Annotated in this window: 43 protein-coding genes, 1 tRNA gene and 1 other RNA gene; 21 read left to right on the top strand and 24 right to left on the bottom strand. The window is 73.5% G+C overall.

Annotated features, from left to right (window positions below):
- Window positions 1–392 precede the first annotated feature (392 nt).
- The 4 genes from PUR61_RS36315 to PUR61_RS36330 form a co-directional block, all read right to left on the bottom strand.
- The gene (locus PUR61_RS36315) at window positions 393–584 is read right to left on the bottom strand and encodes a hypothetical protein (RefSeq protein WP_329883827.1); all 192 of its coding nucleotides are present in this window, start codon (window positions 582–584) and stop codon (window positions 393–395) included.
- A 161-nt stretch (window positions 585–745) separates the two neighbouring features.
- The gene (locus tag PUR61_RS36320) at window positions 746–1207 is read right to left on the bottom strand and encodes a prevent-host-death family protein (protein ID WP_329883828.1); all 462 of its coding nucleotides are present in this window, start codon (window positions 1205–1207) and stop codon (window positions 746–748) included.
- Between the two features lie 224 nt (window positions 1208–1431).
- Window positions 1432–1554: a hypothetical protein gene (locus PUR61_RS36325; RefSeq protein ID WP_329883829.1), complete on the bottom strand. Its 123-nt coding sequence runs from the start codon at window positions 1552–1554 to the stop codon at window positions 1432–1434.
- A 144-nt stretch (window positions 1555–1698) separates the two neighbouring features.
- Window positions 1699–1783: transfer RNA gene (locus PUR61_RS36330), tRNA-Ser, on the bottom strand.
- A 130-nt stretch (window positions 1784–1913) separates the two neighbouring features.
- Here PUR61_RS36330 and ffs point away from each other — a divergent pair.
- The 10 genes from ffs (at window position 1914) to PUR61_RS36380 (ending at window position 12751) form a co-directional block, all read left to right on the top strand.
- Window positions 1914–2010: signal recognition particle sRNA small type (gene ffs, locus PUR61_RS36335), an RNA gene on the top strand.
- Between the two features lie 88 nt (window positions 2011–2098).
- Window positions 2099–4318, top strand: coding sequence for a DNA polymerase III subunit gamma and tau (locus PUR61_RS36340; RefSeq protein WP_329883830.1), 2220 nt, complete (start codon window positions 2099–2101; stop codon window positions 4316–4318).
- A 72-nt stretch (window positions 4319–4390) separates the two neighbouring features.
- A complete protein-coding gene (locus PUR61_RS36345) occupies window positions 4391–4732 on the top strand; it encodes a YbaB/EbfC family nucleoid-associated protein (protein WP_329883831.1) in 342 nt (113 codons plus the stop codon).
- 374 nt (window positions 4733–5106) lie between these two features.
- Complete coding sequence (gene recR, locus PUR61_RS36350; protein ID WP_329883870.1) at window positions 5107–5706, top strand: recombination mediator RecR; 600 nt, start codon at window positions 5107–5109, stop codon at window positions 5704–5706.
- Window positions 5699–6409, top strand: coding sequence for a DUF5063 domain-containing protein (locus PUR61_RS36355; RefSeq protein WP_329883832.1), 711 nt, complete (start codon window positions 5699–5701; stop codon window positions 6407–6409). The genes recR and PUR61_RS36355 overlap by 8 nt, the downstream gene beginning before the upstream one ends.
- Before the next feature lie 426 nt (window positions 6410–6835).
- Window positions 6836–8116: an aspartate kinase gene (locus PUR61_RS36360; RefSeq protein ID WP_329883834.1), complete on the top strand. Its 1281-nt coding sequence runs from the start codon at window positions 6836–6838 to the stop codon at window positions 8114–8116.
- Entirely contained in the window at window positions 8113–9165 is a 1053-nt protein-coding gene (locus PUR61_RS36365; protein WP_329883835.1) for an aspartate-semialdehyde dehydrogenase, read from the top strand. The genes PUR61_RS36360 and PUR61_RS36365 overlap by 4 nt, the downstream gene beginning before the upstream one ends.
- A 346-nt stretch (window positions 9166–9511) precedes the next feature.
- The gene (locus tag PUR61_RS36370; protein ID WP_329883836.1) at window positions 9512–10057 is read left to right on the top strand and encodes a SigE family RNA polymerase sigma factor; all 546 of its coding nucleotides are present in this window, start codon (window positions 9512–9514) and stop codon (window positions 10055–10057) included.
- A gap of 277 nt (window positions 10058–10334) precedes the next feature.
- Window positions 10335–11657 carry a hypothetical protein gene (locus tag PUR61_RS36375; RefSeq protein ID WP_329883837.1) on the top strand — a complete coding sequence of 441 codons (1323 nt, stop codon included), beginning with the start codon at window positions 10335–10337 and terminating at the stop codon, window positions 11655–11657.
- Between the two features lie 245 nt (window positions 11658–11902).
- A complete protein-coding gene (locus PUR61_RS36380) occupies window positions 11903–12751 on the top strand; it encodes an SURF1 family protein (RefSeq protein ID WP_329883838.1) in 849 nt (282 codons plus the stop codon).
- 13 nt (window positions 12752–12764) lie between these two features.
- On the opposite strand, the gene PUR61_RS36385 is transcribed toward PUR61_RS36380, so the two are convergent.
- The 4 genes from PUR61_RS36385 to PUR61_RS36400 form a co-directional block, all read right to left on the bottom strand.
- Window positions 12765–13460, bottom strand: a complete 696-nt coding sequence (locus PUR61_RS36385) for a hypothetical protein (RefSeq protein WP_329883839.1) — start codon at window positions 13458–13460, stop codon at window positions 12765–12767.
- 29 nt (window positions 13461–13489) lie between these two features.
- Complete coding sequence (locus PUR61_RS36390; protein WP_329883840.1) at window positions 13490–15394, bottom strand: S9 family peptidase; 1905 nt, start codon at window positions 15392–15394, stop codon at window positions 13490–13492.
- 179 nt (window positions 15395–15573) lie between these two features.
- On the bottom strand, window positions 15574–17010 hold the full coding sequence (locus PUR61_RS36395; protein WP_329883841.1) for an MFS transporter: 1437 nt from the start codon (window positions 17008–17010) through the stop codon (window positions 15574–15576).
- 161 nt (window positions 17011–17171) lie between these two features.
- Complete coding sequence (locus PUR61_RS36400; protein WP_329883842.1) at window positions 17172–17549, bottom strand: nuclear transport factor 2 family protein; 378 nt, start codon at window positions 17547–17549, stop codon at window positions 17172–17174.
- A gap of 146 nt (window positions 17550–17695) precedes the next feature.
- On the opposite strand from PUR61_RS36400, the gene PUR61_RS36405 reads away from it, so the two are divergent.
- Window positions 17696–20422, top strand: a complete 2727-nt coding sequence (locus PUR61_RS36405; protein WP_329883843.1) for a helix-turn-helix transcriptional regulator — start codon at window positions 17696–17698, stop codon at window positions 20420–20422.
- On the opposite strand, the gene PUR61_RS36410 is transcribed toward PUR61_RS36405, so the two are convergent.
- Window positions 20371–20538, bottom strand: coding sequence for a hypothetical protein (locus tag PUR61_RS36410; RefSeq protein WP_329883844.1), 168 nt, complete (start codon window positions 20536–20538; stop codon window positions 20371–20373). The two genes, PUR61_RS36405 and PUR61_RS36410, sit on opposite strands and share 52 nt — an antisense overlap.
- A gap of 214 nt (window positions 20539–20752) precedes the next feature.
- Between PUR61_RS36410 and PUR61_RS36415 the strand changes: the two genes are divergently transcribed.
- The 4 genes from PUR61_RS36415 to PUR61_RS36430 all read left to right on the top strand — a co-directional run bounded on the left by PUR61_RS36415 (window position 20753) and on the right by PUR61_RS36430 (window position 22953).
- A complete protein-coding gene (locus tag PUR61_RS36415) occupies window positions 20753–21928 on the top strand; it encodes a serine hydrolase domain-containing protein (RefSeq protein WP_329883845.1) in 1176 nt (391 codons plus the stop codon).
- 51 nt (window positions 21929–21979) lie between these two features.
- Window positions 21980–22399 carry a DUF5753 domain-containing protein gene (locus PUR61_RS36420; protein WP_329883846.1) on the top strand — a complete coding sequence of 140 codons (420 nt, stop codon included), beginning with the start codon at window positions 21980–21982 and terminating at the stop codon, window positions 22397–22399.
- On the top strand, window positions 22396–22605 hold the full coding sequence (locus PUR61_RS36425) for a DUF397 domain-containing protein (RefSeq protein WP_329883847.1): 210 nt from the start codon (window positions 22396–22398) through the stop codon (window positions 22603–22605). Before PUR61_RS36420 ends, PUR61_RS36425 begins: the two co-directional genes overlap by 4 nt.
- Window positions 22606–22743: 138 nt before the next feature.
- Window positions 22744–22953, top strand: coding sequence for a DUF397 domain-containing protein (locus PUR61_RS36430; protein ID WP_329883848.1), 210 nt, complete (start codon window positions 22744–22746; stop codon window positions 22951–22953).
- A gap of 155 nt (window positions 22954–23108) precedes the next feature.
- Here the strand turns inward: PUR61_RS36430 and PUR61_RS36435 are convergent, their stop codons facing one another.
- From PUR61_RS36435 to PUR61_RS36450, 4 genes are all read right to left on the bottom strand, one after another.
- On the bottom strand, window positions 23109–24413 hold the full coding sequence (locus PUR61_RS36435) for an MFS transporter (RefSeq protein WP_329883849.1): 1305 nt from the start codon (window positions 24411–24413) through the stop codon (window positions 23109–23111).
- 78 nt (window positions 24414–24491) lie between these two features.
- A complete protein-coding gene (locus PUR61_RS36440) occupies window positions 24492–25469 on the bottom strand; it encodes a transaldolase family protein (protein ID WP_329883850.1) in 978 nt (325 codons plus the stop codon).
- Window positions 25466–26734: an MFS transporter gene (locus tag PUR61_RS36445; RefSeq protein WP_329883851.1), complete on the bottom strand. Its 1269-nt coding sequence runs from the start codon at window positions 26732–26734 to the stop codon at window positions 25466–25468. The genes PUR61_RS36440 and PUR61_RS36445 overlap by 4 nt, the downstream gene beginning before the upstream one ends.
- 116 nt (window positions 26735–26850) lie before the next feature.
- The gene (locus PUR61_RS36450) at window positions 26851–27390 is read right to left on the bottom strand and encodes a VOC family protein (protein WP_329883852.1); all 540 of its coding nucleotides are present in this window, start codon (window positions 27388–27390) and stop codon (window positions 26851–26853) included.
- Window positions 27391–27637: 247 nt separating this feature from the next.
- Between PUR61_RS36450 and PUR61_RS36455 the strand changes: the two genes are divergently transcribed.
- Complete coding sequence (locus PUR61_RS36455) at window positions 27638–28846, top strand: serine hydrolase domain-containing protein (RefSeq protein WP_329883853.1); 1209 nt, start codon at window positions 27638–27640, stop codon at window positions 28844–28846.
- A gap of 243 nt (window positions 28847–29089) precedes the next feature.
- Here the strand turns inward: PUR61_RS36455 and PUR61_RS36460 are convergent, their stop codons facing one another.
- Entirely contained in the window at window positions 29090–30040 is a 951-nt protein-coding gene (locus PUR61_RS36460) for an aldo/keto reductase (protein WP_329883854.1), read from the bottom strand.
- A 59-nt stretch (window positions 30041–30099) separates the two neighbouring features.
- Here PUR61_RS36460 and PUR61_RS36465 point away from each other — a divergent pair, with 59 nt between their 5' ends.
- A complete protein-coding gene (locus PUR61_RS36465; protein WP_329883855.1) occupies window positions 30100–30465 on the top strand; it encodes a MerR family transcriptional regulator in 366 nt (121 codons plus the stop codon).
- A gap of 19 nt (window positions 30466–30484) precedes the next feature.
- On the opposite strand, the gene PUR61_RS36470 is transcribed toward PUR61_RS36465, so the two are convergent.
- The 10 genes from PUR61_RS36470 to PUR61_RS36515 form a co-directional block, all read right to left on the bottom strand.
- Window positions 30485–31708: an acyltransferase family protein gene (locus PUR61_RS36470; protein WP_329883856.1), complete on the bottom strand. Its 1224-nt coding sequence runs from the start codon at window positions 31706–31708 to the stop codon at window positions 30485–30487.
- Entirely contained in the window at window positions 31705–33351 is a 1647-nt protein-coding gene (locus PUR61_RS36475; protein WP_329883857.1) for an FAD-binding oxidoreductase, read from the bottom strand. Before PUR61_RS36475 ends, PUR61_RS36470 begins: the two co-directional genes overlap by 4 nt.
- Before the next feature lie 36 nt (window positions 33352–33387).
- The gene (locus PUR61_RS36480) at window positions 33388–33774 is read right to left on the bottom strand and encodes a hypothetical protein (RefSeq protein ID WP_329883858.1); all 387 of its coding nucleotides are present in this window, start codon (window positions 33772–33774) and stop codon (window positions 33388–33390) included.
- The gene (locus tag PUR61_RS36485; protein WP_329883859.1) at window positions 33771–34649 is read right to left on the bottom strand and encodes a cupin domain-containing protein; all 879 of its coding nucleotides are present in this window, start codon (window positions 34647–34649) and stop codon (window positions 33771–33773) included. Before PUR61_RS36485 ends, PUR61_RS36480 begins: the two co-directional genes overlap by 4 nt.
- Entirely contained in the window at window positions 34642–35841 is a 1200-nt protein-coding gene (locus tag PUR61_RS36490; protein ID WP_329883860.1) for a sedoheptulose 7-phosphate cyclase, read from the bottom strand. The genes PUR61_RS36485 and PUR61_RS36490 overlap by 8 nt, the downstream gene beginning before the upstream one ends.
- Window positions 35842–35959: 118 nt before the next feature.
- A complete protein-coding gene (locus tag PUR61_RS36495) occupies window positions 35960–37072 on the bottom strand; it encodes an IS701 family transposase (protein ID WP_329883861.1) in 1113 nt (370 codons plus the stop codon).
- A 152-nt stretch (window positions 37073–37224) separates the two neighbouring features.
- Complete coding sequence (locus PUR61_RS36500; RefSeq protein WP_329883862.1) at window positions 37225–38568, bottom strand: IS701 family transposase; 1344 nt, start codon at window positions 38566–38568, stop codon at window positions 37225–37227.
- 249 nt (window positions 38569–38817) lie between these two features.
- On the bottom strand, window positions 38818–39492 hold the full coding sequence (locus tag PUR61_RS36505; protein WP_329883863.1) for a TetR family transcriptional regulator: 675 nt from the start codon (window positions 39490–39492) through the stop codon (window positions 38818–38820).
- A gap of 181 nt (window positions 39493–39673) precedes the next feature.
- Window positions 39674–40807: an NAD-dependent epimerase/dehydratase family protein gene (locus PUR61_RS36510; RefSeq protein WP_329883864.1), complete on the bottom strand. Its 1134-nt coding sequence runs from the start codon at window positions 40805–40807 to the stop codon at window positions 39674–39676.
- Entirely contained in the window at window positions 40804–41430 is a 627-nt protein-coding gene (locus tag PUR61_RS36515) for a ScbR family autoregulator-binding transcription factor (RefSeq protein ID WP_329883865.1), read from the bottom strand. The genes PUR61_RS36510 and PUR61_RS36515 overlap by 4 nt, the downstream gene beginning before the upstream one ends.
- 123 nt (window positions 41431–41553) lie before the next feature.
- Here PUR61_RS36515 and PUR61_RS36520 point away from each other — a divergent pair, with 123 nt between their 5' ends.
- From PUR61_RS36520 to PUR61_RS36535, 4 genes are all read left to right on the top strand, one after another.
- Window positions 41554–42621, top strand: coding sequence for a ScbA/BarX family gamma-butyrolactone biosynthesis protein (locus PUR61_RS36520; RefSeq protein ID WP_329883866.1), 1068 nt, complete (start codon window positions 41554–41556; stop codon window positions 42619–42621).
- A gap of 393 nt (window positions 42622–43014) precedes the next feature.
- On the top strand, window positions 43015–44220 hold the full coding sequence (locus tag PUR61_RS36525; protein ID WP_329883867.1) for a PP2C family protein-serine/threonine phosphatase: 1206 nt from the start codon (window positions 43015–43017) through the stop codon (window positions 44218–44220).
- Window positions 44221–44349: 129 nt separating this feature from the next.
- Window positions 44350–44841 carry a DUF5994 family protein gene (locus PUR61_RS36530; RefSeq protein WP_329883868.1) on the top strand — a complete coding sequence of 164 codons (492 nt, stop codon included), beginning with the start codon at window positions 44350–44352 and terminating at the stop codon, window positions 44839–44841.
- A 94-nt stretch (window positions 44842–44935) separates the two neighbouring features.
- Window positions 44936–45217, top strand: coding sequence for a hypothetical protein (locus PUR61_RS36535; protein ID WP_329883869.1), 282 nt, complete (start codon window positions 44936–44938; stop codon window positions 45215–45217).
- The last annotated feature ends 175 nt before the right edge of the window (window positions 45218–45392 follow it).

The raw sequence follows: 45392 nt of genomic DNA on the forward strand, positions 1-45392 counted from the left end.
CCCGAAGACCTCGAACACGTCGCCCAGGAACTCAACGGCCGCCCACGCAAGACGCTCGGCTGGAATACCCCAGCCGAGCGTCTACGTGATCTACTCACCACCTAAACCACGTGGTGTTGCGACGACCCCCAGAACCCAAGCTGGGCGGTCGGGGCCTTCGTGCTGCCATGGCTTGCAGAGGCGGAGGATACGAGATTCGAACTCGTGAGGGGTTGCCCCCAACACGCTTTCCAATTCTCCCGAACGCCGTCTGCCGGGGTTCAGACCTGTTCTGACCTGCGCCGGAGCGAACCGTCGGGTGGCGGTCGAACCAGCCGGACGGCGATGAATGAGACCAGAACTGAGACCACGCTACCTGGCACCTGCAGCTGGATCGTCCACCTCGTGCCTGGTCAGCTGTCCGTGTCTTTGGGGTGCCGGGGCGAGGCGTAGACGAGATGTACGGTCCGCCCTGGCTCGTCGACGAGGTAGCGCACGCGCCCGCCGGCGGTCACCTCGTACTCCCACTGCGGCAGCTCGCTCCCTCCGAGGGTGCGAGCCGCCAGACGCCCCCGAAGCCGGTGCTGCCGATCAGGGTCGCCCATGGACATGGGGTCGGTGCGAAGGGCTTCGAAGCAGCGTCGTGTATTCCCGGGAGCTTCGGAGCAGAGATCGCCCCACCCCTTGGCCGCCTCATTGGTGGCGAACCGTAGCCGCCATTCGCTGCCGATCGGCGGTGGTGGGACGTCGTCGCCGCGTTTGGGGCTCATGGGTTGGGAACCTCGCCGTGGTCGTCACCGGGAAGCAGTTCGGTGAGCTGCGCAGCCAGTTCCGGATCCGCCAGGATTCGGGCTGTGGCGCGCCACTCGACGATCACTCTGTGCAGATTGGCGTGGACGTCCAGCTCCACCACGTCGCGAGTGGCGTTCACGAGGTCGACGATAAACTCCCGGACCTCTTCGGCCGACAGGTGGCGGGTCCACGGGAAGACCTCGGGGAGCGCGAGGAGGACGGCGCGAGCGCCCTCGCTGCTGGTGATCAGCGCTGCGAACAGTCGTGCGGTGACGTCGGCGGTCTCTTCGCGCTGACGGTCGTGGCGCTCCGTGGTCAGGTACAGGTCCTCGCCGTCGCGGCGTGTGACGTGAATGCGCTGTGCCTGTTCGACACTGTCCGCGACGCGCTTGGAGTTCTTCGACAGGTCGGAGAACGACACGGTGAGAGTGGACATGTCTTGATGTTACTTCGGAATACGTTCCGAAGTCAACTGATTGCAGATGTCGAAATCGCCGTTCGCCCCTCGGGGGTGCCTGCATGGACTCGTAACACGATCTTGTGAATTGTTGCCGGTGTGACGATTCGTCCGTTCGTGATGGTGTGAGCAGCAAGCCGTGGATCGTGGACGACGAGCTATGAGCCCGGATCGAACCGCCGTTGCCGGCCCGGTCGGAGCAGTCACCGGGCCTTCGCCCGGTCGATGACCGGCGTCTGGACGACGTGATCGTGCTCCATGGGGAGCGCGCGCACCGCGTTCCCGGCGGCGCTGGCCCACGCGTCGGCCTTTGGGATCTTCGGCATGCTGTCGCCCGAATGCTCGCCGTCCGCCTCGTCTGGGCTCGGGGCGGCTGTTGCCCTCGTGATTCTGCCCGTGCCTCCGGCACGGCACCCGGAGCCGGGAGCGACGAAGGCCCGGACCGCTGAGCGGTCCGGGCCTTCTGCCGGCGGAGGATACGAGATTCGAACTCGTGAGGGGTTGCCCCCAACACGCTTTCCAAGCGTGCGCCCTAGGCCACTAGGCGAATCCTCCGTGGGAGAGCTTAGTACATGTTCAGGGGTGGTCGCGACCACGTATCTCGTAGGTGGGGGCGAGGGGTGGCCTGCGGATGAGGGGAGGGGGTGGTGGTGGAGGGGTGGGCCCGGGATCCGGTAGTGTTGGGGGCAGCCCCTCGTGTGGCGTTATCTCTCTGAACCCCCCCAGGGCCGGAAGGCAGCAAGGGTAAGAGGGCTCTGACGGGTGCACGGGGGGTCTTTGCGTTCCCGGGGGAGCCCGGTGGGCACGGGCGGGGCCGGGGCGGGTCGAGGGGCGACGCGTTTGTCCGTCCGTCCCGATATCGTCGGTGGTGTGTCCCTAGCCCTGTACCGCCGCTATCGCCCCGAGACCTTCGCGGAGGTCATCGGTCAGGAGCACGTGACCGCTCCGCTCCAGCAGGCCCTGCGCAACAACAGGGTCAACCACGCCTACCTGTTCAGCGGCCCGCGCGGCTGCGGGAAGACGACCAGCGCGCGCATCCTGGCCCGCTGCCTCAACTGTGAGCAGGGCCCGACGCCGACGCCGTGCGGTGAGTGCCAGTCCTGCCGGGACCTCGCCACGGGCGGGCCCGGGTCGATCGACGTGATCGAGATCGACGCGGCCTCGCACGGTGGTGTGGACGACGCGCGCGAGCTGCGGGAGCGGGCGTTCTTCGCCCCGGTGCACAGCCGGTACAAGATCTTCATCCTGGACGAGGCGCACATGGTGACCCCGGCCGGCTTCAACGCGCTGCTGAAGGTGGTGGAGGAGCCGCCGGAGCACCTCAAGTTCATCTTCGCGACCACCGAGCCGGAGAAGGTGATCGGGACGATCCGGTCCCGGACGCACCACTACCCGTTCCGGCTGGTGCCGCCCGGCACGCTGCGCGACTACCTGGCGGAGGTGTGCGGCCGGGAGGAGATCCAGGTCGAGGACTCGGTGTTCCCGCTGGTCGTGCGGGCCGGTGCCGGGTCGGTGCGTGACTCGATGTCGGTGATGGACCAGTTGCTGGCCGGTGCCACCGAGGGCGGTGTGACGTACCGGATGGCCACCGCGCTGCTCGGGTACACCGACTCGGCGCTGTTGGACGAGGTGGTCGATGCCATTGCCGCGCACGACGGGGCGACGGTGTTCCAGGCCGTCGACCGGGTGGTCGAGGGCGGGAACGATCCGCGTCGCTTCGTCACGGACCTGCTGGAGCGGCTGCGGGACCTCGTGATCCTCGCCACGGTGCCGGACGCGGGGGAGAAGGGTCTGCTCGACGCGCCGGCGGACCGGGTGGTGGTGATGCAGGCGCAGGCGGACTCGTTCGGCGCGGCCGAGCTGAGCCGGGCGGCGGACATCGTCAACACCGGACTGACGGAGATGCGCGGGAACGCGGCGCCCCGGCTCCAGCTGGAGCTGATCTGTGCCCGGGTGATGTTGCCGGGCGCGTACAGCGACGAGCTGTCGTTGCAGGCGCGGCTGGACAAGCTGGAGCGCCGGGCGGCGGCCGGCGGGTTCGCCGGCGGTGGTCCGGGTGGTTTGGGTGGTCCCGGTGTCGCCGGCCTCGGAGCTCTCGGGGCGATCGGGGTCGGTGAGGGCGGCGGGATCGCGGCCGGCGGGACGGCTCCTCCGGTGGCGGCGGTGCCGGAGGTCCAGCAGGTGGCGGCCCCGGCGGTGGAGTACGTGCCGCAGGCGCCCGCTCCGGTACCCGCGCCCGCCGCCCCTGCGGCGCCGGCGGCTCCGGCCGCTTCCGCGCCCGGGGCGTGGCCGATCAAGCGGAGCTTCTCGCCGGCCGGTGAGGCGTCCGCTCCCGCCCCGGCCGCTGCCCCCGCGCCCGCTGCCCCCGTGCAGCAGCCGCAGCAGCCCGCCCCGGCGCCCGCACCTGCGGCGGCCGGTGGGCAGCCGTCGGCGGCGGCGCAGCAGGGCGCCGGGCAGGTCCGGCAGCTCTGGCCGCAGATCCTGGAGGCGGTGAAGAACCGGCGCCGGTTCACCTGGATCCTGCTGAGCCAGAACGGCCAGGTCGCCGGGTTCGACGGCAGCGTGCTCCAGGTCTCGTTCATCAACGCCGGCGCGCGGGACAGCTTCGTCAGCAGCAACAGCGACGACGTGCTGCGCCAGGCGCTGGCGGACGCGCTCGGGGTGGACTGGCGGGTCGAGTGCATCGTCGACCCCTCGGGCGGAGTCGGCGGGACCCCCGGTGGTGGTCCCTCGGGCGGCTTCGGCGGCGGTGCCGGCGGCGGTGGTGGCTGGGGAGCTGCACCGGCGCGTCCGGCGGCGTCCGCGCCCCCTGTGGCGCCTGTCGCCCCGGCGCCCGTGGCCGCCCCCGTACCGGCGCCTGCGCCGGTCGCCGCGCCCCAGGCGATGCCGGTCACGCCGAGGCCGTCACCGGTCCAGGCACCTCCGCCCCAGGCCGCCCCGGCGCGTCCGGTGCAGGCGGTGGCCCCGGAGGACGACATCCCGGAGGAGGACGACCCGGACCTCAACGAGGAGGCCTTCTCCGGCCAGGATCTGATCGTCCGGGAGCTGGGTGCGACCGTGCTGGAGGAGATCCGGCACAGCGGCGGCTGAGCCGACCGGGCAGCACGTAGGCTCGGGGCGAGGACGCACACAGAACGCAGGACCGAACGCAAGGAGTGAGCCGTGTTCCCCGGTGGTGGCCAGCCCAACATGCAGGCGCTGCTCAAGCAGGCGCAGAAGATGCAGCAGGATCTCGCCCAGGCCCAGCAGGAGCTGGCCGAGGCGAAGGTGACCGGTTCGGCGGGCGGCGGCCTGGTCGAGGCGACGGTGACCGGTGCCGGTGAGCTGGTGGCGCTGACCATCGCCCCGGCGGCCGTGGACCCGGAGGACACCGAGACCCTGGCCGACCTGGTCCTGGCGGCGGTCCGTGACGCGAACCAGTCGGCGCAGAAGATGCAGGCCGAGCGGATGGGCCCGCTGACCCAGGGCCTCGGCGGCGGCGGCATCCCCGGCCTGCCGTTCTGATCGTCGGTTCAGGGACAGGCAGAGGGACAGATACACGCACAGGCACAGGGCCAGGGCCAGGGCCGGCAAGCCCCGGCCCGGCCCGGTTCCGCCCGGACGGCCGGGCCGTTCGGGCAGTGCCGGGCGGTCGGGACGAATCGGTACGTGTCGGTACGAGGGGCTCCCCGGCGGCCGGTGGAGGGCTCTCGACCGGCCGGTAGGAGGGTTTCGGGACGGTTCCCGAGGCCCCGGAGATCTGTAGTTCAGACAACGGACCTGTGTGATTTATGCGGGAGACGGGCGTCGGGCGGTGTGCCCGACGCCCGATTCGTTGGATGATGGCACCGGAGCACCCCGCGCGGGTGCCACCGTTCCACCTGAGGGAAGGCGCGACGTTGTACGAGGGCGTGGTTCAGGACCTGATCGACGAACTGGGCAGGCTGCCCGGCGTCGGGCCCAAGAGCGCCCAGCGGATCGCCTTCCACGTCCTGCAGGCCGACCCCGTCGACGTGCGCCGGCTGGCGCACGCGCTGCTGGAGGTCAAGGACAAGGTCCGGTTCTGCGCCGTCTGCGGCAACGTCGCGGAGGCCGAGCGGTGCCGGGTCTGTCTCGACCCGCGGCGCGACCTCGCCGTCATCTGCGTGGTCGAGGAGTCCAAGGACGTGGTCGCCATCGAGCGCACCCGTGAGTTCCGTGGCCGCTACCACGTACTGGGCGGCGCGATCAGCCCGATCGAGGGCGTCGGCCCGGACGACCTGCGGATCCGGGAGCTGCTGGCGCGGCTCGCGGACGGCACGGTCACCGAGCTGATCCTGGCCACCGACCCCAACCTGGAGGGGGAGGCGACCGCCACCTATCTGGCCCGGCTCTGCAAGCCGATGGGTCTGAGGGTGACCCGGCTGGCGAGCGGCCTGCCCGTCGGCGGGGATCTGGAGTACGCGGACGAGGTCACACTCGGTCGCGCCTTCGAAGGGAGACGACTGCTCGATGTCTGACCGGACCATCAACCAGCAGCCCCACACGCCCCACCAGGCCGGACCGGAGCAGGACCGGCACAGCTGGCACACGCACGCGCACGGCTCGGAGCCGGACGACTTCGCGGTGCAGATCGCGGACTCGGTGGAGAGCTTCGTGCTCGCCGTCACCGAGGTGGCCAAGGGCGACGAGCCCGGCAGCGCGGTCTCCCTCCTCCTGTTGGAGGTCTCGCAGCTGCTGCTGGCCGGCGGCCGGCTGGGCGCGATCGAGGACGTCGTGCCGGAGGACCGGTTCGAGCCCGACACCGGGCCGGAGCCGGACGGCGAGCAGCTGCGGGAGCGGCTGGCCGCCCTGCTTGCGCCGATCGACGTCTACCACGAGGTCTTCGACCCGTACGGGCCGCCGGAGAAGCCGAGCGCGTTCCGGATCTCGGACGACCTCGCCGGGGTGGTGAGCGAGCTCCAGCACGGGCTCACCCACTACCGCGAGGGGCGGGTCAGCGAGGCGCTCTGGTGGTGGCAGTTCTCCTACCTGTCCAACTGGGGCACGACCTGCACGGCGGTGCTGCGGGCGCTGCAGTCGCTGATCGCGCACGTCCGGCTGGACAGCCCGATCGGGGCGGCGCCGGACGGTGCGGACACCGACAACGACGGGCTCACCGACGAGCAGCTCGAACAGCAGGCCGGCGACCTCATGGCGGCCGAGCTGGGGATCGGGCGCTGAACCCACAGGGAGCCCCCACCGGGAGCCCCTGCCAGGAGCCCCCACCGGGAGCCCCGGGAGCGGGCCCCGGCGGGGCTCCGGGAACGGGTCGGGGTCCCGGGAACGTGTCCGGGGAACGTTCCGGCAGGGGTCGGCGGGGGTCGGCACGCATTGTGACGCAGACCTCAGGGTTTTCCGTCGAAGAGAAAACCCCGGGGCTGCCGACCGTTTGCCCGCCGATTCTGCGGGGCGGTGCGGGATACCCCGCAGACCTGCCCGTGGCCCCGCCCGAACCGCCGCTCACCTGCTGAAACGTGTGTCTCATCATATGGAAACCGGCAGGTGTCGCACCCCTGCTCGGTAGACTGGCGCGGACCGCACCACCCCCGCCACCCGGGGGTGCGGGGGCCGAGCGCCCCCGGAAACGACACAAGTCGAGGAGCGCACGTGGGCCTTGTCGTGCAGAAGTACGGCGGCTCATCCGTTGCGGATGCCGAGGGCATCAAGCGCGTGGCCCGTCGAATCGTTGACGCCAAGAAGGCCGGCCATGAGGTCGTCGTCGTGGTGTCCGCGATGGGCGACACGACGGACGAGCTCATCGAACTCGCGGAGCAGGTGTCACCTCTCCCCGCCGGCCGCGAGTTCGACATGCTGCTGACCGCTGGAGAGCGCATCTCCATGGCTCTGCTGGCCATGGCGATCAAATCCCTGGGTCACGAGGCCCAGTCCTTCACAGGCAGCCAGGCCGGTGTCATCACCGACTCCGTCCACAACAAGGCGCGCATCATCGACGTGACGCCGGGCCGCATCCGCACCGCCCTGGACGAGGGCAACATCGCGATCGTGGCCGGCTTCCAGGGTGTCTCGCAGTCGAGCAAGGACATCACCACGCTCGGCCGCGGCGGCTCCGACACCACGGCCGTCGCCCTCGCCGCGGCCCTCAGGGCCGAGGTCTGCGAGATCTACACCGACGTGGACGGCGTGTTCACCGCCGATCCGCGCGTGGTGAAGAAGGCCCGCAAGATCGACTGGCTGGCGTACGAGGACATGCTGGAGCTGGCCTCGTCCGGCTCCAAGGTGCTGCTCGACCGCTGTGTGGAGTACGCGCGCCGCTACAACATCCCGATTCACGTACGCTCGTCCTTCTCGGGCCTTCCCGGGACGATCGTCAGCAACGACAACCCGCACCAGCCCGAAGGGGGCGAGATGGAGCAGGCCATCATCTCCGGAGTCGCCCACGACACGTCCGAGGCCAAGGTCACGGTCGTAGGCGTGCCCGACAAGCCGGGCGAGGCGGCGCGCATCTTCCGCGCGATCGCCGACGCCGAGGTCAACATCGACATGGTGGTGCAGAACGTCTCCGCCGCGTCGACCGGTCTGACCGACATCTCGTTCACCCTGCCGAAGGCCGAGGGCCAGAAGGCCATCGACGCGCTCGACCGGGTCAAGGAGGGCATCGGCTACGAGTCGCTCCGCTACGACGACGCGATCGGCAAGATCTCGCTCGTCGGTGCGGGCATGCGCTCCAACCCGGGCGTCACCGCGACCTTCTTCGAGGCGCTCTCCGCCGCCGGGGTCAACATCGAGCTGATCTCCACCTCGGAGATCCGCATCTCGGTGGTCACCCGCGCCGAGGACGTCAACGCGGCCGTGCGCGCCGTCCACAGCGCCTTCGGGCTGGACAGCGACACGGACGAGGCCGTCGTCTACGGAGGCACCGGGCGATGACCCGGCGGCCGAACCTCGCCGTCGTCGGGTCCACCGGCGCGGTCGGTGAGGTGCTCCTCGGCCTGCTCTCCCTCCGTCAGGACATCTGGGGCGAGATCCGTCTCGTCGCCTCCCCGCGCTCGGCCGGCCGTAAGCAGACCGTGCGCGGGGAGCTCGCGGAGGTGCTCCCGCTCACCGAGGAGTGCTTCGACGGGATCGACGTCGCGGTGTTCGACGTGCCCGCGGACGTCTCCGCCCGGTGGGCGCCGATCGCGGCCGCCAAGGGCGTTGTGGTCGTCGACAGCTCCGGGGCCTTCCGCCTGGACGAGGACGTTCCGCTGGTCGTGCCCGAGGTCAACGCGGCGGCGGTGCGACTGCGTACGCGCGGCATCGTGGCCGGCCCCGACTCCACCACGCTGACGATGATCGCGGCGGTCGGTGCGCTGCACGCCGAGTACGGGCTCGCCGCGCTGGTCGTCTCCTCCTACCAGGCCGCCTCCGGCGTGGGCCGGGCCGGCGCCGACGCGCTGCGCGGGCAGCTCGCGCAGGTGGCCGGTACCGAGGTCGGCGAACAGACCGGCGACCTGCGGGCCGTGATCGCCGACCACGGCCCGTTCGCCGCCCCGCTCGCGCTCAACGCGGTGCCATGGGCCGGCACGCTGACCGACGGCGGCTGGTCCTCCGAGGAGCGCACGGTACGGGACGAGTCCCGCAAGATCCTCGGCCTGTCCGCGCTCAGGGTCTCCGCCACCTGCGTCCGCATCCCGGTGGTGCGCACCCACGCGGTCGCCGTGCACGCGGTGTTCGAGCGGGAGGTCACCCAGGAGCACGCCCAGGAGATCCTCCGGGACGCCCCCGGCGTGGTGCTCTACGACGATCCGGCGGCGGGCGAGTTCCCTACGCCGAACGACGTCGTCGGTACCGATCCGGTGTGGGTGGGCCGGGTACGCCGGGCACTGGACGACCCGACGGCGCTGGACCTCTTCCTCTGCGCGGACAACCTGCGCAAGGGCTCGGCGCTGAACGCGCTGCAGATCGCCGAACTGGTCGCGGGGGAACTCGGCCTGTGAGCCGGGTCGGCGGTCCCGTCGTCCGACGGCCCGCCGGGACCGCACCCGGGACCGCACCCGGGACCGCGTCCGGGGCCTCTCGCGACGGCCGGGGCTGCCGCTCCTCGGCCGGCGTCTACGCAGTTTGTTCGCGGACCGCTTGAGGAATCCTCGCCGAATCCCCTGGAGGGGGCTCCGCCCGATGCGGAAGAATGTCCGCCGGGCTGGGCAACCATGACAGGGGATCGAGTGTCCAACGGGCGTGGCGAACGTGATGGTGGGGGCAGGGGCGGGCATCTCGGCAACGGCCGCGGTGACGTTCCCGCCGCGCGCCCAGTGGCCGGCGGATAGGCCGGTAGAAAGCCAGATGACGGTAGTCGCATCCGGCGCCGCTGACTCCGGCGCGGGCACCACCGCGGGGACCAGCGAGGACCTGCTCACCGAGACCTACCAGGCGCACTACCGCTCCCTGCTGCGGCTGGCCGCGCTGCTCCTCGACGACCTCTCCACCTGTGAGGACGTGGTGCAGGAGGCGTTCATCCGGGTGCACGCGGCCCGGCGGCGGGTGCGTGAGCCCGAGAAGACCCTCGCCTACCTGCGGCAGACGGTGGTCAACCTGTCCCGCTCGACGCTGCGGCGCAGGATTCTCGGGCTGAGGCTGCTTCAGAAGCCCATGCCTGACATGGCCAGTGCAGAAGAAGGGGCCTACGATGCGCTGGAACGCGACCAGTTGAAGGCCGCGTTACGGGGTCTGCAACGCCGTCAGCGGGAGGTACTGGTGCTGCGCTACTTCGTGGACATGACGGAGGCGCAGGTCGCCGAGACCCTGGGCATCTCGCTGGGGTCGGTGAAGGCGTACGGCTCACGCGGGATCGCCGCGCTGCGGGTCCAGATGGAGGCCGGGCATGGCTGAGGACGATCGGGTGTCCGGTGAACGGGCCCCCTCCGACGGTGGTCCGGGGGCCGGGAGAGGACCGGGCGGCAGAGACCGAGGTCCGGGAGGTACGGCAGGGCCTGGGAGCGCGGGAGTATTCGGCGCCCCGGGCGGGTTCCGGGGGTTCGCCGGGGCCGGGGCAGGGGCCGGAGCCGGAGCCCTAACCGGGGCCGAGACCGGGGCCGGGGCCGACGACGGCGAGGTCGATCCGCTCGGCTCGGAGGAACGACTCGTCCGGGCGCTGATGCAACGGGCCGTGGCCGAGGTCCAGCCCGCCCCCGGCGGCCTGCAGCACATCCGCCGGGCGGTGCCGCGCAGACGGGCCGCGCGCCGGGGCGCCTGGACCGGCGCCGCCGCGCTGGCCGCCGTCGTCTCCGTCCTGCTGCCGACCCTGCACGACGACGAACACCTCGGTCTCTCCGGCGGCCCCGGCTCGCCCAACGCACACGGCGGCACCGCCTCGTCGACCTCCTCGGGGACCGCACCCGGTGGAGGCATCGTGTGGCCGAGCCTGCCGCCGGCCCCCGACGTGAGCACGCCCACCTCGCCGGGCAGCCCGTCCGGCACCGCCGGGACCTCGCCGAGTGCCGACGCGAGCACCACCCGCCCGGCGCCCGGGACCTCGGCCCCGGCCGCCGCCACCGGCACCGGCGGCGAGAGCGGGCCGATGCCGCTCTGCACCCGTGGCGATCTCGGGCAGGGCACCGCCCAGGTCGGTACGGCCGACCCCGACGGCCGGATCTACGGGTACTTCACGGTGACCAACACGTCCGCGCACAGCTGCCGGCTCGGCGGGCCCGGTTCGGTCACGGTCACCGGCACCGTCGGGACGGAGTCCGGGCGGATCCGGATCGCCGATCACACGGCGGGCGGTCCGGCGACCGGGCTGCCCGCGCGCTCGACGGATCCTGCGGCGGGGACGGGCGGCGGCACCGACGGTCTCGTGCTCGCGCCCCGGGCCGGGTACCGGGTGGACTTCGGGTGGGTGCCGGACGCCGCCGGCTGCCCGACGCCCGGCGGGACGACCTCGCCGAGCGCCTCCGCCGGCCCCGGGCAGAGCACGACGGGCGGAGCCACCGGCGGCAGCGCCGGCAGCGCGACGGCCGGCGGTACGGCGGGTGGCGGCGCCGCTCCGGGGCCGGGCGCGGGCACCGGTGCGGCGCCGGGATCGGCCGGCGGCGCGAGCGGCGGTGCGGGAACGGACGCGGGCGCGGGTGCGAGCGGCGGGACGGGTCCCGGCCTGCTGAGCGCCGGCCCGACCGGATCGACGAGCGGGCCGCGCCTGTCCACCGGGTCGGCCCCGGAGGCCGGCTTCACCGCGGGGACGAGCGCGGAGCCGCCGCCGAGCACTGCGACGACACCCCTGTCGACCGGTGCGCCGAGTCCGTCGGCCACCTCGACGGCCGGGCCCGGCAAGCCGTTGACGAGCGTCACGCTGGCCTACACCCCGGCGCCGGGCAACCCGCCCGCGTCCGTCGCCGTCCTCCCGGGCGTCTGCGCGGGCACGGTCTACCGCACCGCGCCCGACCCGCTTCCGTCGGCGCTCCCGGCTCCGAGCGCCTCGCCCTCGTCGGGGTGAGTGCGGGGGCGGTCCCGGGGCGCCGCACGCGGGGCCGGGCGCCGGGCAGTGGTGAGAGGAAGCAGCAGGAGTAGGGGACCGGCGAGGGGGCGCAGGGCGGCGTCCTGGGCGGTTGCGGCGCGGACCGGCGGGGCCTCGCGGCGGGGGACGTCGGCCGGTCCGACTTTCCGCTCCGGGGGGTGGTGTCCGGGCCGGGCGGGGGGCCTGGGGTCGGGCGGCGTGTGAGGAGTGGTTACCGTGGGGGTGTGTACCGGTTCCTCCTCACCCCGCGCTGGCTGAGCGGCACCGCGTTGGCCGTCGCGGCCGTCGCGGTGTGCGTCTGGCTCGGCTCCTGGCAGCTCGGTCGGTTCGAGGACAAGGTCGCCTCGCAGGAGGAGATCAGCCGGTCGGTGAACGACGCCGGTGCTTCCCGGCCGCTCGGTGAGGTGCTCGGCGCCGACCGGCCGCAGGTCACCACGGACACCGTCGGCCAGGCCGTGACGGTGACCGGCACCTTCGACCAGGAACACCAACTGCTCGTGCCCAACCGGGTGTTGGACGGCAAGCAGGGCTACTACGTGCTGACCCCGCTGCGCACGCCGGACGGGCGGACCGTCGCGGTGGTCCGCGGCTGGGCGGCCGGGACACCGGCTGCCGCGGTGCCCGCCACCGGAATGCCCGCCGGCGCCTCCACGGTCGCGGATTCCACGACCACGACCACGACCGCCGGTGCCGCGCCCGCCGGCGAGGTGACGGTGACCGGCCGGCTGCAGGCCGGCGAGACCAGCGGCAGCGGCGGTGCGGTGGCCGGCGGGCTCCCGGAGGGACAGCTCGGCACGATCAACCGGGCCGCCCTGGTCAACAAGCTCTCCTACGAGGGCTGGTACGACGGCTGGGTGTCCGCCGACGACGCGCCGGCCGGGCTGACCACGGTGCCGACGGTGCAGCCGCAGGGCGGCAACGGACTGAGCCTGCGGGCGTTCCAGAACCTGGGCTACACGCTGGAGTGGTTCGTCTTCGGCGGCTTCGTGGTGTTCATGTGGTTCCGCCTGCTGCGCCGCGAGGCCGAGGCCGAGCAGGACCGGGCCCTGGGACTGGACCCGGTCCTCGACTGACCGGACGGCCGGCTCAGCGCGTGGGCTTCACCGGCGGCACGACGGGCTTGGACGGAACGGCGGGTGCGCTCGGCACCACCGGTGCGGACGGGGTCGGCGCCCCGGACGGAGCGGGCGGAGCCGACGGGCCTGACGACGTGGCCGACGGGGACGGCGAAACGGTCGGCGGCGGGTTGTCGCACCGCCGGCTGCTGCCACTGCCGTTCCCGCCGGCGTTGTCGTCGTCCGAGTCGTAGGTGTCGGTGTGGTGGCGGGCCTTGCGGCCGCTCTTGGAGCCCTTCGAGCCGGACGAGCTCTTGGAACCCGACGAGCTCTTGGAGCCGGACGAGCCCGACTTGGCCAGCAGCACCGTGCCGCCGTGCGGCGCGCCCTCCGCCACGGTCGACGCCACGGTCGGCGCCACGGACCCTGCCACTGAACTCGCCACGGACCCCGCAGCGCCCTCCGGGCCGCGTTCGGCTGCGCCGAGCTCGGCCGTGCGGAAGGCCGCCCGCACCACGACGGCCGCGGCGGCGGCCACGGTCGCCGTGGCCTTGGACGGGGCCGTCGGCGAACTCGCACTCGTCGGTGAGGAGGACGGTGAGGAGGCGGGCGGCGGGCAGGCCGACCCCCCGCCCCCGGTCCCGTCGTCGCCGTCCTGGCCCGAGCAGCCGGTGAGCACCAGGGCCCCGGCCACCCCCACCCCCATGATCGCCAGCAGGCGTCTCACACGTTCCCCCCGTCCCTCTCCTCCGTCTTCTACCGATTCTCTCCGACGCCGCCCGTGCCGAGGTGCCGACCGACGAAGTCGATCTCCAGCCGCAGCTGCTTGATCCGCTCGTCGACGACGAGCGAACCGTGCCCGGCGTCGTACCGGTACACCTCGTGCACCTTGCCCAGCTGCTCCAGCCGCTCGACGTAGTTGTCGATCTGCCGGATCGGGCAGCGCGGGTCGTTCACCCCGGCGCTGATGTAGACCGGGACCCGCACCCGCTCCACGTAGGTCAGCGGGGAGGAGGCGGTCCAGCGCTCGGGCACCTCCTCCGGCGTTCCGCCGAAGAGCGTGCGGTCGATCGCCTTCAGCGCCTCCATCTCGTCGTCGTACGCGGTCAGGTAGTCCGCGACGGGGACGGCGGCGACGCCGAGGCTCCAGAGCTCCGGCTGCACGCCGAGGCCGAGCAGGGTGAGGTAGCCGCCCCAGGAACCGCCGGACAGCACCAGCCGGTCCGGGTCGGCCAGGCCGCTCGCCACCGCCCACTCCCGGACGGCCGCGATGTCCTCCAGCTCGATCAGGCCGACCCGCTCGCGCAGCGCGTCCGTCCAGGCCCGGCCGTAGCCGGTGGAGCCGCGGTAGTTGACCCGGACCACCGCGAAGCCGTGGTCCAGCCAGGCGGCCGGGCCGGCGGCGAAGGAGTCGCTGTCGTGGTGGGTCGGGCCGCCGTGCACCTCGAAGACGGTCGGGAACGGGCCGTCCGCCGGACCTGCCCCGGACGGCCGCTGGACGAGCGCGTGCACCCGGCCGCCGGGGCCGTCCACCCAGACGTCCTCGACCGGGACGGAGGCGGGCGGCACCGCGCCGGGCGCGCGCAGCACCACGCCGCCGGCGGTGGAACGGACCGCGGACGGCTCGGCGGCGGAGGACCAGAGGAATTCCACGGTGCCGTCCGGCCGGGCGGTCGCGCCGCTGACCGTGCCGCGCGGGGTGTCGAGCCGGGTCAGCACGCCCTTGGCGCTCCCCGGGCCGTCCGGGCCGTCCGGGCCGTCCGGGCCGTCGAGCTCGTACGAGAACAGCTCGCTGCGCGCCTCGTACTCGTGCTCGATCAGCAGGGACCGGGCGCCGGGCCGCCACTGGGCGGAGACGTCGCCGGGCAGTTCGCGGCCCTGTTCGTCGCGGAGCGGCAGCGCGGTCTCGACACCGGTCGCGACGTCCCAGATCATCGGTTCCCAGCGGCCGGTGCGCTGCTGGGCGACCAGCAGCCGGGTGTCACCGTCGACCGGGGCGAAGCCCATGCAGGCCACACCGCGCGGTTCCGCGTGCCCGGTGACCTCGTCCAGCTCGGCGACGGTCGCGCCGTCGGAGAGGCGGACCACCCGGATCGCCCCGTGCATCGCGTCGCCGTGCTCGGTGTGGTCGATGGCCAGCAGGGTGCTGTCGTGGCTGAGGTCGCCGACGCCGCCGTACTCCGCGTGCCGGTAGATCTCGACCGGTTCGGCCGCCCCGGGCCGTCGCAGGTGCAGGGTGGTGCCGTGCTCGTCGGTGGACCGGCCGACCACGACGGTGCCGTCCCGGCCGAGGGCCAGGCCCGCGTCGTAGGACGGGTCGAGGCCGGGGACGGCCTCCTCGTCGGGGCCGGTCGCGCCTTCGGGGCGGCCCTCGAAGGGCCGGCGGCGCCAGATGCCGAACTCGTCACCGTCGCTGTCGTCGAACCACCAGATCCACGCGCCGTCGGGGGACAGCTCGGCGTCGGTCGTGCCGTTCGGCCGGTCGGTGACGCGCCGGTGGGTGTCGGTGGCGCGGTCCCAGGCGTAGATCTCGTAGGTGCCGCTGGCGTTGGACACGTACAGCGCCCGGTCGGGGGCGTCCTCCGCCCAGTCCGGCAGGGAGACCCGTGCCGCCCTGAACCGCTGCTCCCACGCCGGAACGGCGCTCTTCTCCTCGCTCATCCACCCATCCAACCCGATCGGGGGGCGGGAACGGAACGGGGGCGGGCGCGGGAGCGGACCCTTCCCGCCCCCGCGCCCGCCCGTCTCCCCTCCGCCACGTCCTCGCTTCCGCTTCCGTACCTGTTCGTGTTCCGTTTCCCGATCGGGTTCCCGCCCCGGGTCCCGGCCGCGCTGTCCGCTCAGGCCGTTCGGCGGGGCAGCAGCTGCACCAGGCCCACCAGCAGCAGCTCCAGCACCGCCAGCGCGCCGACGCTGACGCCGAACGCGGTGGCCGGGTCCGCCGCCCCGTAGTAGAGGATGCCGATCAGTGCGATGCCGAGCGCCCCGGCCACCTGCTGGACGGTGGCCACCACACCCGCCGCCGAACCCGCCAGCCGCGGCTCGACGCAGGCCAGCACCGTCGAGGTCACCGGGGCGATCACCAGACCCATCCCGAGGCCGTCCACGAACAGTCCGGGCGCAAGCCACCAGACGCTGCCGGTGTCCCCGGCCGCGTACACGGCGAGGCCGAGCAGTCCCAGTCCGGCGGCCATCAGCAGCCCGCCCAGTGCGATCGCCTGCCGGCCGAGCCGGGCGACGAAACGGTGCACGGTGGTCGAGGTGAGCAGGTAGCCGGCACCGATCGCGGTGAACACCAGGCCGGCCCCGAGCGCGTCCAGACCGCGGCCCGGCTGCAGGTAGAGGGCGAGCACGAGGAAGAAGGACGCCTGGCCGAGCCAGAAGGCCAGTTGGGCGAGCAGCCCGGCGGTGAAGGCGCGGGTACGGAAGAGCCGGGTGTCGACCAGCGGCGAGCCGGACCGGCCCGTCCGGTGCTGGTGGACCCCGAAGACGGCGAGCACGGCGGCCGAGCCGGCCAGGCAGAGCCACGTCCAGAGCGGCCAGCCCGCCTCGCGGCCCTGGATCAGCGGCAGCACCAGGCCGGTCAGCCCGGTCGTGACCAGCAGCACGCCCACCGGGTCCAGCCCGGGCCGCTGCGGGGCACGCGACTCCGGCAGGCAGCGGCGGACCAGGGCCAGGGCGGCCAGACCGACCGGCAGGTTGATCAGGAAGCAGCTGCGCCAGTCCAGGCCGAACAGGTCGGCGCGGATCAGCACCCCGCCGATCAGCTGCCCGAACACCGCGCCGAGCCCCATGGTCAGCCCGTACATCGCGAACGCCCGGGCCTGGGCGGCCCCGCTGAACGCGGTGCGCAGGATCGCCAGCACCTGCGGGCCCATCAGCGCCGCCGACAGTCCCTGCGCGACCCGGGCGCCGACCAGGGCACCCGCCGTCGGGGCGAGGCCGCAGGCCACGGAGGCGAGGGTGAACAGGGCCAGGCCGAGGCCGAACACCCGGCGGCGCCCGTAGCGGTCGCCGAGCCGCCCGGCGGTGATCAGGCCGGCGGCGAGGGCCAGGCCGAAGCCGGCCACCACCCACTGGACGGCGGCGGGTCCGGCTCTCAGATCGGCCTGGACGGAGGGTATGGCGACGTTGACCACGAAGACGTCGAGGGCGGTCATGAAGGTGGCGGTGAGGACGACGGGCAGCAGGCCCCGGGGCGCGGGGGCCGCGCCGTCGGCCGGGCTGTCCGGGCCGCCCGGGCGGGGGCGGGGGGTGGTGCGCAGGGAGGTGCTCACGGCAGGTGCTCCTCAGGGGCGGGAGGGGGCGTCGTCGGAGGGGGGAGGCGCTGGCGGGGGCGGTGGAGGTGGGGCTCGCGGGAGGAGCGGTCGCCGACGGCGGGGCGGTGGCGGGGGCGGACCGGGTGTGTGGCCGCCCCCGCAGGCGGCACGGCGGCGGCTCAGGCGCCCGGGACGCGGTCCAGGAAGCCGTGCACGGAGGCGATCCGGCCCTCCGGGTCGGCCACCAGCACGTCGAAGCCGATCACCAGCGGCTCCGCGCCGGCCGGCCCCAGGTTCCAGGTGAACCGGGCGATGTCGTGGTGCGCGTCGACCGGGCCGAGGGTGAACACCAGGCCGGGGAACTGCCCCTGGGCGGCGCCGATCAGCGCGTCGACGCCCTCGCGGCCGGTGACCGCGGCCAGCGGGTCGGTGTACCGGCAGTCCTCGGCCCACACCTCGTCGATCAGCTTTCGGCGGGCGGCCGGGTCGGTCTCGTTCCAGACGGCGAGGTAACGCCCGGCGAGCTGCTGGAGGTCGGTCGGCTGGATGGCGTTCATGGTTCTTCTCCCTTGTCCGGTGGGCCGGTCGGCCCCGGTGGGGCGGGTCGTTCCCGCTGTTCACGAAGGTACGGACGGCGGACGGCGGGCGAATCCGTCACGGATAGGTAGGGGCCTACGTAGGCCGCGCCAGTAGGGTCGGGGGCATGGGGACGCTGTACGGGCGGGAACGGGAGCAGGCCGCGGTCGACGCGCTGCTCGACGGGGCGGGGGACGGCCGCAGCGGGGTGCTGGTGCTCCGTGGTGAACCGGGCATCGGCAAGACCGCGTTGCTGGAGTACGCGGTCGCGACGGCGGGCCGGGCGTTCCGGGTGGTCCGCGCGACCGGGGTCGAGTACGAGGCCGAACTCCCCTTCGCCGGACTGAGCCTGCTGCTCGGGCCGGGGCTGGACCGGCTGGACGCCCTTCCCGCTCCGCAACGACGCTCCCTGGAGGGTGCGTTCGGACTGGGGGAAGGCGGCGGTGCGCCCACCGACCGGCTGCTCACCGGACTGGCGACCCTCGGACTGCTCGCCGAACTCGCCTCCGACAAGCCTCTGTTGTGCGTCGTCGACGACGTGCAGTGGCTGGACCGCGCCTCGCTGGACGCGCTGCTGCTCGCCGCCCGCCGTCTCCAGGCGGAGGGCGTCGCCCTGCTGCTCGCAGCCCGGGACACGCTCCCGACCGCAGGCCGCGCGGACGCCCTGCCGCTCGCCGGGCTCCCCGAACTGCGCCTGGCCGGCCTCGCCGGTCCGGACGCCGAACGGCTGCTGGACGCCCGGGCCGCCGGAGAGATCGCCGATCCGGTCCGCCGCCGGTTGCTCGCCGAGGCCGCCGGGAACCCGCTCGCCCTCGTCGAACTCCCCTTCACCGAAGCCGAGTCGGACGCCGGAGGGCTGGCGCTCACCAGTCGGCTGCAGATCGCCTTCCACGGCCAGGTCACCGGGCTGCCGCCGGCCACCCAGACGCTGCTGCTGGTCGCCGCCGCGGAGGAGAACGGCGACCTCGACGTCGTCCTGTCGGCCGCCGCCGCCCTCGGGGCCGGCGCCGACACGATGGCGCCCGCCGAGCAGGCCGGACTGGTCACGGTCGGCGCCGACCGCCGGCTCTCCTTCCGGCATCCGCTCCTGCGTGCCGCCGTCCTCCAACGTGCACCCCTGCAACAGCGCCTGACGGCCCATCGGATGATCGGCGAGGCGCTGGAGGACGGCGACCGCCGCACCTGGCACCTGGTCCTCGCCGCCACCGGTCCCGACGCCGATCTCGCGGACGCGCTGGAACGGGCCGCCGTCCGGGCCGAGTCCCGGGGTGCCCACGGTGGCGCCGCCGCCGCGTACGAGCGCGCGGCCCGGCTCACCCCGGACCGCGACGGAGCCACCCGGCGGCTCGTGCTGGCCGCCGAAGCGGCCACCGAGGAAGGCAAGTTGGCGCAGGCCGAGGAACTGGCCGACCGGGCCCGGGCGCGGACCGACAGCGTCTTCGCGCACGCTCTGCTGGACCAGGTCCGGGCGGTCGCACACTTCTGGCGTGGGTCCTACCCGGCCGCCTACCGGCTGCTGCTCGACGCCGCGGCCACCGACATCGAGCCGGCCCACGCCGCCCGGATGCTGCTCCAGGCGTTCCATCCCGCCTGGTACGTGGGCGAGGAGGCGGTCGCCACGGTGCTCGACCGGCTGGCGGCGCTGCCGCTCGCGCCGGAGGAGCCGCTCGCGCCGCTGGCCCGCCACCTGCCCGCCGCCGTCCTGCCCGTTCTGGACCGCCCGGCGGATCCGGTGCCGGTGCTCCGTGAGACCGTCGAGGCCGCCCGCAAGGCCGGTGCGGAGAGCCCGAGCGACCTGGTCCAGCTGTGCGGCGCGACCCTGATCCTCGGCCGGGACGCCGAGACCCTCGAACTGGCCGCCGAGCTGGTGGCGGAGGCCCGGGCCAAGGGAGCCGTCGGGGTCCTGCCCACGCTCCAGTTCTTCCTCGCCGAGGCGGAGCTGTTCCACGGCCGCCACCGCGATGCCGAGGTCACTGCCACCGAGGCGCTCACCCTGGCCCGGGACACCGGACAGCGCCAGTGGACCAGCCAGCTGGCGGCCCTGCTGTCCTGTGTCGCCGCGCTCGGCGGCGCGGACGAGCGGTGCACGGAGCTGGCCGACGAAGCGCTCGACTCCGGTTCTTCGGCGCCCGCCGCCGGCGCGCCCTGGGCGCAGTGGGGGATCGCCCTGCTCGACCTCGGGCGGGGGCGGGCGGGGGCCGCCGCCGACCGGCTGCACACGCTCACCACCGGGCCGTACCGGCACCACGTCAGCGCCACCCGGGCGGTGCCCGACCTGGTCGAGGCCGTCGTGCGGCTGGGGGCCCCGGAGCGGGCGGCCGAGCCGTACGAACGGTTCGCCCGCTGGGCGGGGGCGGCGGGGACGCCCTGGGCGGAGGCGCTCCGGCTGCGCTGCCGGGCGCTGCTCGGGCCGCACCGGTCGGCCGAGTCCGCGTACCTGGCCGCGCTCGCACTGCACGAGGGGACCGACCGGCCGTTCGAGCAGGCCAGGACGGCCCTGCTGTACGGGGAGTGGCTGCGCCGGGAACGGCGCCGAACGGATGCCAGGCCGCACCTGGGCGTGGCGCTGGAGACCTTCGAACGGCTCGGTGCCGGGCCGTGGGCGGACCGGGCCCGCGGCGAGCTGACCGCCACCGGCGGGGCGGCCCCGGCGGCGGCCGGGGCGCCGCCGGGCGTGCTCACCGTGCTCACCCCGCAGGAGCTGCAGATCGCCCGGCTGGCCGCCGCGGGGCTGACCAACCGGGACATCGCGGCGCAGCTGTTCCTGAGCCCCCGGACCGTGGGACACCACCTCTACAAGACCTACCCGAAGCTGGGGATCGCCGCGCGGACGGAGCTGGCCGCGCTGTTCTGAGGGAGCCCGCCGTCGCCGTCGAGGCGGCTCGCCCCGAAGACGTCGTCGCTGTACTCGGAGGTGGCGGTGAGCAGCCTCTCGCCTCCGGCGGCCGTCCCGCTTCCGATCTTGGGCACTGCTCTCCCCGAGACCGGAGAACGGCAGGTCCACGGCACCGTTCTTGCCGGTGCGCGCCACCTTCCGGGTGAAGCGGAAGCCGGCCTTCGCGTCCCGCAGGGGGTAGGGACAGCCCCCGTGTCGATCATGGCGTCAGCAGGATGGGCGGCGGTGCGGCCGCGCGGCAGGCTGGAGCGCGAACGACCCAGGGCGACAGCGACGAGGGAGTGATCGGTGAAGGCACGTGCGGGGGCCGCAGCACTGTTGGCGGGGACGTGCGCGATGGCGGTCTCGGGGTTCTTCCCGGCTGCCGCCGCTGCGGGGGAGCGGGCGTCGGCCGCGCCCCCCGCCGGTCTCAGGGCGGCCGTCGAGCAGACGGTCGCGGACGGATTCCCGGCTGCCGTCGCGTACGCCAGGCAGGGGGAGCGGGAGTCACGGACGGCGGCCGGGCTCGCCGACACGGCGACCGGCGAGCGGGCCCGACCGGACCAGCGGTTCCGGATCGCCAGCAACACCAAGTCGTTCGTCTCGACGGTGCTCCTGCAACTGGAGGGCGAGGGGCGGCTCTCGCTCGACGACAGCGTGGAGAGATGGCTGCCCGGCGTGGTCGGCGGGAACGGCAACGACGGCAACGCCATCACCGTCCGGCAGCTGCTCAACCACACCTCGGGCATCTACGACCCCACCGACGAGCCGGAGTTCTTCGCCCCCTACCTGGAGCGCCACGAGTGGGGCTACGTCTACACCCCGCGGGAGGTGATCGCCCGCGCAGTCCGGCACGCGCCGTCGTTCACGCCGCCCGGGAGCGGCTGGGCGTACTCCAACACCAACTACCTGCTCGCCGGGCTGGTGATCGAGGCGGTCACGCACCACAGCGCGCCCTCCGAGATCCACCGGCGGATCCTCGTCCCGCTCGGCCTCAGGAACACCTCCTTCCCCGTGGCCGACCCGGACATCCGCGGCCCCCACCTGCACGGGTACGACCTCGCGGGCCGCGACGTGACCCGGTTCAGCCCGTCGTACGACTGGACCGCCGGCGCCATGATCTCCACCGTCGACGACCTGGCCCGGTTCCACCGGGCCCTGTTCGGCGGCAAGCTGCTGCGCCCGGCCCAGCAGCGTGAGCTGTTGACCACGGTGAAGTTCACGGGCGGGCCGGCGTACGGACTGGGCGTGCAGCGCAGGGAGGTGACCTGCGGCACGGGTCCGGACGCCAAACAGGTCAGCACCTGGGCGACCGACGGCGGCGGCCCCGGCTTCATGAGCCTGTCGTTCAGCACCGTCGACGGTGAGCGGCAGTTGGTCCTCGCCCTCAACGTCTACGACCTCGGCGCGGACTTGAGGGACGAGGTGCCCGTCCCGCTGGGCCCGGGTGCGGCGCAGGTGCAGACGGCGGCCCTGTGCGGCTGAGGCGGTCGCCCTCCGCAGACTCGCCCGGGCCGACCGCCCGCCGGTAGCCGGGTGGCCAGTGAACGGGTGGCGTTCCTGATGCATCGGCAACGGCTGCTTGAGCAGAAGGTCCCGCCGACCATCCAGGCGGTCCTGGACCAGAGTTGCCTCCTCCGGCCGATCGGCGGGCGCGCGGTGATGTGCGAACAGCTCGATCACCTCGAACGGTTGGCAGGGCGGCCGAACATCACTACCCAGATCGCACCGTTCGAACTGGCCGAGCAACGTCCATTTGTGCCTCCTCTGGTGCTGCTCACGCTGCCTGACCGGACTGCGGTGGGGTATGCCGAGTCGCAGTTGCGGGGGTATCTGGAGAGAGGTCGTACCACTATCGCGGCGTGGGAAGCGGACTACGATCAGCTCCAGGTGGAGTTGCTGTCCACGGCGGCCTCACTGGCCATGATCCGCGCTGTTCGGAAGGACCTTGAATGACGCCTATCAACCTGGCCGGCGCTCGATGGGTGAAGTCGCGACACAGCGGCAACGGTGGGAACTGTGTCGAGATTGCGCCTGGCTTCCCCGGTCTCGTCCCCGTCCGTGACTCCAAGGACCCATCCGGTCCTGCGCTCGTCTTCCCTGTCGATGGGTGGCGCTCCTTCGTCACTGCCCTCCAGGCTGGCGAATTCGGTGAGGGTTGATCGCCATCGCCCGGTGTCCCTGACCGTTCGCCGGTCAGGGCCATCGTCGTACTCGGCCGGTTCTGGGATTCACCCGGTCGTTCGGCGCGCGTACCGTGAACGGTGCTGGTACCAACTCCCTTGTGGAAGGGCTCCCGGATGACGCGTGTCGACCTCACGACTGCCCGGTGGTGCAAGAGCACGTACAGCGACAACGGGGGCACGTGTGTCGAGATTGCCTCCGAACTCCCCGGTATCGTTCCCGTCCGGGATTCCAAGGACCCCCACGGCCCCGCTCTCCTCTTTCCGGCCGCTGCCTTCGCCGCCTTCGTCGCTGCCGTCCGGGCCGGGGAGTTCGGCGAGGTCTGATGCTTGGTGCCGGAAGGCCCCGCCCGCCCGGGCGGGGCCTTCCGGCTACCTCTCCTCCCCGGCCTCCTCCGGCGGGGGCGGCATGCCCGCGCGCCAGCGGGCCAGGGCGGTCGCGCCCTCCGCGAGCGGCCCGGGCCGCTGCTCCTCGGGGGCGCTCACCGGGCGGCCAGCGTGTGCTGGATGTCCCCCAGCGACCGGTTCTTGGTCTCCGGCACCTTCCGTGCCACGAACAGCACCGCCCCGAGTGACACCGCCGCGAAGAACCAGAACACCCAGCGCTCACCGATCGCGTCGGCCGTCGGAAGGAAGGCCTGGCCGACCACGAAGTTGGCGGCCCAGTTGACCAGTGCGCACAGGCCCGTCCCCCGCGCCCGCGACTCGGGCGGGAAGATCTCGGCCGCCAGGATCCAGAACACCGGCCCCAGCCCGATCGCGAACGCCCCCACGTACGACGTCATCGCGACCAGGGCGACCGCGTCGGCGACCGGCCCCGGCTGCTGCGGCCCGAGAGCCGCGCCCAGCGCCACCAGCGAGACCGCCATGCCGCCCAGCGACCAGAGCAGCAGCGGGCGTCGTCCGACGCGGTCGATCAGCGGGATCGCGGCGATCGTGAGCACCACGTTCACCGTGCCGATCGCCACCGAGTAGCCGATCGAGTCGGTGGCCGGAAGCCCGGCCCGGGCCATGATGCTCGGCGCGTAGTAGATGATCGAGTTGATTCCGCCGAACTGCTGCACCGCCGCCAGTGTCACCCCGATGACCAGCGCGGCCCGCGCCCCCGGGGTGGTGAGCAGGGCGCGCGGCCGCTCGGTCCGCGCCGTCCGGGTGCGGCCGTCCAGCCAGGCGGGCGTCTCCGGGATGAACAGCGTCCCGATCAGCATCGCCACGGACGGCACCAGCCCGACCGCGAACATGGCCCGCCAGTCGGCGGCGTCCGCGAAGGCCAGGTTGACCAGGTACGACACCAGGATCCCCACGGTCAGCAGGATCTGGTTGACCGTGATCATCCTCCCCCGCAGCCTCGGCGGTGCGATCTCCGCCAGGTAGAGCGGCACGACCGTCGAAGCGCTGCCGACCGCGAGGCCGAGGACGGCCCGTGCGGCCAGCAGGGTCCAGAAGTCGGGGGCCAGGGTGGCGAGCAGCAGCCCGACGGTGAACGTGGCGGCGACGCCGATCAGCACCTTCCTGCGGCCGAAGCGGTCGGCCGGCCGGGCGCCGGCCAGCGCACCGACCGCCGCGCCGAGCAGCAGCGCGGAGATGACCGCGCCCTCCTGGAACGCGTTCAGCGTGAGCTGGTCCTTGAGGAACAGCAGCGCACCGGAGATGACGCCGGTGTCGAAGCCGAACAGCAGGCCGCCGAGCGCCACCACGCCGGTGGCGAGGGCCATACGGGGCACGGGTGGTGGTGCGACGTCGGGCGCGGCGGGCGGTGCGACGTCCAGGTGGAGCTGCGGTGCCATGAGCGGGTTCCCCTCCTGGGGCGGGTCGGGCCGGGGGCAGTCGGGCCGGGGGCAGTGGGGCCGGACGTGATCGACCGGCTAGTGGTGGGCGTGGGAGGCGTCGAGCTCGTGCAGGACGGACTCGTGCCGGATGTCGAACCACCGCAGGTAGGCGACCAGCCGCTCGGTGAAGGCGTGTGCCTCCGCCTCCTCGCGCCGGCTCTGCGGGGCCCTCGCGGGGAGCGGCCCGTCGATCGACTCCAGGGCCGGGGTGCACAGTTCGACCGTGTCGCCGGGCGCGGCGAGCCCGTCCAGGTAGTCGGCGGTCCGGTGGCCGGGGACGCCGTGGTAGAGCTGCGTCCAGACCAGTTGTTGCGGTCGGGCGCCGGCCGCGGTGAGGGCGCGCCAGCGGGCGGAGGCGTCGGGGTCGTGGGCGTCGGCGTGGATCCGGCGGGCCAGCCGGGCGGTGGCGGTTCCGGCCATCCCGCGCAGGGCCTTGGCCTCGTGACTGCCGGCCCGGTCGAGCAGGGCGTCGATCTCGACGTCGATGCCGCCGACGCCGAAGGCCGCGACGGAGCCGAGGGTGGTGAGGTCGAGGCCGCGCCAGCGGGCGAGTTCGAGCCCGTCGAGGTGGGCCCGGACGGCCTGCCGGTAGCGGGTGACGGAGTGCACCGGGCCGAGCCGGACGCCGATGCCCTCGCCGAGCAGCGGGGTCAGGGCGGCGACGCCCGCGTCGGAGGCCGGCAGGGCGGCCAGCAGGTTGGGCCGCGCGACGGTGGCGGCCAGCCGGCGGGCGGCGTGCAGTTGGGCGGTGGCGGCGCGGGTGCGGGCGGCGACCGGTACGGAGACCAGTCCGTCGCGTCCTTCGCTGCGCTTGTACACGGAGAGCAACACGTCGCACAGCAGGCGGAGTTCATTCTCCGGGACCGGTCCGGTGAGGGCGACGGAGGTGATCCGGCCGGCTTCGGCGAGGCGGCGGATCCGGTCGTGGCCGGCGGCGCCGGACGGGGTGTGCTGGTACCAGACGCCGAGGCCGGTGGTGGTGCGTACCGGGGGGCGCTCCAGGGTGCCGATCATGCGGGGACGGTCCTTTCCGGGTCGAGGGGGTGGGGGTGCGGAGTGGGTGGCACGGTTCCGGGAGCGGGTGGAGGGGAGGGTGCGGGGCGACCGGCGGGGTCGGCGGGCCGCAGCCGCGCGCTGGCCGCCACCGCGACCAAGGCGGCCAGGCAGATCGCGGCGGCGAGCGGGACCACCGGCCCGACCCCGTGCGCGGTGACCGTCCGGCCGCCGAGCGCGGCCCCTGCGGCGATTCCGGCGTTGGCCGCCGAGACACCCAGGGTGGCCGCGAAGTCACCGCCGGATCCGGCGAGTTCGACGATCCGGGACTGCAGGGCCGGGACCATTCCGAAGCCGACCAGGCCCCAGCACGCGACGATCACCGCGGCGGCGGCCCCGGACCGGCCGAACAGGTGCAGCGCGAGCAGTGCGGCGGCGAGTCCGGCGCAGCCCAGGGTGAGCGTGCCGGCGGCCCGGCGGTCGGCCAGCCGGCCGCCGGCGAAGGTGCCGACGGCGCTGGCCGCGCCGAAGGCGAGCAGGTACGCGCCGACCAGCCCGCCGGTGACGCCGGTGACGCCCTCCAGGTAGCCGGCCAGGTAGGTGTACGCGGTGAACTGGCCGGTGAACAGCACCACGGCGATGCCCAGCACGGCGAGGACCGGGCCGGACAGCGCGCCCCGGAGCTGTCCGGCCAGGCTGGCCGCCCCCATGGCCGCGGTCGGCGGGACGGTCCGCCGGACGGCCAGCAGGGCGAGCACCCCGAGCACGGTGACGGCGGCGAGTGCGGCGCGCCAGCCGAGCCACTGCCCGGCCAGCGTGCCGAGCGGCACGCCGAGCACGGTGGCGACCGAGATGCCGCCGAAGACCAGCGAGATGGCCCGCCCCTGGCGGCCGGGGCCGGCCAGGGCGACGGCCACGCTGGTGGCGGCGCCGACGATCACCCCGTGGGCGAGCCCGGCCGCGCAGCGGGCGGCCAGCAGGACGGCGACGTTCCCGGCGGCGGCCCCGCCGGCGCTCGCCGCCACGTAGGCGGCGAGCGCGCCGAGCAACAGGGTGCGGCGCGGCAGCCGGAGGGTCAGTGCGGTGAGGGCCGGCCCGCCGAGGGAGATGCCCAGGGCGTAGCCGGTGACCAGCAGGCCGACCGTGCCCAGTCCGGTCCCCAAACCGTCGGCGATCGGGCCGAGGATTCCGACGACGACGAACTCCGACGTGCCGACGACGAAGGCGGTGAGCGCCAGGGCGAGGAACGCCGGGCGCTTCGCCGGGCGCTTCGCCGGGTGATTCACCTGTCGCGCGACCCGATCCTTTTCCGGAAGGTCCTTCGGAAAAGCCGCCGAAGGACTTTCCGGGAAATTCTGCGGGCCGTCGGCCGTTCTGGTCCCCCTGCTGTCAGGCATGGTCGTCAGCTCTCCGGCCAGTATTCGGAGGGAAGGTAGAGGCGGGTTTCGGTGGCCTGTTCGTACGGCATTCCGGAGGGCATGTTGATGAGTTCCATGCTCATGCCCCAGGGGGTGGTGAAGTAGACCCAGCGGTCGCCCTTGATCGGACCGTCCTCGATGGTCTCGGGCTCGCCGAGGATGGTGACGCCGGGGTGCTTGCGAAGGTAGTCGGCGGCCTTGTCGACGTCGTCGACGTAGATCGCGAAGTGGTGGCCGCCGATGTCGCTGTTGCGCGGCTGCTCGCGGTCCTGCTCGGGGGCGGTGTACTCGAAGAGCTCCAGGTTGGCGTTGGGGCCGAGGCGGAGCATGGCGATGTTCGCGGAGGCCCGCGGGTCGACGTTCAGCTTGCGGGCCATCCAGTCGGTCTCCGGGTCCTCGACCGGGCCGAGGCGGTAGGCGAGTTCGGCGCCGATGACGTCGACGAAGAAGTCGACGGCCTGCCGGAGGTCGGGCACGGTGTAGGCGATGTGGTGGACCGCCCGGGCGCCCGGAATCTTGGCCATGGGAATTCTCTTTCGTTCGATCCCGTTCCGAGGGATCCCACCGGTGGGCCCGGAGGGATTCCCCGGCCGGCTGTCCGCAGCCGGCTGATTCGAGAATGGGGCCGACCGGCGGTGGGGGCAACGAGATCCGGCGGACTTTGTCAAGGTGCCAAACCGGCGCTCCGGGCGTTCACGATTCCGGCCGACTGTGTTCTGCTGTTGGGCCGATCGGGAATTTCTCCCACGTATTCGAGCGGAGCTGGTTCACATGACGATCACGTCCGAGGTTCACGTCGCCGGCCGGGTGGCCCCGGGATTCGAGCGGGTCCGTGCCGAGTTTGAGCGCAACCTGCTCGAACGGGACGATCTGGGCGCCGCGTTCTCGGTCCACCTGGGCCGGGAGACGCTGGTGGACCTCTGGGGCGGGACGGCGGACGCGCGGACCGGCGCCCGCTGGGAGCGGGACACGCTCCAGACGATCTTCTCCGGGAGCAAGGGCATCACCGTCACCGCGCTGCTGAAGCTGGTGGACCGCGGTGCGATCGAGCTGGACCGCCCGGTCTCCCACTACTGGCCCGAGTTCGCGGCGGCCGGCAAGGCCGCGGTGACCGTCCGGGAGGTGGTCACCTTCACCGGTCGGCTGCCCGGCATGTGGGCCCCGGTCAGCCAGGACGACGCCAACGACCCGGTCCTGATGGCGAAGCTGATCGCCGCCCAGGAGCTGGAGAACGACCCGCGCGCCGACGGCATCCTGTACGGGCCGCTGTCGGCCGGCTGGATCGTCGGCGAGCTGATCCGCCGGGTCGACGGCCGCCCGCTGGACCGGTTCTTCCGCGAGGAGATCGCCGGGCCGCTGGGGCTCGACATCCACTACGGCACCGGCCCGGCCGACTGGCCCCGGCTGGCCCGGACCACCTACGGGACCAACTTCCTGCCCCAGTTCACCGGCTTCTTCCACAGCGACGACCCGCTGACCCGGCGGATCTGGCAGAACCCGCAGCCGTTCCCGGACGACGAAGGCGTCTGGGGCCGTCCGGAGCGCAGGTCCGCGCTGATACCGGCGATCAACGTGAGCGGCACCGCCCGGGCGTTCTCGACGCTGTACGGGATCCTGGCCGAGGACGCCGTCCGCCCGCGGGACGACGCCCCGCTGCTGCTCTCCCGGACGACCATGGACGAGGCGCGCGGCGTGTACGCCCGCAAGACGGACCGGCTGATCGACGTGGTGATGGCGTACGGCGGCGGCGGGTACCGGCTGCGGACGGCCGAGCGGCCCGGCCCGGACGGGGAGACCTTCGGCCATGACGGCGGCGGCGGTTCGGCGAACCAGGCGTGGCCCCGGGTCGGGCTGGGGGTCTCGTACGTGATGAACCGGTTGATCGCGCTGGGGCCGGACGACAAGCGGGCCGGCTCGCTGCTCAAGGCGCTGGCGGCGGACGTGACCGACCTGGGGCTGATGCCCGAGGGCCGGTCCTGAGACCCGCCGGGGAAGCCGTCGATGGCAGTGACGGCGGCGACGTTGCCGACAGCAGCGGGCCCGGACGGGCGGGCCCGGCCGGACAGGCGGAAACGGCAAGGGCCCCCACGGGGGTCGGGGGCCCTTGTCGGTCGGGTGGCCCACCCGGCGGAGCACGCCGCCGGGTGGGCCGGTCATCGCACCGCGGTCACCACACCGCGGTCACCACACCGCGGTCACCACACCGCGGTCACGCCGCGGACGTCACGCCGCGGACGCGGCCTCCGCCTCGGCAGCCTCGGCGGCCTTGGCCGCCTCCGCGGCGGCGATGCCGTCCAGGCGGGCGTACTGCTCGGGGGTCAGCTCGACGGCCAGCGCGCCCAGGTTCTCCGCGAGGTGCTTCTCGGAGGTGGTGCCCGGGATGGGCAGGATGTTGGGCGAGCGGTGCAGCAGCCAGGCGAGCGCTGTCTGGGCTGGGGTGGCGCCGATCTCGCGGGCGACCTCGGAGACCGGGCTGTCCTCGCCCGCGTGGCCGCCGATGGCGATCGGGAAGAACGGCAGGAACGCGATGCCGCGCTCGGCGGTGAAGTCGACCACCGCGTCGTGCTGGCGGGTGGCCAGGTTGTACCAGTTCTGCACGGAGGCGATCGGGGCGATCTCCAGGGCCTGCTTCAGCTCGTCGACGGTGACCTCGGAGAGCCCGATGTGCCGGACCTTGCCCTCGTCCTGGAGCTGCTTGAGCGCGCCGATCTGGTCGGCCAGCGGCACCTCGGGGTCGATCCGGTGCAGCTGGAGCAGGTCGATCCGCTCGACCTGGAGCCGGCGCAGGCTCAGCTCGGCCTGCTGGCGGAGGTAGGCCGGGTGGCCGACCGGGACCCACTCGGAGGGGCTCGGGCGGGTCATGCCGACCTTGGTGGCGACCACGACGTCCTGGGCGTACGGGTGCAGGGCTTCGGCGACCAGCTCCTCGCCGGCGCCGAGGGCGTAGGAGTCGGCGGTGTCGATCAGCTGGACGCCGTGCTCGACGGCGGCGCGCAGCACACCGAGGGCGGCGGCGCGCGGGGTCGGGCCGTGCCAGACGATCGCCTCGGTCGGCTTGATGTCCGGGGTGTCGGCGAGGCGCATGGTGCCGTAGCCGATCCGGCGGACCGTCAGGTCGCCTCCGACGGCGAAGGACTGGCGGTCGATCTGGGTGTTGATCTCGGTGTTCGTCACGCTGGTCACGGTACAATCTCCCATTCGTGTGAGATTCAAGTGGTTGTGAGGGGTGTCACATGCGGATCGGTGAGCTGGCGGCGCTGACCGGGGTCAGCGTCCGCCTGTTGCGGTACTACGAGGAGCAGGGCCTGCTGGAGACCCACCGCCGCGAGGGAGGCCACCGCCGGTACGGGGAGGAGGCGCCGGCGGTGGTCCGGAACATCCGGGCCCTGCTGGGGGCGGGGCTCTCCACCGGGGCCATCCGGGACGTGCTGCCCTGCGTGAGCGGCGACGGCTCGGTGGCGCCCTGCATGCTGGAGGTGCTGGAGCACCGGCTGGACCTGCTGGACCGGCAGATGCTGTCGCTCGGGGCGAGCCGGGCCGCGTTGGCGGGGATCGTCGCGGCGGCCCGGCGGGAGGCGGCGGAACCGGTACCGGTGTAGCGCCCCGCCCCGGTGCCCGTTACTCGGCCGCAGCGGTGGCGGCCGGTGCGGGTACGGCGGTTCCGGCGGGCGCGGTGGCCGCCGCCCGGGGAGCCGACGGAGGAACCGGCCGGGTATCGGGCCGGGGAGCGGGCCGGGATCGACCCCATCGACGCATCACCGGCACCTCGACCAGGCGGTACAGCGCCCAGCCGAAGACGATGCTCAGCGCCAGGGTGATCCCCATGACCCCCAGGGCACCGGGGGTGTCCCAGGTGTTCGCGCCGGCCGATCCGGTCGCCGCGAGGCCCAGCGGTCCGTACTGGATGACCAGGAAGTGGACCATGTAGAAGGCGAAGGAGACCTCGCCGAGCCAGACCATGGTCCGGCCGGCGAACGGTGTCCCGAGCCCCGCGGCGTCCTTGACGGCGACCGCGGCGATCAGCAGCGCGACCGGCAGGGCGGTCGGGGCGGCCATGCCCCAGGCGTCCGGCAGCGTGATCATCAGTGCGTAGCCGGCGGCGACGAGCAGGACCGTCACCGGCCAGCCGATCGCCACCCACCGCCCGGTCCGGACGATCCGTGCCAGCAGGATGCCGAGCACGAACTCCGGCAGCCGGGAGGCCGGGAGGAAGTAGACGAACCAGTACCGCCAGAAGGAGAGCGGCTGCCAGGGCGAGTTCGGGCTCCCCGGGAGCAGCTGGGCGAGCAGCGGCAGGGCGAACAGCGCCGCCGTCACCAGGCCCACCCAGAGCCAGAGCCGCTCCGGCCGGATGCGCTTCACCAGCGGCAGGATCACCGGGAAGCTCAGGTAGAACAGCACCTCGCAGGCGAGCGACCAGCTCGGGCCGTTCGTCCCGCCGATCACCTCCAGGGAGGGGATCCAGCTCTGCAGCAGCAGCAGCGAGGGGACCGTCCCGGCGGTGGTCAGCTCGGCGCCGGCCCGGGCCATCAGCAGCAGCCCGACCAGCCAGGTGACGGCGTGGTTGGGGTACAGCTTGAAGAGCCGGCGGCGGTAGAAGGCGGCGGGGCGGTCGCCGTCCCGGGCCGACCAGGTGAGCACGAAGCCGCTCAGGACGAAGAAGAACCCGACGCCGAGGAAGCCCGCCCGGCTGAGGTACGTCGACATGAAGTCGTTCAGGCCGGGCCGGTCGAACGGCTTGGCGACCGACACGTGGGTCAGGAAGACCAGCAGCGCGGCGATCCACCGCATGCCGGTCAGCGACGGCAGGCGGGAGAGTGCCTCCCTGGTGGGCGCGCTCACCGGGTGCTCCCGGGGAGCCGGATCGACTGGCGGTGGCGGAAGAAGTCCTTCGGGTCGTACTGCTGCTTGATCCGCTGCAGTCTCGGGTAGTTGTCCTTGTAGTAGAGCGCGCTCCACGGGACGTTCGAGGTGTTCTGCTCCGGGTCGCTCAGGTCGCGGTCCGCGTAGTTGATGTAGCAGCCGTCGGTGACCCGGTTGGAGACCGGGACGCCGCCGGTGTCGCCGTACACCTCGCGGTAGAACTCCTGCAGCCAGGCCATGTTGGGGGCGTCGTCGGCCGGCGCCGTCCAGTAGGTCTGGTACAGCAGCTTGAAGATCGCGTCCCGCTGCGGCAGCGCGGTGGCGCCGGAGGCGACGCTGTTGATCCGGCCGCCGAAGGAGATCACGGCGACGCCGCCGCGCGGGTTGGTGTAGTCGGTGCGGGTCAGGTGCTTCCAGACGGCCGCGATCTGGTTCTCGGGGAAGCCGCGGCGCATGTACGCCGACTTGTGGCCGGCCCGCAGCTGCGGGTTGGTCTGGGTCGCGTCCATGGTGCCGATGTACTTGACCGCCTTCAGCCACGGCAGCCGGACGACGTCGCCCTGGTGGGGCACACCGAGGGCGGTGCTCAGGCCCTGGACGAAGTCGTCGGCGCGCTGCTCGGCCTGCGGCACGTCGCCGTTGACCTGGAGCAGCAGGACCAGGCTGCCGGAGACCTTGTGGTTGAGGAAGAGCCAGCTCGTCAGGCCGTTGTACACCGAGTCGGGGGCGCTGTTCTGCTCGAACCAGGCGCCGTAGTGGCGCACCATCTCGGTGAAGCCGCGCTGGGTGATGTTCTCCCAGGACCAGCTCGGGATGGCGATCAGCACCTCGGCCGGCGGCTTGGGCAGCAGGTCCGACGGGTTGGTGCCGGTGGCACCCGGCGAGCGGAACCAGTACCGGGTGACCACGCCGAAGTTGCCGCCGCCACCGCCGGTGTGGGCCCACCAGAGGTCGCGGTGCGGGTCGTTCGGCTCGCGGGTCGCGACGACCGCCCGGGCCCGGCCGTTGGCGTCGAGGGTGACGACCTCGATCGCGTACAGGTGGTCGACCACCAGGCCGTGCTTGCGGGACAGGTTGCCGTAGCCGCCGCCCTGGACGTGCCCGCCGACACCGACCGCGTAGCAGACGCCGCCCGGAACGGTGACCCCCCAGCCCTCGTACAGGGTCTGGTAGACCTTCAGCAGGGTGGCGCCCGCCTCGACCTCGAACGCCCGGCGGCCGGGGTCGTAGCCGACCGCGTCCATGAGGTTCATGTCGACGACGATCTCGACCTCGGGGTTGTAGACGAAGTCCTCGTAGCAGTGCCCGCCGCCCCGGACGGTGAGCCGCTGCCGCTTGTCGGCCGCGTCCTGCACCGCCTGCACCACCTGGGCGGTGGTGCGCGGCAGCCGGACGCCCTTCGGCTTGGCCTCCCAGCGCGGGTTGAAGCCGGATATCAGGTCGACGTAGCGCGGGTTCTCGGGGGTGACGCTGATCAGGTCCCCGTTCCGTACCGCTCTGGACGCCCGACCGGTGTCCTCCGCGGCCGCCCCGGCGGCCGGGACGAGCAGCCCGCCGGCCGTGGCGGTGCCGACGGTCGCCCCGGCACCGGCCACGAACGTGCGGCGACTGAGATTTCGCATGGAACTCTTCCCACTTCCTGTCAGTGATAGCGCGGTTCAGTCGAGTTGGGGGATCCGGGCCGGCAGTGCGGCGCTGAGCCGCTGCGGGAGGACGCGGGTGCTCAGCAGCCGCAGTCCGTCCGGGCCGGCCGTCACGGTGATCTCGGATTCGTGCCGGGCGAGCAGCAACGTGCCTTCGGTGACGGGGAGTTCGTCGAGGCCGTGGGTGGCGGTGCCGGTGCCGGCGACGACGAACAGGGCTTCCTCGACCCCGTCGTGCGGCTCGTGGAGCAGGGTGTCGCCGGGCGGCAGCCGCCACAGGTCGACCGTCTCGGTCTCGCTGTGCAGCATGCCCCGGCGGGCCAGGCAGGACCAGGTCCGTTCCCGCGACCCGGTCGCGGTCGGAGCGCAGTCCACCGGGCGCAGCGCGCGGCTGACGATCATCGCGCGGCCCGCCCCGGTACCGCGAGCTCGGCGTGGAAGAACTCCAGGCCTCCCTCGTGGGCCGTGATCACCGCGTCCACCCCGAACGGCAGGGTCACCGCCGTGCCCGCCGCGATCTCCACCTCCGTGGAGCCGGCCGTGGCGGTGCCGGAGCCGGTCAGCACGAAGACGGTGTGCTCGCCGGCGTGCGAGCTGTACGCGGCGGAGCCGCCGGCCGCCAGCTCCCGGATCTCCACCAGGCGCAGCGGGCCGGTGAAGACGCCGGCCGGGTCGACCGCCCGCTCCTCCCGCAGGTCGTGCAGCCGCATGGTCTCGGTCTTCCTCTCGCTCGGACGGGTGGTCGTGGGGTCGGGCGCAGGCCCGTGCAGGACCGCGGACGTGGCCGGGGACGGCATCTCGATGACCAGCCACTCCAGGTGCCCCTCGGGGGCGCTGCCGTAGCCGGGGTCGGTGACGCCCGCGGGGGCGCCGGTGTTGCGCAGGCCGTGCACGGTGCCGATCCCGGTGAGCAGCAGGGACCCGGGGCGGGCCGGCCGCGGTTCGCCGTCGACCAGGAACTCGCCGTGGCCGCGGAGGATGAAGTAGATCTCCTCGGTGCGGGTGTGGCGGTGTTCGCCGCTCAACCCGCCGGGCGGGATCCGGGCGACCTCGATCGCCTCGACCTCGGCCTCCAGGTGCTGCCGGCCGGCGAGGGCCTTCCAGTAGGTGAGGCCGGGGGCGCCGTGCACACCGTGGATCTCGGAGGCGTCCCGGGTGTCCGCGACGATCAGGCCGGGCGCGGGCGTTGTAGCCGTAGCCGTAGCCCTGGTCGCCGTGGCCGTGGCCGATCCCGCCGCCGATCCCGCCGCCGATCCCGCCGCCGCTGCGTCAGACACGGCTGAGCTCCCGGAGGGCGTTGAGCTCGCGCAGGTCCTCGACCGCGGTGGCGAGCTCCTCACGGGTCACGTCGTTGACGAAGATCGCGTCACCGATGCCGACCGGCAGCGGGAGCCGCTGCTGGCCGTCGCGGTGCCGGACGGTGTCCTGGAGCGCGACGTCGAGCAGCTCGGCGTCGAGCAGGTCGTTCCAGCTGGGCAGCCCCACCGAGCGCATGACGTCGAGGATCCGGTCGCGCTGCTCCTGGTCGACCAGGCCGCGGCGCCAGGCGAGCACGGTGGTGAGCGCCATGTCGACGGAGACCGCCTCGCCGTGCAGCAGGGCCGGCAGGGCCCGCATCTCCAGGGTGGGGGAGAAGGTGTGGCCGTAGTCGACGATCCGCTCCAGCTCGGCTTCCCACAGGTTGGGCTGGAGCTCCTCCAGCATGCCGTGGATGGCGCGGCGGATCACCTGACCGGCCGGGTCGCCGGGGCGGGCGTCGTCCTGGAACTTCTGCTCGACCAGCCACGGGCCGTGCTGCTCCAGCAGTTCGAACAGCCGGGCGTCCTTGATCAGCGCCATCTTGAGGATCTCGCCCATGCCGTTGGCGATGTGGCGGCGGTCGACGGTGGCGAGGAAGGAACGGTCGAGCAGGGTGAGCACGGGGGCGAAGTAGGTGCCGAGGCGGTTCTTGTGGCCGTTGAAGTTGACCCCGGTCTTGACCCCGACACCCGCGTCGACCAGGCCGATCAGCGTGGTGGGGACACGCACCACCGGGGTGCCCCGGCGGTAGAGGTTGGCCACCAGGCAGACGATGTCCATCAGGACGCCGCCGCCGATCACGATGATCGGCTCGCGCCGGCGGTCCAGGCCGAAGGAGTCCAGCGCGACCACGATGTCCGAGGCGGTCTCGAACTCCTTGAGGGTCTCGTCGGCGCGGACCACCTGCATGAAGTAGTCGACGCCGTGGTGCTCGAAGTAGCTGCGGACGCGGTCGCCGTGCAGGCGGTCGACCTCCGCGTCGATCACCACGAACCGTCGGTTGCCGCCCGTGGCTCCGGCGGACTTCTCGACCAGGGCGGTGCTCGCCGGGTCGAAGACGTCGTCGCAGACGCGCACCTCGTACTCGACCGGCTTGACCGCCCGAACGCGCCAGGACTTCGAGGACTGGCTGTAGGTGAGGCCGCTCGGGTAATTGTCGAAGACAAGCATGTCCTTTTCCCTTGTGAAGGCGTGGGTGAATTCACGAGCTGTGGTGCGGGTACAGGGGAGGGAGGTGGCGGAATTCGTCCGGCGGAATGCGCGGGGACCTGTGCGGCCGGACGGCCGGTTATTCGGAGGAACGGTCCGCGTGTTCGGGTCGGCGGCCGAGCGCGACGGCGGCATAGGCCGCCGAGGCGAGTGTCATGTGCCGGTGCCAGCCCTCGAAGGAGCGCCCTTCGAAATCGCGGAGGCCGACGCGTTCGCCGATGGTCGTGCGGTCCTCCTCGACGTCGCCGGCGAGCCGGAAGAGGCGGGGGAATTCGGCAGCCCGGTCCGGTTCGGAATCGGTCAGCCAGAATCCGGAGAACGCGGTGGGACGCGCCCCGGACTCCGCGTAGAGCAGCAGCTCCGGCCCCGTGGGCGGCAGGGCCACCCGGACGACGTGCGCCTCGACCCCGGGCGGGCCCGAGGTGCCGGCCAGCCTGCGGGCTCCGGCGGAGGCGAACAGCTGGTACGCGGGGAGCGGCCGGCCGCGGTCACGGGTGGGGGTCGTGACCGGGGTGAGCCGGGTCGTCGGGTCGACCCGGACGGCCACCCGCAGGCCGAGCGCCCGGCCGGTTGCGAACAGCCCGCCCGGCTCGGCCGGGCAGCCGTCCCAGATCAGGGTGGCCGAGGCGGTGGCCGGCAGGCGGTCCGCGAGCGGCCTCAGCAGGGCGGCCTGCCGCTCCAGCGAGTCCCCGGCCGGGGCTTCGGCGCCCGGCGTGACGGCCCGGTGGGGCGGGTCCGTCAGCTGGAGCTGCCAGTCGACCGGCGCGTTGAGCCGCGGGGCCAGGTACCAGAGGCCGACGGCCTGCTGGACGCCGGCGAGCTGACCCAGCTCGGGGACGAAGCGCCGGCCGACACCGACCGAGCGGGTACCGGACTTCGGGATGAACATCGACCGGACCAGCCAGGCGCGGGGGGCGCACGCCTCGACCAGCCGGGCCGCCAGCGCTTCCCGGACGGGGGCCCAGGCCCAGGGGGAGTTGCGGATGAAGTGGTGCAGCCGCTGGACCGCCCCCGGGTCGCCGAGCGTCCGGGCGATGTTGCTGATGGATTTCCGGCCGGCCGTTCCGAGGAGGCCGTGGAGGTATTCCTCGGCCTTGATCCGGTAGTCGGCGCGGTCGAACGACGAGAAGATGTGGTCGCCCAGGATATTCGGAAGTCTTTCGAGTGGGGTTCCGGTCGCTGCTGCACCCATGGTGTCTCACCTCCTTCCTTCGTATTTCCGGCCGATGGGCCCCGGTGTTTCCCGGGTGATTTCCCGGCGGCCGGTAACTGAATTCTCGGCGGTGCCGCCGATTCCGGTCAATCCTGTTCGAACGTGTTCGGCAAGTCGTGCCGGGCGGTCCGCTACGCGGAATTCCGCAGGTTCTCGTCGACGGCCGGGCCGCCGGTCCGGGCGCCGAGCCGGGTGCCGGGCCGACCGGCGGAGCGCTCGCCGAGCCGGGTGTCGAGCCGCTCGCCCGTCCGCCGGCCGACGGGGGTGCCGACCAGGTCGAGGATCGCGTCACCGGTGCGGTCACCGGTGCGGTCGTCGGTGCGGTCGTCGGTCTCCCCGGCCGATGCCGCCAGGTCGCGGCCGAGCGAGTACGCGGCCGAGACCAGCGTCATGTGGTGGTGCCAGCCGCTGTAGGAGCGGCCGGAGAAGTCCAGCAGGCCGAAGTCGGCCCCGAGCCGGTCCACGGTGGTCCGGGTGACCGTCACGGTGTCGAGCAGGGCGAGCACCGCCGGGGCGTCCTCGGCCAGGTCGGTGAGCCAGTACCGCCGTGGCCCGCCGGATCCGCCGCCGTGCGCCCAGAGCCGGTGCACCGGTCCGCCGCGCCCGCCCGGCAGGCCGGGGGGCAGCCCGGGCAGCAGGACGGGGGCACCGCGCAGCACCGGCTGCGGGGCTCCCGGCGTCCGTGCCCGCCTGCGGGGGAACAGCGCCTCGGCCGGCATGGTGCTCTGCTGCACCCGCCCGTGGTGCCCGGTGGTGGCCTGGAGGACCGGTCGGACGGCCTGGTTGGGCCGGACCTCCAGCACGTACGGGACGGAGCGGTGGGCGAGCGCGGCGGCCAGCCGGACCGGGTCGTCGACCACGGTGAGGTCGGCGACGAGCGGGGCCGGCGGCCGTCGGGCGGTGAGCCGGTCGACCATCTCGACCAGCAGTTCGCCGGTGGGGCGTGGGGCGGCGGTCTCCGGGATCCGGGCGCGGGTGCGCCGCTCGGGATCGGCCGTCCAGTTCGAGTCGAGCAGCAGCGACCAGTCCACCGGGACGGCGTCCCGGTCGGTGGCGACGAAGAGTCCGGGTGCGGCCTGGCACTTGATGGTGCGTCCGGCCTCGGGGACGAACCGGCGGTGGACGCCCACCGCCTGGTCGCCGCGCTTGGGGATGACCGCCAGGGTGGCGGTCCAGGCGCGGACCGGCCGGTCCCCGGTGGCGAGGCCGGCGAGTACACGCCGTGCCGGTCGCCAGTCCCAGGGGCTGCCGTTGATGAACTGCTGGAGCGAGAGCGAGGCGGTGGCCGCCGTGGACCCGGTCGACAGGCTCGCGGCCATGTTCGACAGCGTCTTGCGGCCGGGTGCGGCCAGCAGTCCGTGCAGGTAGGCCCGGGCCCAGCGGCGCTGGTCTATCCGGGCGAGGTGGGCGAAGACCTGCTCGGCGAACCGGGAGACCGCGGCTTCGCCGGCTGGTGAGAGGGGTTGCGCGTCCATGTGAGCTCCCCGTGATCGTGAGGTGCCGTGAGGTGCCGTCCCCAAAAGAATAGCGAACGATCTCTTTGTTTTTGAGTCCAGGACGGGCCGTGGTCCGGTTTTGGCAAGTCCGCGCCCCTCCCGGGCCCCCGGACTCGGTTCCGCCCGCCCACGCAGAACCGCCCGTACCGGCGTCAGGAAGCCGGTACGGGCGGGGGGTCGGGCACGGTCGGGCATGCGGCCGTCGCCGGGGGCGCCGTCGAAAACGCGTCAGGCGGGACCGCCGGGTGCCGGCGGCCCGGCCAGCGCACGCCGCCAGAGCCGTCGCAGCCGTCGGCGGGTCTCCTCCTCGGAGACGGGTGCCCCGCCGCCCAGGGTGATGACGCCGCGGCGCAGCGCCTCCGAGCCGACGACCAGGCAGTGCGCCAGCGTCTCCAGGTCGAGGGAGTCGAGGGAGTCGAGCGCGTCGAGGTCTCCGCTCTCCGCTTCGGTCGGTTGCGTCGTGGCCGGTTGCGCCGCGGCCGGCCGGGCGGCGCCGGCCCGCTCCCGGGCCAGCCGGTCGCGCAGGTCGGGGCTCCATCCCGCATGCCAGTTGCCCGCCGACTCGGGCTGCTCCCAGGTCAACCGGGCCGCGGCACGGACGCTCGGCTCCTCCTGGAGCAGCCGGGTCAGCGTGTCGGTCAGCTCCGCCACGCCCTCCTCGCGCGTCGGGGTCCGCCCCGGGTCGGGGTCCACCGCGGCCCGGGTGAGCGCGGCGGCGTCGGCCCGGACCGCGTCCGCCAGGGCGGCCTTGGACGGGAAATGGAAGGTCAGCGCCCCCATGGTGACGCCGGCGGCCTGACTGACCCGGGCCAGCGACGTGCCCGCGTAACCGTGTTCGTCGAACTCCGCGGCGGCGGCCCGGAGCAGTGCCCGGTGGGTCTGATGGGCCCGTTCCTGCTTCATCGCCCACCGCCCGCCCGGGTGATGGGGCCGAGGCATGTGTCCGGTCCGGCCGGTGCCGCGGTAGCGGCCTGAGGGTGAGGGTTGACGAACCACATGGGTGGGCGTGGCTCCTTCGGGGCGGTCGGGGGCGGCCGGGGTTACCGGGGTGACCGGTGTGTGCCGGTCCGCTGACGTTTCGACGCTACGCCCCGGATCGCCGCATACGCGCGGATTCCGCCGCATCCCCCCGCAGCTTTGGCATCTCCTTCGCAAATCCCTGCGGTACCGGACCGGTTGGAGCCGTCGACGGCCGAACCGGGGCGGGAGCCGCGGGCGGCTGCGCCGCGAGGTGTGCGCGGTACCAGGGAGCGGCGGCGGCGAGCCGTTCCAGCGGTCCCGGCCCGGGATCGACGGCGGCCAGCTGCCAGACGTCCTCGCTGCGGTACCAGTGGTGGCGGGCCATCAGCTCGAACTGGCGCTCACCGAACATCCCCGGCAACCGACCGAGTTCGGCCGTGCAGCGGTCCCACGGCCAGTCGTCGGCGGGTGCCGGCGGGAGCACCCCGTGGTCGGCGAGCGCCGCCAACAGCGTCCCGATGCCGACCGGTCGGGGATGTCCGGCGTGGTGGACCCCGGGCGCCCGGACCGGGAGCGGCTCCGGCGCGAGCGCCAGCGCGGCCACCAGCCGGGCCAGGTCGGTCACCGCGACCAGCGAGAGCAGCGCCCCGCCGCCGTCCCAGCGCGCGGGCACCCGCCGCAGCAGGTCGGCGAGGCAGGGCACCACCCAGCGGTCGCCGACGCCCAGGACCAGGGGCGCGCGCAGCACCACGGCCCCCGCGTCCAGTGCGGCCCGCTCCCCGGTCAGCCTGGTCCGGCTGGCGGCCGAGACGGGGGCGGGCGCCACTTCGTCCACGCCGATGCCCCGGTGCGGTCCGGTGCCGTACACCGCCGAGGTGGAGAGGTGGACGATCCGGCCGACGCCCGCCCGCCCGGCCTCCGCGAGCAGCGCCCGGGTGCCGTGCACGTTGACGGCGGTGCAGGCATCCTCGGGGCCGCCGACCAGCGAGGCGAGGTGGACCAGGACGTCGGCGCCGTCGGCCGCGCCGCGCAGCGTCGCCGGGTCGGCGAGGTCCCCCGCGACCCGGACCGTCCCGGCCGGTGCGGCGGACCGGGTCAGCGCTCGGATCCCACCGAGGCCCGGCAGCGCGCGCAGCGCCGCGAGCACGGCGGAGCCGATGAACCCGCCGGCCCCGGTCAGCAGGACGGTCGGCCCGGTGCCGGTGCCGGTGCCGGTGTCGCTGTCGGCTTCTGTGCCCGGGCCCGACGCCCGTCTCATGCCCGCTGCCCGTGCTCCGTGAGGTACGCCCGCAGCTCCGCGACCACCGGCGCGGGCGCCATGCCCGGCAGCAGGTACCACCAGAGCTGGACGATCCGCTCCGGCAGGTCGGCGCGGCCGGTGCGCAGGTGCGACATGACCTGCGACCCGGTGTACGCCGCGACCAGCACCTGGGCGAGCTCCTCGACGTCGACCTCGTCGAGCAGCTCGCCGGTCCGCCGGGCGGCCTCCAGCTCGGCGCGGAACTGCTCGGCCCACATCTCGTACGGGCTGAAGTCGCGCAGCCCGAGCTGCCCCTGCTCGACGGCGAGGGTGACGCCGGCGCGCAGCAGCACGTTCTCCTGCAACTCGTCGGCGAGGTAGAGGTTGAGTCCGATGAGCTGGCGCAGGCCGGCCGGCCGGCCGGGCAGGTCGAGGTCGGATGCCTGCTCGTCGATGACCGCCTTGGCCAGGTCCTCCTTGGACTTGAAGTGGAAGTACATCGCGCCCTGGGTGGTGCCCGCCTGGTTGATGATCTTGCTGACGCTGGACCCGCTGAAGCCGTACTCGTCGAAGATCTGGGCAGCGGCGCGCAGGATCGTGTCCCGGGTGCGTACGGCTCGGTCCTGCTTGGCTCTTGCCACGAGTAACTCCAAACTCCTCGACAAACAAAAAGAACGACCTCTATGTTATTCGCCAGGGGGCTCGGCGTACACACCGGAGCGCCCACTTTCACCTGCCTGTGGCCACTCTGGGGGAGTGCATCCATGTTTCGCACAGACCACAGCACCACCATGACCAGCACCGAAGCCGCCGCCGTCACCGGCGGCGCGCCTGCGGCGGAGCCCGTCGCACCCGGGTCAGGCCCGACCGCCGTCCACAACGAGCACGTCCCCAAGGAGCACGTCCACAAGCGGGCGGCCGACGAGGTGCTGCTGACCGGGTGGGAGCGGGTCGCGGAGGACTCCTACCGCGTCTCCGCCCGGTGGCCGCGCGACCACCGGGCCTACGCCGCCCGCCACGGCCACCACGACCCGATGCTCCTGGTGGAGACGGTCCGCCAGACCTTCCCGCTGCTCTCGCACGCGGCCTTCGAGGTCCCGTTGGGACACCACCTGATCTGGGACCACTTCAGCTACGCGCTGATCCCCGGCGGCCTGCGGACCGGCGCGCGCGACGCGGTACCGGCGCAGCGCGGAAGCGAGCGCGCCGCCCGCCAGGGACGCGGATACGACGAGGTCCAGGTGGACGCCGTCTGCCAGGACCTCGTCCGCCGCGGCAACCGGGTCGTCGCCCTCACCCTGGCCTACGTGGTCACCCGGGACGGCGAGCCGATCGCGACCGCGCAGACCCGCTTCACCGTCCAGACCCCGGCGATCTACCGGCGCCTGCGGGCCGGCCGGGGCGACGCCGGGGAGATGATGGCGCGTGCCGTCCGGCTGGCCCCGCCGATCCCGGTCGCCCGGGCCGGCCGCGCCCTCCCGCGCGAGGTGGCCCTCTCCGCGACCGACCGCGCCAGGCGCTGGCAGCTGCGGGTCGACACCAACCACCCGGTCCACTTCGACCACCCGGTCGACCACGCGCCCGGCTCCCTGCTGCTGGACGCCGCCCGCCAGGCCGCCCAGGCGCTCAGCCACCCGGCGCCGGTGGTGGCCGTCGCGATGGAGTGCGACTTCACGCGCTATGTCGAGCTGGACGAGCCGTGCGTGGTGGAGGTGACCCAGCTGCCGCGCGACCCGGCCCGCCGGGACCGCGTGGGCGTGATCCTGCAGCAGGGCACCGGCGCGCCGTCGTGCTCGGTCATCGTCACGGTGGCCCCGCTCCCGACCGACTGACCGACGTCCCGTCCCGGCCGCCCCGCCCCGCAGCGCATCGGCTCCGGCACCCGCCGCGCGCCTTCGAGGGCCCGCCGGCTCCGGCCGACGGGCCCTCGAATCCCGCCCCGGCACCCCGCGGCGCCCCGGTCCCGGCACGCCGCACCGCCCGTGCAGCAGGACGCCCGCCTCCGCCACCCCGGAGGCCCGCGTTCCGGCCCGGCGGGAGACGAGCAGACGACCGGACGCGACCGGACGCGACCGGGAGCGCAGGACGCCGCCGTCAGGCGTAATGGAGGGACCGGTCTGATGACCACACCCTGCCGGGGCCGGCCGAAGCACCGTGCCGGATGCGACGCGGCCGGGTGCCCACGCGACCGGGAGGGAAGCGGCGGTGAGCGGAGATGACCGGAGATGAGCGGTGAGCGGCAGCCCGGCGCGGCGGGACCGGACCGGTCGGAGGGGTTCGGCGAGCGCTTGCTCGGGAGGCTGCTCGACCTGGCCCGTGAGCTGCCGCCCGGGCTGATCGCTCCGCTGATCGCCGACGAACTGGACGGCTTCGGGGGCCGGGACGTGGCGGTCCTCCTCCAGGACTACGGTCAGCTCGTGCTCGTGCCGCTGCCGGGCCGGGGCCTGGTCACCGGGGAGCGCGAGCCGATCGTCGGGTCCGACGCGGGGACGGCCTTCGTGCGCGGTGCGCCGGTCGAGGTGCCGCAGGCCGACGGCGTGAGGATCTACCTGCCGCTGCTGGACGGCGGTGACGAGGTCGGGGTCCTCGCCCTCACCCTGGACACCGTCGACGACGACGACCGACGGCTCCTGCGCCGGTTCGCCGGCCTGGCCGCGGACCTGCTGATCGCCAAGAGCGGCTACACCGACCGGATCTTCCAGGCCCGGCGCCTCGAACCGATGAGCGTGGCCGCCGAGATCCAGTGGTCCCTGCTGCCCCCGTTGGCGATGACCGTTCCGCAGGTCGCCGTGGCCGGCATCCTCGAACCCGCCTACCAGGTGGCCGGCGACAGCTTCGACTACGCGCTCAACGACGACATCCTGCACGTGGCCACGATCGACGCGATGGGCCACGGACTGGACGCCGCCACGATGGCGACCGTCGCCATCGGCGCGTACCGGCACGCCCGACGCGCCGACATCGGGCTGGCCGAGATCTACGCGTTCATGGACCGGGCCATCGCCGAGCAGTTCGGGCCCGACCACTTCGTCACCGCGCAGATGATGCGCCTGAACACCGCGACCGGCCAGCTGCAGTGGGTCAACGCGGGCCACCCCGCCCCGCTGCTGATCCGCGGCCACGTTGTCGTGGAGCGGTTGGAGAGCGCGACCACACTGCCGGTCGGGTTCGGCGGCGAGGAGCCGGTGATCAGCGAGCGGGTGCTCCGGCACGGCGACCGGGTCCTGTGCTTCACCGACGGCCTGGTCGAGGAGCGCGAGGTGGGCGGCGAGCAGTTCGGGGAGGAGCAGCTCATCGACTGGGTCGAGCGGGTGGAGCGGTCGGCGGGCGGCGTGCGCGCGGTCGTGCGCGCCCTCTCCCACGTCCTGAAGGAGAAGCGGGGCGGGCGGACCAGCGACGACGCCACCCTGTTCCTGATCGAGTGGCGCTGAGGTCTGACCGCCGGGCACCCGACGGGACGCGGAGTACCGTGGGAGCAGCGGGACGGTCCGAACCGCCACAACCGAAGGACCGCCCTCCACAGCACCAGGGGCCCTGTCCCTGCAGATCGGTGGCGAGCCATGTCGGACGAACCCGGTGCCCCGTACGCGGGTCTGCTGCCGGACGGGTTCCACCGGTCGGCGAGGCCGGGGACGGTTCTGCTCCGGCTGGAGACCACCCGGTCGCGCGAGGGGGCTCTCGACGGCGCGTGGTGGCCCCGCTCGCGGGACATCGGCGCCGAGCTGCCCGGACTCGTCGCCGCGCTGACCGAGCACCTCGGGCCCGTGGCGAGCGTCGGTCTCGACACGGACGCGTGGGACGACGTCCCGGCCCGGCTGGTCGTCGACGGCCGGTCGGTGCACATCGACCGCCACCCGGTGGGCGACGACACGGTGATCATCACCCGGGGCGACCGCGATCACTTCAGCCTGCTCGTCGTCCCCCCGCAGGCGAGCCTGGAGGCGGCCCACGCCGCGATGGCACAAGCCGTCCTGGCGGGCGGCACCGACTCGGCGCAGCAGATCCTGATCGCCGCCGGCATCGGGTCCGTCCCTCCGGGCGAAGTCCTCTGAGCGGACAGCCCCCCGCGGAGCCCACCGGTCGCCGACACCCGGTCCGGCGCTTACGGTCTGTCCTGGAACAGGTCGGTCGTCACAGGAGGCCAGGATGCCGCGCTACCGGTGGGTGCTCGACACCCAGGACGACGAAGGCCACTGGGCCCGGCACGACGAGGCCCCCCTGCCGAACCCCCTGGAGTACGACGGACCGCCGCAGCGGGCCGCCAACCACCTGCGCGACGTGCTGGTGCGTACGCTCTCCCGGCCCGCTCCCGGCCCCCGGGCGATCAGGGTCCGCCTCTGGGACGCGCTCGATCCCGACCTCGATGCCGAGCCCGGGTCCGTTCCCGCCCCCGAACCCCGGGCCGAGACCGAGTGGTCACGCGAGTGACGCACCCGGCCCCGGCCGGTCGGGGGACCGCGGGCTAGTGAGCTGGTCTTGAGATCTGTGGTCGCCACGTGAGGCGCGTTGCGTTTCAGTTCTGATGTTCGCGTGGTCGTGAGTGGTGACAGGCCGTCAGAGCTGCGGTCTGCTGAGCGTATGGGTGACAGCAGACTGCAGCCGC

Source organism: Streptomyces sp. BE20, assembly GCF_036322525.1.
Taxonomy (GTDB): Bacteria; Actinomycetota; Actinomycetes; order Streptomycetales; family Streptomycetaceae; genus Kitasatospora.

Bases quoted from the DNA above. Each gene is read 5' to 3' on its own strand.
- PUR61_RS36430 (WP_329883848.1), top strand. From the start codon at position 22,744: ATGACGCGTGTCGACCTCACGACTGCCCGGTGGTGCAAGAGCACGTAC.
- PUR61_RS36495 (WP_329883861.1), bottom strand. From the start codon at position 37,072: ATGGGTGCAGCAGCGACCGGAACCCCACTCGAAAGACTTCCGAATATC.
- PUR61_RS36475 (WP_329883857.1), bottom strand. From the start codon at position 33,351: ATGCGAAATCTCAGTCGCCGCACGTTCGTGGCCGGTGCCGGGGCGACC.
- PUR61_RS36520 (WP_329883866.1), top strand. From the start codon at position 41,554: ATGTTTCGCACAGACCACAGCACCACCATGACCAGCACCGAAGCCGCC.
- PUR61_RS36370 (WP_329883836.1), top strand. From the start codon at position 9,512: ATGACGGTAGTCGCATCCGGCGCCGCTGACTCCGGCGCGGGCACCACC.
- PUR61_RS36455 (WP_329883853.1), top strand. From the start codon at position 27,638: ATGACGATCACGTCCGAGGTTCACGTCGCCGGCCGGGTGGCCCCGGGA.
- PUR61_RS36465 (WP_329883855.1), top strand. From the start codon at position 30,100: ATGCGGATCGGTGAGCTGGCGGCGCTGACCGGGGTCAGCGTCCGCCTG.
- PUR61_RS36405 (WP_329883843.1), top strand. From the start codon at position 17,696: ATGGGGACGCTGTACGGGCGGGAACGGGAGCAGGCCGCGGTCGACGCG.
- PUR61_RS36400 (WP_329883842.1), bottom strand. From the start codon at position 17,549: ATGAACGCCATCCAGCCGACCGACCTCCAGCAGCTCGCCGGGCGTTAC.
- PUR61_RS36510 (WP_329883864.1), bottom strand. From the start codon at position 40,807: ATGAGACGGGCGTCGGGCCCGGGCACAGAAGCCGACAGCGACACCGGC.
- PUR61_RS36535 (WP_329883869.1), top strand. From the start codon at position 44,936: ATGCCGCGCTACCGGTGGGTGCTCGACACCCAGGACGACGAAGGCCAC.
- PUR61_RS36315 (WP_329883827.1), bottom strand. From the start codon at position 584: ATGGGCGACCCTGATCGGCAGCACCGGCTTCGGGGGCGTCTGGCGGCT.
- PUR61_RS36355 (WP_329883832.1), top strand. From the start codon at position 5,699: ATGTCTGACCGGACCATCAACCAGCAGCCCCACACGCCCCACCAGGCC.
- PUR61_RS36320 (WP_329883828.1), bottom strand. From the start codon at position 1,207: ATGTCCACTCTCACCGTGTCGTTCTCCGACCTGTCGAAGAACTCCAAG.
- PUR61_RS36505 (WP_329883863.1), bottom strand. From the start codon at position 39,492: ATGAAGCAGGAACGGGCCCATCAGACCCACCGGGCACTGCTCCGGGCC.
- PUR61_RS36480 (WP_329883858.1), bottom strand. From the start codon at position 33,774: ATGATCGTCAGCCGCGCGCTGCGCCCGGTGGACTGCGCTCCGACCGCG.
- PUR61_RS36525 (WP_329883867.1), top strand. From the start codon at position 43,015: ATGAGCGGTGAGCGGCAGCCCGGCGCGGCGGGACCGGACCGGTCGGAG.
- PUR61_RS36325 (WP_329883829.1), bottom strand. From the start codon at position 1,554: ATGCCGAAGATCCCAAAGGCCGACGCGTGGGCCAGCGCCGCCGGGAAC.
- PUR61_RS36435 (WP_329883849.1), bottom strand. From the start codon at position 24,413: ATGGCACCGCAGCTCCACCTGGACGTCGCACCGCCCGCCGCGCCCGAC.
- PUR61_RS36425 (WP_329883847.1), top strand. From the start codon at position 22,396: ATGACGCCTATCAACCTGGCCGGCGCTCGATGGGTGAAGTCGCGACAC.
- PUR61_RS36440 (WP_329883850.1), bottom strand. From the start codon at position 25,469: ATGATCGGCACCCTGGAGCGCCCCCCGGTACGCACCACCACCGGCCTC.
- PUR61_RS36490 (WP_329883860.1), bottom strand. From the start codon at position 35,841: ATGCTTGTCTTCGACAATTACCCGAGCGGCCTCACCTACAGCCAGTCC.
- PUR61_RS36390 (WP_329883840.1), bottom strand. From the start codon at position 15,394: ATGAGCGAGGAGAAGAGCGCCGTTCCGGCGTGGGAGCAGCGGTTCAGG.
- PUR61_RS36450 (WP_329883852.1), bottom strand. From the start codon at position 27,390: ATGGCCAAGATTCCGGGCGCCCGGGCGGTCCACCACATCGCCTACACC.
- PUR61_RS36500 (WP_329883862.1), bottom strand. From the start codon at position 38,568: ATGGACGCGCAACCCCTCTCACCAGCCGGCGAAGCCGCGGTCTCCCGG.
- PUR61_RS36530 (WP_329883868.1), top strand. From the start codon at position 44,350: ATGTCGGACGAACCCGGTGCCCCGTACGCGGGTCTGCTGCCGGACGGG.
- PUR61_RS36365 (WP_329883835.1), top strand. From the start codon at position 8,113: ATGACCCGGCGGCCGAACCTCGCCGTCGTCGGGTCCACCGGCGCGGTC.